The sequence below is a fragment of the Fibrobacter sp. UWR2 genome (assembly GCF_002210285.1).
GTDB lineage: Bacteria > Fibrobacterota > Fibrobacteria > Fibrobacterales > Fibrobacteraceae > Fibrobacter.
In genome coordinates this window covers 115,343-172,508 of the sequence record NZ_MWQE01000007.1, presented here as the reverse complement: position 1 = coordinate 172,508, position 57,166 = coordinate 115,343, and the positions used below count along the sequence as shown (strand labels likewise).

Genomic DNA, 57,166 nt, shown 5'->3' with positions numbered 1-57,166 from the left:
GCTGTCATCCTGGCGGACAGCACTTGGCAACTTGTTGCCTAGTGCGCATGGCCACCAAGGTGGGAGCCGCATTGCGGCGATAGGATCCATTTTCGTGTTTTTAACGGCGTGCGGCGACGATTCGTCTTCCGTCATTCCGGGCCCCGACACGGAATCTAGCGGTGCCGAAGAACAAAAGAGTTCGTCTTCGGCAAAAGAACCAAACAAGTCCAGTGCATCGCGAAGTTCTTCATCATCCAAATTGATTTCAAGTTCTTCTGAAAAGAAAACGGAATCTAGCAGCAGCGTAAAGTCATCCAGTTCCTTTGTGATGCCGGTTGCGTGCAAAGCGGAAGCGGAGGATAATTGCGAATACGGCGAGTTGAAAGATGAACGGGACGGTAAAACCTACAAGACCGTGAAGTTTGGAAACCAGTGGTGGATGGCCGAGAACCTGAATTACGCAGATAGCGCGAAGACTCCGAGTCTCAAGGGCAAAAGCTGGTGCTATGGCGATGAGCCCGATAACTGCGCCAAGTATGGACGCCTTTATACCTGGGCCGCGGCAATCGATTCTGTAGCGCTCGCGACGGATAGCGAGAATCCGCAGGATTGCGGCTATATGAGGAGTAGCAAGAATATCTTGCCCGATGTGGTGCATGGTATTTGCCCTGACGGGTGGCATTTGCCGGACTATCGCGATTTCTCGAACATGCTCGTCCACGTTGGCGGGTATTCTATCGCGGGCACGGTTCTTAAGTCGCAGAGCGGCTGGAATGAAGGCGGAAACGGAACAGATACTTTCGGCTTTAATGTCCTGCCAGCCGGCATTAGGATCGAAGATGGCTCTTTTGATGGCCTTGGTGATGGCACCGATTTCTGGAGCGCCACCGAGTCCGATCTGGAGCAGGCGTTCTCTCTGTACGCCAGTTATGAAAACGAGTATTCGGGCGTTATGGATTACGCTAAGAATTATGCATTCTCTGTCCGCTGCGTAAAGGACTAGCTACGAAGCGCCAAACATCGGCGATAAGAACTTATATATGGCGCCGCCTATAATGATAAGGCCCAATATAATTAGAATATGCCGCCAATTGAGCAGTGACGCCAAAAAATCGGTTAGCAAATCAAATAGAAAACCCATGTTTGTCCTTCCTTAAAAAATGCCCCAATAATAATTGGAGAGGGTTTCTTGAATATAATTTAATTGGTGTGAGTTTGCAAATGGGTTTGGAAAGATTATATTTCCATAGGATAAATTAAGCTGTTGGGCAAAGGTGCTTTTATGAAGAAGTTTTTTGAGCTGTCATCCTGGCGGACAGCACTTGGCAACTTGTTGCCTAGTGCGCATGGCCACCAAGGTGGGAGCCGCAAGGCGGCGATAGGATCCATGCTTATTGTGGCGTTTGCTGTTGTCGGGTGCGATGATGACGATTCGTGGTCGCCTTCTGCTAGGCCGAATGATGAACCGGGGGTAGAATCGTCTTCGTCTGGCGTCACACCGCAGTCGAGCGATAGCGAGACAAGTGTGTCTACCGGAACTATGACCGATTCCCGCGACGGTAAGACCTACAGGACCGTTAAAATCGGTGACCAGGTGTGGATGGCCGAAAACCTGAACTACGCCTACACCGGTGTTCCCTATAAATATGATGGATACACCTCCGATTCCACCAGTTGGTGCTACGGCAACGATCCTGCCAACTGCACCAAGTACGGCCGCCTTTACACATGGGCTGCGGCCATGGACAGTGTGGGCGAGTGGAGTACAAACGGCAAGGGTTGTGGTTATGATCAGACTTGTTCTCCGACTTATCCCGTTCGTGGAGTCTGCCCCGAGGGCTGGCACCTGCCTGATACAACGGAATGGAATGCCCTGTTCACGGCAGTCGGCGGTCGATCAACCGCAGGCATGGTGCTCAAGTCCACATCCGGATGGTATAATAGTGGCAATGGCTCGGATGCCTTCGGGTTTTCGGCGCTTCCAGCCGGCGACAGGGACGGCAATGGGGGTTACCACTACGATGGTAACTACGCGCTCTTCTGGAGTTCTACTGAGAGCTACAGCAACCTCGCGTACGGCATGCTTTTGAGCTACCTCAGCGACTCTGCGAGCCTGTATAGCGACTACAAGAAATTCGGGTTTTCTGTTCGTTGCCTTAAGGACTAGCAAGTCGAGGGTCGCGGAAATGAGCGTGCTCATTTCCATGATTGAGACGCAGCAGCCTGCGCTACGCAGTAGCGCCAGGACTAGCAGTGAGGCGAGCGCAGCGCAGAAATGCTGGCTTTTCTGCGTTGCCGAGCCGAACGGCGAGGGACTACATAGTAGTCCCCCTAAAAGGCGAATACGGATTGTAAAATTTTCTTCCGCCCCTTGCCATTTTTCTAAAACTTAGGTACATTAATGCCCGAACGCATCTCGTCTAAGGAAAGGCGAGATGCGTTCTTTTTTTATCCTGAAATTTGGATTGAAGGGAACGCCTCTAACAATAAACCGGCCGCAAATGCGACCACAAAACGGAGGCTGTATGAATAACAACATCGAAAAATGCAAAGAGGATTTCCCGTTTAGGGTTATATCCGAAACACCGACTGGTGACGGTTTTGTGGATTGTGTTTGGGAAATGCCTGTGTGGGTTGTCGAAAAACTTGAGGCTGAAGCGAAAAAACGGAAAATTACGGTTTCAGACCTTGTGCCGCTTATCATGAAAGCGGCTTTGAAGGAGAAAAAGAATGAGATAACGGAAAAAGATGTAAAAAGACTTTGGGTCGAGAATGACGCGATTTGTGTTGAACTCAAAGACGGTCGGATTGGGCGGGAACTCATCCGCGATTATGAACCGCTGAGAAAAGCTACACGAAAACAGCTGGAAAACTGCCGAGTTGACTGCAACGGTGTATGGTTTGATGATCTTGATGAAGGTTTGGAACTCTCGGGTTTCTTTTCTCCGAAAAAATTAGAGGCCATATTTTAATGTGACTTCTTGTGGTTTGCCATTCCTGACGATAACCATGTTCCAGACGTCGCCTATTCTTGAATTAGCTCTGACGGCACGTATGTCGTCTATGGAATAAATTCTTCTGTTGTTAATTTGGGTTATGATATCCCCATGAAGAATGTTGGCGTAATATGCGACAGTGTTTTTATATACGATTTCAACAAGACAACCAGTATTTTGCTGATACCGTTCTCGGTCTTGTTGTGTTAGGTTTGAAATGGAAAAACCTGGTGCATATTGGTTCCGATACTTATTTGGAATGGGGATGAACAAGTAAGCAGAAAAATCATATCTTTGAACAGAGTAGGAATATACGGAATTGGATATCGAATACACGCCACTTCGTGTGTCTGTATAATTTTTTTTCCAAATTGCAACTTTTGCCCTAGTTCTTTTGCAGAGTTTTTTTATGCCCTCATATATTTCATATGAATCCAAATCTGGCCCGTTAAATCCGGAGTATCCGATGCACCAATACCAATTTGATGCGATTTCTCTGTACTTAGTGTCTAAATCAGATGTGCTTATTATTGCCGGCTCTTCGTTTTCTTTTAAATAAGCTTCTGAAGGGAAAAAATTGTCGTCATACCAAGGGCGATAAAAATCAACAAAACCAGATGTTGCGCATCCTGCAAAGAAAATGGCGAAAAGGTAAACAATGATTTTATTCATTTTGTTTTGCTCTAGCAAGAAATGATAATCTCTTTTATGAATATACCTTATTTGAATGAATATGGAAAAGAGTTTCTTTGTGGGAATACATTTTTGTCTAATGGATGGAGCCGGGTGTTGCGGGCGGCGACTGAGCGCCACAGTGGGGGTGGTGTAGGACTCGGCGAAAGCCTGGCCGCTAAGCGAACAATTCGCAGCCGAAGGCGAGGACCTGTTCGCGTGCGGAGCAGGCTGAGACGAGGCCGAAAACAGGGGGAGGCTTCCCCCTTTTGTAGTGGATTCTATCGCCTTCGGCTCCAGAATGACGTTTTTGGGGCGTTTTTGCTTACATTTTCTGTTAAATCGGGGCTCTTTGCGGCCGCGTTTTTAACTACATTTTCCGCCGGAACAATTTTATTTAACAGAGGTTCAAAAAATGAATTATTTCAATTCTATCCCTATGCGTCGCCAACTCGAAGAAATTGGCCACTGCCGTTTCATGGAACATTCTGAATTCAGCCGTGGTGTTGAAGCCCTCAAGGGCAAGAAGATCGTGTTCGTCGGTTGCGGTGCCCAGGGTCTCCATCAGGGTCTTGACCTGCGCGATAGCGGCCTCGACGTCTCTTACACGCTCCGCAAGGAAGCCATCGAACAGAAGCGCCAGTCCTGGAAGAACGCTACTGAAAACGGCTTCAAGGTCGGTACCTACGAAGAAATGATTCCGGATGCAGACCTCGTTTGCAACCTCACACCGGACAAGCAGCACCACAACGTGATCCCGGCCATCATGAAGCTCATGAAGAAGGGCGCCGCCCTCTCTTACAGCCACGGCTTCAACATCGTCGAAGAAGGCCAGGAAATCCGCAAGGACATCACGGTGATCATGGTCGCTCCGAAGGGCCCGGGTTCCGAAGTCCGTAGCGAATACGTTCGCGGTTTCGGTATGCCCTGCCTTATCGCTGTGCACCCGGAAAACGACCCCGAAGGTAAGGGTTGGGACTACGCCAAGGCTTACGCCGCTGGCCTCCATGCCGACCGTCCGGGCGTTCTCGAAAGCTCTTTCGTTGCCGAAGTGAAGTCCGACCTCATGGGCGAACAGACCATCCTTTGCGGTATGCTCCAGACCGGCACCATCCTCTGCTACGACAAGATGGTGAAGGATTTCGGCGTTGAACCGGCTTATGCGGTCAAGCTGCTCCAGTACGGCTGGGAAACGATTTCCGAAGCCCTGAAGCACGGTGGCATCACCAACATGATGGACCGTCTCTCCAACCCGGCCAAGATCCGCGCAACGGAACTCGCCGAAAAGATGAAGAAGATCATGAAGCCGCTCTACCAGGAACACCAGGACAACATCATCTCTGGCAAGTTCTCCAGCACCATGATGGTCGACTGGGAAGCCGGCGACAAGGATTTGCTCAAGTGGCGTGGCGAAACGGGCGAGCTCGAATTCGAAAAGGTCGAAGCTACCGACAAGGTCATCACCGAACAGGAATACTTCGACCGCGGCGTTCTCATGACCGCCATGATCAAGGCCGGTGTGGAACTCGCATTCGAAACCATGTGCTCCGTGGGCATCAAGCCGATGAGCGCCTACTACGAATCCCTCCACGAGACTCCGCTTATCGCGAACCTCATCGCTCGTAAGAAGTTGTACGAAATGAACCGCGTGATCAGCGACACCGCCGAATACGGTTGCTACCTGTTCGCCAACAAGTGCGTGCCTCTGCTCGCCGACTTCATGAAGAACGAAGTGAAGAAGGACGACATCGGCGCTATCTACGGCGAAGGCAAGACCACCGCAGTTGATAACGAAGAACTCATCAAGGTGAACAAGAACATCCGTCAGCATCCGGTTGAAGAAGTCGGAGCGTGGCTGCGTGAACGCATGTCCGGCATGACGAAAGTTGTCTAATCGGCGCAATACGGCGTTGCTCGCCCCCTCACGTACGCTCTAGTACGCTACGGGGGCTCGCGCCTTGTCTTGCTTGATTATCCAACTTTCGCGGATTGTCTCGCTCGCTTATACTTAGCGGGAGACTGCGGCCTCGCTATACTCGCTTATCCAAGCTTTCGGAAAAAGAGTATATGTGATTGTCGCGGATGAACATTTTCAAGAGCCTGTCAAGTTAACGCTTGGCGGGCTTTTCTTATAGAAAAATTCGATAACTCCGCATAAAAACATTGTATTGGACGGGGTGAAAATCGCGTTCTATATTTGGCAGCACAAAAAGTTGTACGGAGATGCTGTGAAGATAGAACGGCTTAAAACGGATTTGTTGATTATAGGCGGCGGGACGGCCGGCTGTTATGCGGCTATTACTGCCGCGTCAAATGCCGCGGAAAATAAAGGCGCTGGGGTACAGGATGCCGCCGGCCTCAAAATTCTTGTCGTCGAAAAAGCGAATATCAAGCGGAGCGGTTGTCTTGCCGCTGGCGTGAACGCGCTGAACGCCTACATTACCGAGGGTCGCACGCCTAGGGATTACGTGGAGTATGCGAAGAAGGACGCCGACGGAATCGTGCGCGAGGACCTGCTCTATTCCATCTCCGAGAAGTTCAACGAGGTCACCGCGCACTTGGAAAAGCTCGGGCTTGTCATCTTGAAGGACAAGGACGGCAAGTATGTGACCCGCGGAAACCGCAACATCAAAATCAACGGCGAGAACATCAAGCCGATTCTGGCTGCGGCTGTTGCAAAGACGCCGAACGTTCAGGTGCTGAACCACGTGAACATTTTCGATTTTTCCGTTCACGACAACAGGATTGACGGTGCGTTCGGTTTCGGGATAGAGAACGATACTTTTTACGCCATCGAAGCGGGTGCCGTGATTGTCGCGACGGGCGGTGCTGCCGGGCTTTACCGCCCGAACAATCCGGGATTTTCTAGACATAAGATGTGGTACCCGCCGTTCAATACGGGTGCGGGCTATGCGATGGGCATCCGTCATGGTGCCGAGATGACCACGTTCGAAATGCGGTTCATAGCGCTCCGTTGCAAGGACACGATTGCCCCGACGGGAACGCTCGCGCAGGGCGTGGGTGCGAAGCAGGTGAATGCGCTCGGAGAAGTTTACGAGACGAAGTACGGGATTTCGACATCGGAACGCGTGTACGGCACGGTGGCGGAAAATCTAGAAGGCCGCGGGCCGTGCTACCTGCGCACCGTCGGGATTACGCCCGAGCAGGAGGAATCGCTTTTGAAGGCTTACCTGAACATGGCTCCGTCGCAGACGATTCGCTGGATTGAAAACGACACGCCGTCGAAGGCGAATGTGGAAATCGAAGGTACGGAGCCCTACATTGTGGGCGGCCACACCGCAAGCGGTTACTGGGTGGATACCAAGCGCGCGACGACTATTGAAGGTCTCTATGCCGCGGGCGATGTTGCCGGTGGTGCCCCGCAAAAGTATGTGACGGGAGCACTTGCCGAAGGCGAGATTGCAGCGAAAAGCGCGGTGGAATATATAGAGAGTTTGTTGGCCCTTCGGCAAGCTCAGGGAACTGACGCGCCGGGCGTGAACCCGCTGGGGAAAATTTTGGAAGAGGAGGTTGCAGAACATGTCGCAGAAATCGAGAAATTCCTCAATAACAAGAACGGCACGGACACCGCTGAAAGTCTTGAAGAAGCAATGCAAACGGCTATGGACACTTATGCAGGCGGCATCAAGACAGGCTATCGTTATAGCGAAAATCAGCTAGCGATTGCCCTCAGGGAAATAGAAAATATCGAGTCTCGTGTGAGTGGCCTGCATGCAGACGACTTGCAAGAAGTCATGTACATCTACGAGCTCAAGGAACGCCTCACAGTTTGCAAGAGCGTGATTGCGCACCTGGCCGCACGTCACGAAACCCGTTGGCACAGTTTTGCCGAAAACACCGACTATCCCGAAAAGGACAACGAACGTTTCCGCAAGTACGTGAATTCCCGTCTTGAAAATGGACAAATTAAAATCATCTTGCGCGAACTTACTGCAGAAGGGCAAAGGAACTATGAGCATCATCATTGATCAAGGCAAGTGCATCGGATGCAGGCGCTGCCACGACGTTTGCCCCGGCACGTTAATCAAGATAAACGAGAACAAGAAAGCGTATATCAAGTACCCCAAGGACTGCTGGGGTTGCACCTCGTGCATCAAGGAATGCCCGGTTCATGCCATCAGTTTCTTTCTCGGCGAAGACATCGGTGGCAAGGGCTGCAAGGTGCACACCGAAAAAGTCAAGGGCGAAAAGAACGATATCGTGCGCTGGATTTTTGAACTGAACGACGGAAGTGTCAAGACTATTGATATCGACCCCAAGGAATCAAATAAGTATTAAAAGAATTCACAACAATCGTCATTCCGGGCTTGGCCCGGAATCTTAATGGAGATTTAATTTGAGCGAATTTTCACACCTCGACGAGCTGGAAGCCGAAGCCATCTACATCATCCGCGAAGTCGCTGCAGAATGCGAGAAGCCGGTGATGCTCTACTCTATTGGCAAGGATAGTTCCGTCATGCTGCATTTGGCCATGAAGGCCTTCTATCCCGAAAAGCCGCCTTTCCCGTTCTTGCACGTGAACACCACGTGGAAGTTCCGCGAGATGATTGAGTTTCGCGACCGCACGGCGCAAAAACTCGGCATTGAGATGCTGGAATACATCAACCAGGATGGCGTCAAGCAAGGCATCAACCCGTTCGATCACGGTTCGGCCTACACCGACATCATGAAGACGCAGGCCTTGAAGCAGGCTTTGAACAAGTACGGCTTCACCGCGGCATTTGGCGGTGGTCGTCGCGACGAAGAAAAGTCCCGCGCGAAGGAACGCATCTTTTCGTTCCGCAATTCCGCGCACGCCTGGGACCCGAAAAACCAGCGCCCCGAAATGTGGAAACTTTACAACACCAAGATAAACAAGGGTGAAAGTATCCGCGTTTTCCCGATTTCGAACTGGACCGAAAAGGACATTTGGCAGTACATCAAACGCGAAAAGATTGACATTGTCCCGCTGTACTTTGCTGCCCCGCGCCCGGTCGTGGTGCGCGACGGCAACATCATCATGGTGGATGATGACCGTTTTCCGCTGCGAGAAGGCGAAACGCCCGAGATTAAGTCGGTGCGTTTCCGCACGCTGGGCTGCTACCCGCTTACGGGCGGCATTGAATCGACTGCCACGACACTTGACGAAATCATTGACGAAACCTTGAGCGCGGTATCTTCGGAACGCACTTCCCGCGTGATTGATAACGAAGCCGCGGGCAGCATGGAACGCCGCAAGAGGGAGGGATATTTCTAATGAAAGGCTTGTTGAAGTTTATTACATGCGGCAGTGTGGACGACGGAAAGTCGACGCTCATCGGGCACATCCTTTACGATTCCAAGTTGCTTTACGCTGACCAGGAAAAGGCTCTGGAACTCGATAGCAAGGTGGGTAGCCGCAGCGGAAAAATTGACTATTCCCTTTTGCTCGACGGCTTGATGGCCGAACGCGAACAGGGCATTACCATCGATGTGGCGTATCGCTATTTCACGACGGATCACCGCAGCTTTATCGTTGCTGACACTCCGGGGCATGAAGAATACACGCGCAACATGGCCGTGGGCGCATCTTTTGCCGACCTCGCAGTGATTCTCGTAGATGCATCGCAAGGCGTTCTCGTACAGACGCGTAGACACGCCCGCATTTGCAGGCTGATGGGTATTCGCCACTTTGTCTTTGCCGTGAACAAGATGGATCTTGTGGGCTACAGCCAGGAACGTTTCGAAGAAATTCTCACGCAAATCAACGAACTTGCGGCTGAACTTTCGCTCCACAGCGTCTACGTGATTCCTCTTTCGGCTACCGAAGGCGACAACGTGACTGTGAAATCCAAGAATATCGCCTGGTACTCGGGCAAGGCCCTCCTGGATTATCTCGAAACCATTGATATCGACGACACACAAACCGAAGCGGGATTTTACCTGCCCGTGCAGCGCGTATGCCGCCCGGATCGCACTTTCCGCGGGTTCCAGGGGCAAATCGAATCGGGCGCAATCCGCGTGGGCGATACGGTTACGAGTCTCCCGAGCAACGAGAAGGCGACCGTCAAGGGAATCCTGCGCGGCGACAGGAAAGTGGAAGAGGCTCACGCCGGTGAACCCGTCACCATCTCGCTTGACCGCGAGGTGGACGTGTCCAGAGGCTGCGTGCTTGCAAAAGACGTGGACATCGGCAGCTACAAAAAAATCAGGGCGTCGCTCCTGTGGATGGACGATGAACCGCTTTCGCTCGGCAAGGACTACCTTGTAAAACTCGGGACGAAGACGATTCCCGGAATACTCACTAAAATCGAGTATGCGATTGACGTGAACACGGGCGCGCACCAGACGACCGAAACGCTCAACAAGAACGGCATTGCCGTAGTCGAGATTGTGTTTGCTGAAGCCATTGTCGTTGACCTCTTTGAAAAGCACAAGACCTTGGGCGAGCTCATTCTGATTGACCGCGTGACCCTTGCGACATCGGCTTGTGGCGTTGTGGAAGGCCTTTACGAAAGGCAGATTGCCGCAGGCGAAAAGGCTGAATTCGTGCAGGGTGAACGCCACGGCCGTGGTGAAATCTTCGAAGAGTTTTTCTACGATACGGCGACACTCTCCGTGGTGAAGCAACAGCCTGTAAAGCAGCACTACACCGTAGGTGACGAAATTCCTACCATAGGCGAAAGCTACCACTATCCCGATGATTTCGACATCATCATCCTGCGCGACAGCACCGCCGTGAAGGTGCGCGGCAAGCGCATCGCCAAAATCACAGATGTAGGCGAGTATCTCTACGACGGTTTTCCAGTCATCAACGGACGAGGCTTTGAAATCAAGGTCCACTCCGACGAGGATGTGTCTCGCTTGCTTCGCGAATACGCCGAAGCGGGCGAAACTGGCCGCGAGGAATTCTTCAAGAAGTGGACAGTTTTTGACACGTACAGGAAGGTCGTGATAAAGTAAAATATAAGGTCCCCTAGCGGGGACCTTTTTTTATAACAAAAATCGATAACTCCGCATAAAATTAAAGTATTGGACAATGCGAAAAACCCCTTCTATATTTGTGCGCACAAAAAAAACAAAACAATAACCATAACCAAGGAGTTTAAGAATGAACCAGAATTTTGCAAAGCTTGCCGCCGCTGCGGTCATTACGACTTCCCTTTTCGCCTCCAACGTTTTCGCTCAGGATGCTGCCCCTGCAGCAGAAGCACCTGTGGCCGCAGCCCCCGCGGCTGAAGCCCCGGCAGCAGAAACTTCGGCTGCCGCACCTGCCGTTGAAACTCCCGTGGCCGAAGCTCCCGTTGCGGAGGCTCCGGCAGCAGAAACGTCTGCAGAAGCCGCCCCTGCAGTTGAAGCCCCTGTGGCTGAAGCCCCGAAGGCAGAAGCTGCCGCTCCCGAAAAAGCGAAAGAAGAACCCGCTTTCAAACTCACCGGTAACGTGCAGGCGCAGGCCATCAAGGCCGTTTACGATAACGATGCTGACAATACGCTCGACAATTCCTTCTTGCGTGCAAACATCGGCGGAAAGTTCACTTCCGGCGATTTCGAGGCGGTAATCAATATTCGTATCTTCTCTCCGGCTTTTGGCAACAAGGTCAAGGACGGTGACGGCAAGAACTTCAGCTTCGACAAGATCAGCGCCGATACCTACTACGCCAAGTACAAGTGGAATACTGATTTCGGCGATTTTAGTGCGCAATTCGGTCGCTTCCGTACAGACTGGACTGTTGCCGGTAATTTCGGTACCTACGTGGACGTGCACCTGAATAAGCGCGGCTTCCTTGCCCGCGATTACCAGCACGACGCTCTCGGCTTCGGCTTCGACAAGGGAATTTCTAGCTTCAGCCTGTTGCTCGGTACTTACGATAACAAGTTCGATACCGGTTACCTCCGCGCCGAAGAAACCGTGAAACTCGGCGATGCGAAAATCAGCGCCGCCTACCGCGGAAACCTTCTCGACCCGATCCAGCACACGGCAGAAGTCTCGCACCGCATTGCAGGCCGCGCAAGCTACTATTTCGCGAAGAACCTCGGCCTCTACGGCGAAGTCGCCTACATCACCACGGGTGACGGCGAAAACCTCTCGGCTCCGAACGGCATCAAGTCTGAATACGCCCAGGGTACCGACTACGTTCCGTTCTTCGTGGGTGTGGAAATCCCGACTGCGGGCATCTTGAATAGCCTCTATGCAGAACTTGAATACGTCGGCGATCGCGATGAAATTCAGGCCGGTGCCGATGAACTCGCCTGGACGGTGAGCCTCATCAAGAAATTCGGCAAGCATAGCAAGATTCAGTTGAGCGCCTACAGCGAAAAGGAACTCTCTGATGTTGCCATTGCTGCCCGCTTTACCGCAAGCATCCAGTAATTAAACAAAAAAAACAACAAACAAAAAACAATAAACAAGCGAGGTATAAGAATGAATCAGAATTTTGTCAAGTCCGCCATTGCGGCAAGTCTCCTGATTGCGGGAACTATCGGTTTTAGCGCATGCTCTTCTTCTGACGAGCAGAAGAGCGAAACTTCTGCCAAGAAGGTCGAAAAGCAGACGCTCACCAACGTGTCTTATGACCCGACCCGCGAACTCTACGCCAACTACAACGAAGTCTTCAAGAAGCACTGGAAAGAAAAGACCGGTGGCGAAGTGGAAATCACGCAGTCTCACGGCGGTTCCGGCAAGCAGGCCCTGGAAGTGGCCAACGGTCTCGAAGCCGACGTGGTGACGCTCGCCCTCGAATTCGACGTGAACGCCGTGCGCGACGCGGGCCTCATCGAAAACGGCTGGGTCAAGGAATTCCCGCTGAACAGCTCCCCGTACACATCCACCATCGTGTTCCTGGTTCGCAAGGGCAACCCGAAGAACCTGAAGGACTGGGGTGACCTCGTGAAGCCGGGCATTGGCATCATCACGCCGAACCCGAAAACCTCCGGTGGCGCACGCTGGAACTACCTCGCCGCCTGGGCATGGGCCGAAAAGCAGTATAATAACGACGAAGCCAAGGTCAAGGACTTCATCAAGAAACTGTTCCAGAACGTGCTCGTGCTCGCTTCCGGTGCACGCGGCTCTACCACCACCTTTATCGAAAATGGCCAGGGCGACGTGCTTCTCGCATGGGAAAACGAAGCCTTCCTCGCGCTCAAGGACTACCCGAACGACTACGAAATCGTAATCCCGAGCATCAGCATTCTGGCTGAACCTTCCGTTGCCATCGTGGACAAAGTGGTCGACAAGCGCGGCACCCGCGAACTTGCCACCGAGTACCTGAACTACCTCTACAGCGACGAGGGCCAGCACATTGCAGCGAAGAACCATTACCGCCCCTCCAACAAGGCCATTCTCGACCAGTACAAGGAATTCGACCAGAACGTGAACTTGATTTCTATCGAGCACTTCGGCGGTTGGGACAAGGCGCAGGGAACGCACTTCTCCAACGGCGGCGTCTTCGACCAGATTTACGAAAAGAAGTAAGCCAGGTTGTCATTCTGGAGCCTCGAAGAGGCGATAGAATCTAGAACCAAATTGTCATAGCGAAAATCCCTGCTCTTCGGAGCGGGGATTTTTTGATATTTTAAGTTTTATTCCTTTATTGAGCCCCGGCGTTCCCCGCCAGGCCGATTTCGGCGGCGTGTTCACGCATGCCCTCGATGCAGATGGCGGCGACGTCTTTCACGTCCATGCCGAGCAGGGCGCAGCCTTTCAGGATGTAGTCGCGGTTGCACTTGGCGGCGAATTTCTTGTCCTTGAACTTCTTCACGAAACTTTTCACTTCGAGGTCCAAAATGCCGTTGGGGCGCATTCTCGCGCAGGCCTGGATGATTCCGGTGAGTTCGTCGACGGTGAACAGGCTCTTTTCCATGTTGGTCTTGGGTTCCACCTGGTTCACGATTTCAAAACCGTGCGCCAAAATGGCACGCACGTCTTCTTCGGAGACGCCTTGTGCGAGCAGTTCCTTTTCGGTGTGCTGCAGGTGTTCTTCGGGGAATTCCTGGTAGTCGTAATCGTGCAGGTAGCCCACGGCTTGCCAGTGCTCAACGTCCTCGCCGAAGTGCTTGGCCATCGCGCCCATGGCATAGCATACGTTGAGGGAATGGATGACCAGCGATTCTTCGGTTACGTGGCCCTTGTTGATTTCTTTTGCGCGTTCAAGTGTCAAGTTCATCTAATGCCTCCAAATTTTTAGTGGTAATATAAATATTTCAAATTTCAATTGCATCCCTGTTTGTTATAGAAAAAATTGATAATTCAGCATAATTATTAAGTATTGGACACGCGTGAAATCCCGTTCTATATTTGGCGACGCTTATGAAAAGAAAGAGTGTTGTCATACCGGGCTTCGGCCTTACAACAGGGGTGACCCTGGCGATTTTGAGCGTGGTGGTGTTGATTCCGCTTGCCTCGCTGGTCGTGTTTTCGGCCCAGATGAGCGCGAGTGAGATTATCGATGTCATTACGCGGCCGCGCGTACTGTCTAGTTTTAAAGTGAGTTTCTTGACGGCTTTTATCGCATCGCTCATCAATGCTGTGATGGGTGTGGTTCTCGCCTGGGTGCTGGTGCGTTACACGTTCCCGCTCAAGCGCATCGTAGATGGAACGATTGAACTCCCGTTTGCATTGCCTACGGCGGTGGCGGGCATCGCGCTTACGGCGCTCACTGCGGATACGGGCCTTGTAGGCGGCTTTTTTGCGAATTTCGGAATCAAGATTGCGTTTACGCGCATCGGCATCACGGTGGCGCTCGTGTTTATCGGCATTCCGTTCGTGGTGCGCGCGGTGCAACCGGTGCTTGAAAAACTGGACCCCGCCTACGAAGAGGCTGCTGGGGTGCTGGGCGCAAGTCGTACAAGGATTTTCTGGAAGGTCATCTTGCCGGAACTGATTCCCGCCATCTTCACGGGTTTCGGACTCGCTTTCGGGCGCTGCCTCGGCGAATACGGTAGTGTCGTGTTTATCGCGGGCAACATGCCCTTCGAAACCGAAATCGCGCCGCTCATCATCATGTCGGAACTTCAGGAATACGACTATTCCAGCGCGACGACAATCGCCCTCGTGATGCTGGTGGCGTCGTTCATCACGCTGTTCCTGGTGAACGTGGTGCAGAACAGGAACGCCAAGATTCTCAAGGGAGGTAGCTAATGAGTGCAGTGACGCAGAACGGTCTCCATCGCGATACGAAGGGTTCTAAGCTGGTCAGGTATTCGCTGATTGGCATAAGCCTTCTTTTCGTATTCCTGATGCTTATTCTCCCGCTGATTACGGTGATTACCGAAGCGTTCAAGCAGGGCTTTGCGGTGTACAGCAAGGCGGTTGCCGACGATTACACCATCAAGGCGATACTCTTTACGCTAGAGGCTTCGTTCTTTGCGGTCGCCATCAATACGGTATTTGGGCTGTGTGCCGCCTGGAGCCTCACGAAGTTCAAGTTTAAGGGGAAAAAGATTCTCGCGACGCTCATTGACTTGCCGGTGACGGTTTCGCCGATTATTGCGGGTCTCATTTTCTTGCTCACGTTTGGCCGCCAAAGCCCGATTTTCCCGCTGTTGCAGGATGCCGATATCAAGATTGTCTTTGCTGTGCCGGGAATTGTGCTTGCGACGATATTTGTCACATTCCCGTTCATTTCGCGCGAGCTGATTCCGGTGCTGGAATCGCAGGGAACCGACGAGGAAGAGGCGGCGGCGCTCATGGGCGCAAAGGGCTTCACGATTTTTAGGCGCATTACCTTCCCGCATATCAAGTGGGCGTTCCTTTACGGCGTAGTGCTCTGCGCTGCGCGCGCCATGGGCGAATTCGGTGCGGTGTCGGTGATTTCGGGCCACCTGCGCGGAAAGACGAACACGCTCCCGCTCCATGTGGAAATCCTTTTTAACGAGTTCCAGTACGTGCCCGCGTTTGCGGTGGCGTCGATACTGGTGATGCTTGCCATTCTCATTCTGGTTGCAAGAAGCGTCATTGAACATAAGGGAAGAAAGAAATAGCCTTGAAGGGAGATTTTATGTACGTCGAACTCAAACATATCAACAAGCATTTCGGAAATTTCAAGGCCTCGGACGATGTGACTGTCGGCATCGAGAAAGGCAAGCTGATTGGCCTTCTGGGCCCGAGCGGTAGCGGCAAGACGACGATTCTCCGCATGATTGCGGGGCTCGAGAACCCAGACAGTGGCGAAATCATCATCGACGGGAAGGTCATCAACGATGTGCCCGCGAGCAAGCGCGGTATCGGTTTCGTGTTCCAGAGCTACGCCCTGTTCCGCTACATGACCGTCTTTGACAATGTGGCCTTCGGTTTGAAGATTGCGAAGAAGCCCGCAAATGAAATCAAGGAACGTGTCCACGAACTCTTGGAACTGGTGGGACTTTCTGGCCTTGAAAAACGCTACCCGAGCGAACTTTCGGGCGGGCAGCGCCAGCGCGTGGCCTTTGCCCGTGCGCTCGCTCCCAATCCACAGCTTCTTCTGCTCGATGAACCCTTTGCGGCAATCGATGCGAAGGTGCGCCAGGAATTGCGCAGTTGGCTCAAGGGTATGATCCAGAAACTCGGCGTCACGAGCATCTTTGTGACCCACGACCAGGACGAAGCCATTGAGGTGGCCGACGAAATCATCATCACTAACCGGGGCCGCATCGAGCAGGTGGGCACGCCGTACGAGGTTTACAGCAACCCGACAACCGCCTTTACGGCATCGTTCTTCGGCCAACCCAGCATTTTCAAGGACTATAGTAATTTTCGTCGCTTTGACATCCTCGAAAATGCGGAAAACGCGATTGTGCGCCCGGAATTTGTGAAGGTCACCAAGAAAACCGAAGTGCAGAAGTACAAGAATTCTGCAGAAGAAGGCGTCGTGGAAGAAGTGGATTTCCGCGGTTACGGTATCGAACTGCGCGTCCGCGTGAACGGGGTCTTGCTTACGGCGCGGCGCTCCTTCGACCAGCCGAGAATCGAGGTGGGCGAGATCGTGGATGTGTTCATCTACCGCATGTTCGTGACGCAGGGCGATACGGCGACCTTGCTCGAAAACAAGTCGCTGCGTGAGCCGGTTGTGGTGATTTAACGAATGAACATGGCTTTGTTATAGAAAAAACTGATAATTCCGCATAAAAATTAAGTATTGGACGGGGCTGAAATCCCGTTCTATATTTGGCTGCGGATAAAAAATGTACGGAGACATGCTGAATGGAATTCAATACTGCTTTACTGCACCAGAATTTTGGTAGCGACCGATGTAGCGGTTCTACGCTTGCGCCGATTTACCAGGTGAGCGCTTTTTCCCAGGATTCTGCCGAAAAACTCGAAGCCGTGTTCAACAACAAGGCTCCGGGTTTTGCGTATACGCGCATCGCGAACCCCACGAACGATTCTTTTGAACGCCGCATTGCATCGCTCGAGAAGGGAATCGGCGCGGTGGCGTGCTCTTCGGGCATGGCGGCGGTGACTATCTCGCTTTTGAATATTTTGCACGCGGGCGACGAGGTAATTGCGAGCGCCGGGCTCTTTGGCGGCACTATCGACCTGTTTCATGACCTGGAGGCGTTCGGCATCACGACTCGCTTTGTTACCGAAGTGACCGCCGAAAGTGTCCGCGAACAGCTGAACGAAAAGACAAAGGCGGTATTTACCGAACTTATCGGAAACCCGAAACTGAATGTCGTTGACCTGAAGGCCGTCGCGGATGCCGCGCACGAGGGTGGCGTCCCGTTTATCGTCGATAGCACGACGGCTACGCCGTACCTTGTGCATCCCTTCGATTTCGGCGCGGATATCGTGGTGCATTCGTCTTCGAAGTACATTAACGGCAGCGGTTCTGCGATTAGCGGCCTCATTGTCGATAGCGGAAAGTTTCCATGGGATTACGCACGCTACAAGGGCCTCGAGGAATACAGGCGTTTTGGCAAGTTCGCCTACATCGCGAAATTGCGCAACGGAATCTGGCGTAATGTGGGTTGCTGCGTTGCTCCCCAGACATCTTTCCTGAATTCGCTCGGGCTCGAGACTCTCGGGCTGCGCATGGATCGCCTTTGCAGCAACGCGCTGCAACTCTCGGAATTTTTGCAGGGTTTTGATGACATTTCTGTCAACTATCCGGCCCTGAAAAGCAGTCCCTATTACGACCTGGTGCAGAAGCAACTTGGTGGCAGGGGAGGCGCAATCCTCACGATTGATGCAGGCACGAAGGAACGGGCGTTCAAGCTGATTAATGGGCTCAAGTACGCCACCATCGCCACCAACATCGGGGATATCCGCACGCTGGTGATTCACCCGGAAAGCACCATCTTTACGCACAGTTCCAAGGAACAGAAGGAACATGCGGGAATTTTCGAAGGGACGATTCGCGTGAGCATCGGTATCGAGAATATCGAGGATCTGAAGGAAGATTTTGAACAAGCGATTAAGAATATTTAAACGGAGATGCCCGCCTTCGCGGGAATGACAATAACGGAGACACAAAAATATGGCAACGGATTATGCAACTCTTAAAAAGGGCGGTTGGATGCGCCAGAAGCAGAAGAACAACTTCTCGCTTCGCGTGCGCGTCGTGGGCGGAAACCTGACCGCCACCCAACTCGCTAAAATCGCGGAAGTCGCCGACAAGTACGGTGAAGGCTACGCTCATTTGACCTCCAGGCAGAGCGTCGAAATCCCGTTCATCAAGCTGGAAAACGTGGAGGACGTGAAGGCGGCCTTGGCCGAAGGCGGCGTGGAACCGGGCGTTTGCGGACCGCGCGTGCGTACCATTACGGCGTGCCAGGGTGAAGCCGTTTGCCCGAGCGGATGTATCGATACCTACGCGCTTGCCAAGGAACTCGATGACCGCTATTTTGCCCGTGAACTCCCGCACAAGTTCAAGTTCGGCGTGACCGGTTGCCAGAACAACTGCCTCAAGGCCGAAGAAAACGACGTGGGCATCAAGGGTGCCATCAAGGTCAAGTGGCTCGAGGACAAGTGCATCGGCTGCGGGCTCTGCGCAAAGACTTGCCGCAAGGGAGCCATCAAGGTCGAAAACAAGAAGGTCATCTTCGACGAATCGCAGTGCAATTTCTGCGGTCGCTGCTACAAGTCTTGCCCGACGGACGCTTGGGAAGATACCCACGGCTACATCGTGTCCTTCGGCGGTCTTTTCGGCAACAGCATCAACAAGGGCGAAACAATTATCCCCTTCATCGAAGACAAGCAAAAGTTGCTCGATATCTGCGATGCGGCCATTACGTTCTTCGCCGAGAACGCGAAGCCCGGTGAACGCTTCAAGTACACTATCGACCGCATCGGTCGTGACGTATTTGCGAAGAAAATCCTGGATGCGAGCGTGTAGCGTTTAGAAATGAGCTGGCGGCAACGTATTGCAGAAGAAGCCCGGCAAAGTTATCCGCACGAATGTTGCGGAATTTTGCTCGGGAAAAACGCCCCGGATGGCAAGTTCGAGGTGACGGAAATACGTGCTTTGCCTAACCGGATTCAGGGGGAGGGGAGAGGGACGCATTTCGAGGCGGACTCTCTCTTTCTTTACCAGGTGGAGCGGGAAATCGAGGGAAGCGGGCTTGAAATAGTCGGTTTCTACCATTCGCACCCCGATTATGAGGCAATCCCGTCTAGGGAAGATGCCGAAAACATGGTCCCAGGGCTTGTTTATGTGATAATTTCGGTGACAGGAGAGGGAGTTGTCGATATCAGAAGTTATAAAAATGATATCAAATGCTGACAGGCCCTTGCCGTTATAGGCGTTATAAAAAAAAGTGATAGGACTGCATAAAAATTATGTATTGGACGTAGGCAAAATCCGGTTCTATATTTCGCATTGAAAATAATACTGTTGGTTATTTTGTTCAAAATACCACTTTTCTTTGTACGGAGGAAAAAGTGAAAATATACATCTCGGCTACCCTTAGAAATTTTTTTGGTAGAAATGCACGGATAGAAATTCCCGCGAGTACGGTACGGAAAGCTCTTGCAATCCTTCTGGACATGTATCCGGATGCCAAGAACGTCCTTTACGATGAAGGCGGGAAATTGCGGAACTTTATCCAGATTTACATCAACGGCAAGAACCTGACGGTGGATACCCTCTGGGAAACGCCGCTTCCCGAAGAAACGGAAGTCTTGCTGTTGCCGGCAATCGCCGGCGGAGCGCCTGTTGAAGAAACGCAGAGCGCTGCGGTCGAAAGTCTCATTTCGGACGAGAGGCGCAAGGAAGTCGCCTTCGATGACAGCGAAGTGGAGCGCTTCGGCAAGCACCTAATGCTTAAGGAAATCGGCGTGAAGGGCCAGAAGCGCATCAAGGCCGCAAAGGTCGTTGTCGCGGGTGCAGGTGCGCTCGGGTCGCCTGTAATCCAGTACCTAGCCGCGGCGGGTGTCGGGACCATCAAGGTCATTGATTTCAACGAGGTCTCGCTCGAAAACCTGCAGAGCCAGGTGCTTCACGGTTCCCGCGATATCAAGCGCCCGAAGGTCGCCTCTGCCAAGGACAAGGTAAAAAACATCAACAGGAATATCGAACTCATCGCCGAAAAGGTGCAGCTAGATTCTTCGAATATTCTGGAACAGATTGACGGTTACGATTTGGTGGTCGACTGCTCCGACAACTACAAGGCGCGCTACCTCATTAACGATGCGTGTGCGCTGCACGGCATTCCCGTCGTGTTCGGCGCGATTTACCAGTTCGAGGGCCAGGTGGGCATTTTCAATCTGGACGGCGGACCGTGCTACCGTTGCCAATTCCCGTCGCCTCCTCCGTCGGGGCTCATTCCTTCCTGTTCCGAAGGTGGTGCGATCAGTCCGCTTCCGGGCATTGTGGGGAGCATCCAGGCCAATGAGGCGCTCAAACTGATCTTGGGTATCGGCGAGCACTTGAACGGGAAACTCCTGCATGTCGATAGCCTGTACCTGACCTCGCGAATTTTGAAGGTAGAGCGCAACAGGAACTGCCCCATTTGCGGGAGCAACCCGACCATCACCGATGTCGAGGAAATTGATTACGATGAACTTTGCGGGCTCAAGACCGAAAACGAAATTCCGGTGGAGGGCTTTACGCCCGAAGAACTCGCGAAGAAGATTGACAATGGCGACCCGATGACTATCGTGGACGTGCGCGAACCCCATGAACGGGCGATTTTGCGCTTCCCGAACGCCATCGTGATTCCCATCGGGCAGTTGGCCCGCAGGCAAAAAGAACTGGACCCGAATAAGGATACGGTTTTCATCTGCAAGCAGGGCAAACGCAGTATTCTCGCCATCAACACCTTGCGCGAGGCGGGCTACACGGGGCCGCTCTACAACCTTAAAGGCGGCGTCGATGCTATGAAGGACATCATGTTCTCGCACGAAGGCGCATGGCTGTAAAATTTTTTTCTTGCAAAAGCCTATAGAACTAATAGGAATTCAAAAATCTGCACTGGATCCTATCGGCCTTTGGCCTCCAGGATGACAGGGTGCAACACTTAACACAAACCCAAGAGGTAAACCACTATGGCAAATGAAGCTACAGAAAAGAAAACCGGCATCAATGCGCTTGGCGCAAAGGCTGCCTACAACCTGGCGAACGTCACCAAGACCAAGCCGCAATTTGGTGCGCTGACTCCCAAGTGGCTCACCAAGTTCCTTGAATTCAAGGGTCTCGAAACGGGCCTGTTCCGCGTGAACAAGGTCGTGGAAGGCGAAACCCCGCTCGATGTTCTTTGCAGCCAGACCAAGAAGACCGACATTATTCCGGAAGGCTACGTCGAATACGAAACCGAACCGCGCGAATACAAACTGAATTCTATCTCTACGATTATCAACGTGAACACGGCCATCGAAGACGTTTACAGTTCTCCGTATGACCAGGTTCAGGAACAGCTCGGCCTCGCTATCGAATCGCTCCGCGAACGTCAGGAAAGCCTGCTCATCAACAACGACGATTACGGCCTGCTGAAGAACGTGGCTGATTCCCAGCGCATCCAGCCGCTCCGCGCCGACGGCCGCCCGACTCCGGACGATCTCGACGAACTCATTTCGAAGGTCTGGAAGGAACCGTCCTTCTTCCTCGCTCACCCGCGTGCCATTGCCGCTTTCGAACGCGAATGCACCCGCCGTGGCGTGCCGCCTGTTGTTGTCGATATCGCCGGTGGCAAGTTCCTTACCTGGCGCGGCATTCCTCTGGTCCCCACCGACAAGCTTCTCGTGGACGGCGTGAAGAATCCGAAGTCCCAGGGCGGCAAGACCAATATCTTGCTCGTGCGCACTGGCGAAGCCAAGCGCGGCGTGATTGGCCTGTTCCAGGCCGGTCTCAAGAACGAACACTCTCGTGGCCTTTCCGTGCGTTTCCGCGGTATCGACAACAAGGGCGTTGCTTCCTACCTGCTTTCCCTGTACTGCTCTGCGGCTATCCTTGCCGACGACGCCATTGCAGTTCTCGAAGACGTAGAGGTTGGCGAATACTATGATTACGAATAATCCAGATACCAGATCGCTGGAAGAGCTCGCCGGAGTTCCCAATGCGGCTGAACTGGAGCAGTTGGCAAATGAGTACTTTCCCGACCTGACGGACAGTGCTTATGCTGCAACTCCCGCGGCACCTGAAGTGCAGAACGCTTCGGCGGCTCAGGGAGTGAGCGCCGCCCAGGGGGCTGTTGCCATCAGCCAGACTCCCGCATTCGACTGGGAACATCCGTTTGCGACCTATGGCGACCAGCCGACTTCTTCGGCTCCGTTTGCCTACGGCGGCAATTCCACCGATACCTGGCTCAATTCCGTGGAAGCCCCTGCGGTTCCCGAAGCGGAATTTGTGTCGCAGTTCGGCGATGTCCCGGCAGCGCCTGCGCCTGCAACGGGGTATTCTCCGAAGGTCCTTTCCAAGACCCAGGCAGCAGAAAATGCTCGCCCGATCGACGCTCCGACATCTCTCGGTGGCGATTCCGTGAACAAGGCCGGCAACGCTAACAGCGGCTCCAATTCCCGCAACGAATCCATCCGCATCGGTTCCAAGAACCTTGCGCAAATCCGTAGCGACTTCCCGATTCTTTCGAAGCAGATTAACGGGCATCCTCTCGTTTGGCTCGATAACGGTGCAACGACGCAACGCCCGCAAGTAGTGATTGACCGCCTCAAGTACTACTACGAAAACGAGAACTCCAACGTGCACCGTGGCGCACACACGCTCGCGGCTGCATCGACGGATGCCTATGAAAACGCACGCAACATCGTGCGTGACTTTATTGGGGCCCCGTCTTCGCAGGAAATCGTGTTCGTGCGCGGTACGACTGAAGCAATCAATCTGGTGGCTAACGCTTACGTGAAGCCGACGCTCCAGCCGGGCGACGAAATCATCGTCTCCATCCTGGAACACCACGCGAACATCGTGCCGTGGCAGCTCATTGCCGAAGAAACAGGCGCGATTATCAAGGTGATTCCCTGCGATTCTACCGGCCAGCTCAAGCTCCACGATTACGAGGCATTGTTCACCAAGCGCACCAAGTTCGTTTCCGTGACGCATGTCTCAAACGTGCTCGGTACGGTCACCCCGATCGAGGAACTCATCGCCATCGCCCACAGGCACGGCGTGAGAATCCTCATTGATGGTGCTCAGTCCATCGCGCACATTCCGGTGAATGTTTCCGCCCTCGACGCAGACTTCTTCGTGTTCTCCGGGCACAAGGTGTTTGCTCCGACCGGTATCGGCGTCGTTTACGGCAAAAAAGAATTGCTCGAAGCCGCACGCCCGTACCACGGTGGTGGCAACATGATTGCCGATGTGACTTTCGAACGCACGATTTACAACGGAATTCCGAACAAGTTTGAAGCGGGAACCGGAAGCATCGCTGACGCTGTTGGCCTCGGTGCTGCCCTCCAGTACCTCTCCGAAATCGGGATGCCCTGCGTATTCCGCTGGGAACATGAACTGTTACAGTATGGCCTCAAGGAACTGAAGACTGTCAAGGGTCTCCACCTTGTGGGAACCGCACTCAACAAGGCTTCTGCTCTGGCCTTCAAGCTCGACGGTTATTCCGACGAAGAAGTGGGCAAGAGGCTCGACGCCTACGGTGTTGCCGTGCGTACAGGTCACCACTGCGCACAGCCGGTGCTCAGGCATTTCGGTTACGAAAGTACCGTTCGCCCGACGCTTGCGCTGTACAACTCGCCGGACGACATTGACGCTCTCGTGAGGGCGCTGAAGACGTTCGCATAAAATGTGATGTGTGGAATGTGTAGTGTGGAGTGAAGATAATTTCATTTCACATCTCACATTTCACATTCCTCACTATTCCTTAAATTTTTACCCTGAATTTTGTCATGCACGAACTTATCCAGGAATCAGAAGTCGAAAAAGCTGTCCAGACGATTTTTGCCGATTACAATCGCGGCAAGCATATCGACAACATTGACATCTATAATCGACCCGACCAGGCCGAGATTCAGACGATTTTGCAGAACCTGATCCGTGTGGTTTATCCCGGACATTTCAGGGACCGCTCGCACAAGATTTACAACCCGAAGAATAGCTTCGCGGTCATTATTGAAGATACTTTTTACCACCTCCACAAGCAGGTGGCCATCGCGCTTGATTATTGCAAGCTCCGTGGTACCATGACTTCGGACGAGCGCAAGATTGAAAGCTACCGCATCTGCAAGGAGTTTTTCGCGAAGATTCCTTGGATTCGTGAATGTCTTGAAACCGATTTGCATGCAGCTTTTGATGGCGATCCTGCCGCTGGGTGCCTCGACGAAATTATCCTTGCGTATCCGGGCCTTATGGCGACAACGTTTTTCCGCATTGCCCATGAACTTTACCTTTTGCACGTTCCGGTTCTTCCGCGGCTCATGACTGAGTATGCGCATTCCAAGACGGGAATTGACATCCATCCGGGTGCATCCATCGGCAAGTACTTCTTTATCGATCACGGTACGGGCATTGTGATTGGTGAAACTGCGGTTATTGGCAATAACGTGAAAATTTATCAGGGCGTGACTCTCGGTGCGCTCTCGACGCGCGGGGGCCAGCGCCTCTCTGGCAAAAAGCGTCACCCGACAATTCAGGACAACGTAACCATCTATGCGAACGCATCCATTCTCGGCGGTGACACTGTTGTTGGCGAAAATGCCATTATCGGTGGCAGTGCCTTCATCACGAGTTCTGTCGCGCCCAATACCCGCGTGAGCATGAAGAGCCTCGAAATGGACTACGTTTCTACCGATAAGCAACACAAGACGGAAGAAATTACCCAGAGCGAGGAGTGGTACTACATTATATAATCATAAGATGGCAACTTGCTATAGAAAAAACTGATAATTCAGCATAAAAACAATGTATTGGACGCACGCAAAAACGCGTTCTATATTTGGGCCAGATTAAAACAACAATGTACGGAGAAACAACAATGGCAGAAATAAAAATCGACGATACCATCGACATTACTGATGTCGTGTGCCCGACTACTTTCGTGAAGGCGAAGGTCGCCCTCGAAGAACTGGAAGAAGGTCAAATCCTTTCTATCCGCCTGAACGACGGCGAACCGGTGCAGAATGTGCCGCGTAGCATCAAGGAAGAGGGTCACGAAATCTTGAAACTTGACGACAACCAGGACGGAACCTACACGCTCATCGTGAAGAAGGTCGGAGACTAACCAAGGAGTATAAAATGATTATTACTGTTGCAGGAAACAAGAAAGAATACAAGGATGGCCTCACCGTCGCTGAACTGATTGAAGCCGAGAAGATTGACAACCCGCTTTACGTGACCGTTTCGGTAAACGAAGAATTTGTCGAAGGCGGAACGTTTGACAAAGCCGTTCTCAAGGATGGTGACAGCGTCGAGTTCCTCTATTTCATGGGAGGCGGCTGCTAATGGCTTTTACTAACGAACAGCTGGAGCGCTACTCCCGCCACATCATCTTGAAAGAGGTGGGCGCGAAGGGCCAGAAGAAGCTCCTGAACGCAAAAGTTCTCGTGATTGGTGCTGGTGGCCTCGGTGCCCCCGTAGCCATGTACCTTGCCGCAGCCGGCGTGGGCACCATCGGCATTGCCGATGCCGACGTGGTCGACCTTTCCAATCTGCAGCGCCAGATTATCCATGCAACGCAGGATGTGGGCAAGCCCAAGGTGCAATCTGCGAAAGAGACAATGGAAGCGATGAATCCCGACGTGAAGGTGATTACGTACCACACCTTCGTGACGAGCGAAAACATCCTCGACCTCATCAAGGATTACGATTTCATCATCGACGGTACCGACAATTTCCCGGCGAAGTTCCTCATCAATGACGCCTGCGTGATGGCGAAGAAGCCCTTCTCCCATGCGGGAATCATCCGCTTCCAGGGCCAGCTCATGACGTATATTCCGGGTCAGGGCCCCTGCTACCGCTGCGTGTTCAAGGAGCCGCCTCCGAAAGATGCTGTGCCTACCTGCAAGCAGGCAGGCGTGATTGGCGCTATGGGCGGCGTTATCGGTAGCCTGCAGGCGATGGAAGCCGTCAAGTACATTCTCGGTGTGGGCAATTTGCTCACCGGTTACCTGCTTACCTACAATGCGCTTACGATGGAATTCCGCAAGGTGAAACTCCCGACGCATACCGAAGACTGCGCTGTTTGCGGCACGCACCCGACCATCACGCAGCTTATCGATTACGAACAGGCGGTTTGCGACTTGAAACATTAAACCTTTGTTGTCATGCCCGCGTAGGCGGGCATCTCCCCTAAAAAAGATCCCCTGTCAAGCCGGGGATGACATTGGAAAAAAAATGATTTCCATTTCAAAAGACAACTACGAAAAAATCCTCGCGCATGCCGAAAAGAACCTGCCCGAAGAGGCCTGCGGGCTGATTGCGGGGCGCATCGAAGGTAGCGACAAGCATATCGAGAAGGTCTACCTGCTCACGAATATTGACCATTCGAACGAGCATTTTTCGCTGGACCCCAAGGAACAGCTTGCCGCCATCAAGGACATGCGTGCAAATGGCCTCTCGCCGCTGGGCAATTGGCATTCCCATCCGGAATCCCCTTCGCGCCCGTCGGAAGAAGACAAACGCCTTGCCTACGATAGCAGGGCGAGCTATTTGATCCTTTCTTTACAGGACCGCGAACATCCGGTACTGAATTCTTTCCACATTGAAGGTGATATTGCCACGAACGAAGGTCTCGTAATCGGCTAAAGATCTCCGTACAATGGTGCCTCTGGGGTTATCGTGAAATTCCTGCCCTGGAGGCACTTTTTTTTGATTTTGGCGTAAAAACGCCGAATTCGCGTTGTTTTGGCTAACAACGGCTTTTTTTGCACGATAGGTGAAATCGTGCATTCCTTATTTATATTATAGCTGGGTTTGTTATGGATAGGTTAAATCAACTCTTGGGAGAACAAAATGAAAAACCTATCCGTATTATCGGTAGCCCTGCTGTGTGCCTCTATGGCCACCGCGGCGGAAAATTCAATCTACACCGGCACATTCTTCGACGATAGCGGAGCCTACTTTGGCCCCGATTGCGAAAAGGATGGTACGCAATCTACGGGTGCCTACTATACCGGCGATTACACGAGCCCGTTCAAGACTTTCCTCGGCAAGACCGACAAGGATATCCAGGACAAGCTTGACGAACTCTGGAACCATTACTTTGGCGGCCAGAATGACAAGACCGTGTATTACGAGGACCGCGATGGCGGCTACATCGTCGATATCAACAACAACGACATCCGTTCCGAAGGCATGAGCTACGGCATGATGATTGCCGTGCAGACCAATCACAGGGAACAATTCGACAAGCTCTGGAACTGGGCCAAGAAGCACATGTGGAAGGACCCTGCCACGGGCGGCTCCGGCTATTTCGCCTGGCAGGCTAACCGCGACGGTTCCGTGCGCGACTGGGGCAACGCTCCCGATGGCGAAATCTACTTCATGATGTCGCTCCTGTTTGCTGCCCACCGCTGGAACGACGAAGGCTACATGAGGGATGCGCAGAGCATCTTGAAGGCCTGCTGGAAAGGCAACGGCCAGTCCCTGTACAGTGAACAGTCTTTTATCGCAACCTTCCAGCCGTCTGACGGCAACAACACCTGGGGCGATGCCTCTTATAGTTTGCCTGCATTCGTAGACTTGTTCAGCCGCTGGTCGACTACCAACAACGACAAGTGGAAAAAGGCGACGAAGGCGACCCGCGACCATATCTACAATTCCGCAAACCCGCAGTCGGGCCTTTGCAGCGACTACAGCAACTTCGACGGAACTCCGCATTACGCTTTCAGCGACAACTCCACCAAGTACGCGTTCGATGCCATCCGCTGCCCCATGAACTACGGCATGGATAGCTACCTGTTCGGTGTGGATATGGAGCGCCAGACGAAGATTGCGAAGGTCATCACGGACTTCTTCGAGAGGGACGGCTACAGGCACGGCCACTTCAACTGGGACGGCACCAGCGGATACGGCGATTTCACCATCGGCCAGGCCGGTGCGAATGCAGTTGCTACCTACGCTCTGCTTGAAGAAGAGAGCTACAAGGATTTGGTGAAGAAGGTGCTGCAGAAGGCCTGGGATTCCAAGCCCATCGTGGGCAGCCAGCGCTACTACGACGGCCTGGTGCATTACCTTGCCATGCTCCACCTGACAGGCAATTTCAAGATATGGAAGGAGAAACCGCAAGTCGAGAAAAAGACGGCAGAGGGTGAATACAACGGCGTAAGTTATGAAAACGACACCACGTTCCACGCGTTTGAATCGTGCAAGCTCTACGAGGTGGCGGTGACTGCGAAGAAGGCTGCTCCGGGTCCGGACACTTCGCTTGTCGACCCGGATGCAATCGCAAATGCACTTAACTTTAATACTGACATAAAGATACGTGCACGTGCAAATTCCATCTTTATCGAGAATGCGCCTGCCGGTTCCAGGTTCACGGTTTCCGACCTCAGTGGTCGCGTGCTTGTGAAATCGAATACGCAGTCCGCAATGCACGAAGTGCGCGTCGAAAACAGGGGAGCGCTGCTTGTGATTGTCGGTAACAGGGCGTACAAAATTGTGAAATAAATTTTTGTGACCGCGTGTTTTTGCTTCGGGGCAGGCGTCATGTTTGCCCCGAAATTTTTTTATTTTTGAGGCGTTGAATTTTAATTTTGAATTGGTAGAAAAAGATGTTTAAAGTAGGTTTTGATAACGAAGCGTACCTCAAGACGCAGTCCGAAAAAATTGCCGAACGCATCGCGAAGTTCGGCGGAAAACTTTACCTGGAATTTGGCGGAAAACTGTTCGATGACCATCACGCATCCCGCGTGTTGCCTGGCTTCGCGCCCGACAGTAAAATCCGCATGCTCGAAAAAATCAAGGACAAGGCCGAAGTCATTATCGCCATCAATGCGGGAGACATCGAAAAGAACAAGGTCCGCGGCGACCTCGGTATTACCTACGACCAGGACGTGCTCCGCCTGATTGACGCGTTCCGCGGTTATGGCCTCTACGTGAGCTCTGTGGTGCTGACCCGCTGGCAGGAACAGCCGAGCGCTGTCGCCTACCAAAAGAAGCTGGAAGGACTGGGACTCAAGGTTTACCGCCACTACCCGATTGCGGGTTACCCGAGCAACATTCCTTTGGTTGTAAGCGACGACGGTTACGGCAAGAATGAATTTGTTGAAACTACCCGCGAACTCGTGGTGGTGACGGCTCCCGGCCCCGGTAGTGGCAAGATGGCCGTGTGTCTCTCGCAGATTTATCACGAGAACAAGCGCGGCGTGAAGGCCGGTTACGCGAAGTTTGAAACGTTCCCCATCTGGAACATCCCGCTCAAGCATCCGGTGAACCTCGCGTACGAGGCGGCCACCGCCGACCTGAACGACGTGAACATGATTGACCCGTTCCATCTGGAAGCTTACGGACAAACTACAATCAACTATAACCGTGATGTGGAAATTTTCCCAGTGTTGAACGCGCTGTTTACGCGCATCTTGGGTGAATCTCCGTACAAGAGCCCCACGGACATGGGCGTGAACATGGCAGGCAACTGCATTGTCGACGATGCCGCCGTTTGCGAGGCCGCCAAACAGGAAATCATCCGCCGCTACTACAACACGCTCTGCGACGTGCGCAAGGGCAATGCGGAAAAGGACCAGATTTACAAGCAGGAACTCATCATGGAGCAGGCGCAGATTAGCACTGCCGACCGTCCCGTGATTGCGGCTGCCGTGGAACGCGCCGAAATTACCAGTGGTCCGGCCGTTGCCATCCAGTTGAACGACGGCGCCATTATTACCGGCAAAACGTCTTCGCTGCTCGGCGCCTCTTCTGCCGCCCTGCTCGATGCTTTGAAGCATCTCGCGAAGATTCCCGACGAAGTGCGCCTGCTTTCGCCGATGGTTATCGAGCCGATTCAGAACTTGAAGACCAGGCAATTGGGCCACAAGAACCCGCGCCTGCACATGGACGAGGCGCTCGTGGCGCTCTCCGTCTGTGCTCTCACGGACTACAACGCAAAAATTGCCCTCGAGAAGTTGCCGGAACTCCGCCACTGCGAAGTGCATTCCAGTGTCATCCTCTCGCAGGTGGATGTGGGCGTGTTCCGCAGGCTGGGAGTGAACCTGACGACGGAACCGAATTATCAGTCCGGCAACCTTTACCACGGTTAAAAAAGTCGTCTAGACTTCGCCTAACTTCGTTCTCGACCCAACTCGCCGTACCAGTTGTACGGCTTCGGGGTCTGCGGCCTCGTTATACTCGTCTATACGACTTTTTAATGACTTTTCTCTAGTTGGTGCGAAGATTTGAAAAAAAGGCCGCGATTGAATCGCGGTCTTTTTCGTATGAGAATGTATGGATCCTCGCCTTCGCGAGGATGACGCTGTTGCGAGATTACTTCACGCTGGCAGTCAGCAGTTTAGTAATTGCGGCGACATACTCAGCGGGGTTCGGGAGCGGAGAACCTTCGGCAAGCAATGCCTGGCCGTAGAGGGCCTTCGGCCAATCGCCAAGATCTTCCTTGGCTTCGGCTTTCTTCTTGAGCATTTCGCAAATCGGGTGCGTCGGGTTGATTTCCAGAATGCGCTTGCTCTTCGGCAAGTTCTTCTGGCCCATCGCCTTCATCATGCGTTCCATCTGAGCGCTCATGGCGTCTTCGCTGGTCACGAGGCAGCAGGGGCTATCTTTGAGGCGGCTAGACACGCGGACTTCCTTGATGTCTTCGTCCAAGACCTTCTGCAGGTTTTCGCAGAGTCCCTTGAAGATTCCCTTGTTGGCTTCTTCGGCCTTCTTTTCGTCTTCGGTCTTTTCGAAATCCACGTCGCCGCGGGCGATGTCATGGAACTTCTTGTCACCGAATTCGGTGAGGCTCGACATCATGAACTCGTCGATGCCGTCGCTCATGAGCAGCACTTCGTAACCCTTCGCCTTGAAGGCTTCGAGCATCGGGTTAGACTTCACGGCGTTCTTGTCGCCGATGAGGTAGTAGATTTCCTTCTGGCCTTCGGGCATGCGCTTCACGTATTCGTCGAGGCCCACGAGAGCGTCGCCTTCCGTCTTGGTGCTTTCGAAACGGAGCAACTTCTTGAGTTCGTCAAGATGTTCCCAGTTCATGTAGAAGCCTTCCTTCAAGACCATGCCGAGTTCGCGCCACCAGGCGTTGTACTTCGCGGCATCCTTGTCGGCCATGTTCTGCAAGGTGTCGAGCACCTTCTTGATCACGTGCTTACGAATGTTGGTGATAATCTTGTTGTTCTGCAAGATTTCACGGGACACGTTCAGCGGCAAGTCTTCGCTATCGACCACGCCGCGCACAAAGCGGAGCCAAGGCGGCAGCAAGTCCTTGCAGTCGTCCATGATAAAGACTTTCTTCACGTAGAGCTTGAGTCCGTGCAGAGCATCGTTGTGCCAGATGTTGAACGGGGCCTTCGACGGAATGTACACGAGGCTCCAGAATTCCTGGGAACCTTCGGCGTGGCTGTGGCTCCAGGCGGCCGGTTCGTCGGCTTCGTGGCTGATGACGTTGTAGAAGTCCTTGTACTGTTCTTCGGTGACTTCCTTTTCGCTCTGACGCCACAGGGCCTGTTTTTCGTTCAAGCGTTCTTCGGGCTTTTCTTCGAGTTCGCCCTTGTCGTTCTTGGTCGGTTCCGGGTGGAAGTAGATGCCGTAGCTCACGAAGCCGCTGTACTTCTGCACGATGTCCTTAATCTTCCATTCGCTGGCGAAATCTTCGGCGTCCTCGTCGTCCTTCAGGTACAAGGTAATCTTGGTGCCCACCTTGTCGAGCGGGGCTTCAGAAATTTCAAATTCGCCCGTGCCTTCGGAGGCCCACAGGTAGCCCTGCTTTTCGCCGGCCTTGAGCGTCAACACTTCGACTTTCTTCGCGACCATGAACACGGAGTAGAAACCCACACCGAACTGGCCAATCAGATCGACGCTGCCCTTGTCACCTTCCTTCAAATTCTTGATGAAGTTCTTGGTGCCGCTACGGGCGATGGTACCGAGGCAGTTGATCAAGTCTTCCTTGTTCATGCCGATACCGTTATCTTCGACAACGATGCGCTTGCCTTCTTTGTTCACCGAGATGTCGATGCGCAACTGCGTGCCCACCGGGAGCAGGTCGGCGTTAGAAAGCGAAAGGAAACGGCGCTTGTCAAGTGCGTCCGCCGCGTTCGAGACGAGCTCGCGGAGGAAGATTTCCTTGTTGCTGTAAAGGGAGTTGATCATCAAGTTCAGCATGTCGCGAACTTCGGTCTGGAATTCCATCTTCTCTGTTGCCATTTTTCTGTCCTTTGTCATTCCCGCTGTCATTCTGGAGCCACGTAGTGGCGATAGAATCATTGGGAACGCCTTGATGTTTAATTTTCGAGCGGTTTAGCCTACCATAATGTTTCAAAATGAAACAAAATGACAGCCTAACCTTGTTTTCGCTATAGAAGATGCAATAACCGTGCCAAAAAGATATATATACACAATAGATGGATTATTTGGGCTGTCCCGTACAAAGGAGTAACTATGGGGATCGTGAAAAAAGTATCAATAGGTTGCCTTGGCGTGTTCCTTGCAATCCCTCTGCTGTTCCTGGTAATGGCCTGGATTGACGAATACAAAAGTGGCTATTACGAATACGCCCGCCAATGCCAAATGATGAATGCCTATCTAGAGACTCCGGACCAGAAGGTTCCTTATAAAGCGGAACTCGCTAGAATAATTAGCACAGAGGAACATCCTGGCACGTATCACCATAGTGATGTTCTGTTTGCTGATATATTCCCTCCCTTCCGCAAGGAACTTCGTAAAATGGGGTATGAGAAGGCTGTCGAAGAATTCGGGACTTCCGAGGAGATAAAAGAGAAAATCTACCTAGCTTCCAAGGCGGCATTGGACTCCGGAAACTATAATTTTGCATCCCGTTTCTTTATGGTCCTGAGTGAATATGACTATAAGGATAGCAAGGACCTTATGGTCCAGGCCCGTTCCAAGAACAAACAAGGGCTTTCTGTAGGGGACATCTTTAATTGGGGGCTTCGCAAGTGGGGCGTGGATGGGTCGTTTGCTCCGACGCCGTGGCAAGTGGCGGGGCAGATGGGTGGCTTTTTCCTATTAAAAGCCGATAGGCCTGTAGAATTGCGCGTGCTCGATAAGAATTTCTGCGACTGGCTAAAGAGAGAAATGTTTAGTGATCTGTTTTTTGATGGAAGTGCTGCTGCCATTGTCCCGCTAGATTCTGCGCGGCTGGAATATTTAGCCAAGGATGTTAAGGACACGACAACTTCCAGGCTATTCTGTCAAGAACTGGGGAATAAGATTTTCCTTCATGAACGGAGCGTGTTCTCGTACGTGACGGACCATGCGTACGATAACTTGTTTTCGCCGTACTTTTCGGACCGCTATAAAAAAGTGCGTGATTCTCTAGGGGTCAGGGAATGCTGCCGCGTAAACGGCTTCCCTTGGGTTGCAAACCAGGTGGATTCCGTTATTTCCGTTGTACCCTGGGTTTTCGTGGATACGCTTTTGTTGAGGTAGGGCTTACTACAGGAAAATCAGTCCGAGGATGCCGACGGCCCACACGTACCAGGCGAAGTGCTGGAACTTGCCCTTCTGCAAGAAGGTCATGAGCCACTTGAGGGCGATAATGCCGAAGATGAACGACACCAGCATGCCCACCAAAAGTTCGGGGGTAAAGCTGCCGGCGTCAGCACACTTCATGGCCTTTTCCGGGTCGAGGAGTGCTTTTTCCGGAGTCATGCTCTGGCACTTGAACCACTTGATGCAGTCGAGGAGTGCGGCACCGCCCACGGCAGGGATGCTCATGAGGAAGCTGAATTCACCGGCGTACTTGCGGTTCACGCCCATGAACATCATGGCACTGATGGTAGAGCCGCTGCGGCTAATGCCCGGAATGCAGGCGATGCCCTGCACGGTGCCGGTCACGAGTGCGCGCCACCAGTTCATCTTGACGCCTTCGTTTTCAGGGTGCTTGGCGCCTGTGGGGCCCCACTGCGATGTAAACAGCAATAGGCCGGTAAAGAGTTCTGCGACGCATACGGCGCGCGGATTCTCGAAAAGGCCTTCGAGCGCATCCTTGAAACCGATTCCGATGAGGGCGGTCGGGATGCTCGCCAGAATGATGTAGCCCGCTTCGCGGAGCTGTTCCTTGTCACGGTGGAGGCAGCCTACGATGATGTCGGTAATCTTCTTGTGGAAGACGACGAAGATAGAAAGCAACGTGCCGGCGTGGAGCATGATGTCGAAGAACATGCCCGCTTCGTTCATGCCTAGAAGTTCGTGCCCGAGCACAAGGTGGCCGGAGCTGGAAATGGGGAGGAATTCGGCGAGGCCCTGCAATAGGCCCAAGATGATAGATTCGAACATGGCAGGAAAGATAGAATTTAGTTGAAAAAAATAGTTCTTAGATTCCGGCTCGGAGGCCGGATTGACGTCATGGCGGGCTTGACCCGCCATCTAGGCTTTAATTTCTATTACTATATTAATCACATGGCTCGCAAGTTTCTCCTCTGTTTTCACGATTTTAGCGTCTGGAACTACCGGACGGTGTTGCCAGTGCTTGATTCGCTCAAGGATCTTTGCGGTCGAGGGTTCAGCGTCCTTGTGATTCCCAGTACAGAGGGCGCCGATGAAGAGTCTGTTGCGGGTTTCCGCGATGCTCTTGCCCGGTTGAAGTCCGATGGCTTCGAACTGGCCCTGCATGGCTACAAACACAAGGCGGAATTTAGCCAGGGCCGCAGTTACATGGGGCTTTTCGGCATGGTGGTGACGCACAGGGAAGCGGAATTTGCGGGGCTTAGCGAGTATGAGTCCAGCCGCTTGCTGCAGGCGGGCGTCAAGGCCTGGGAAGCCCTGTTTGCCGAAGGTGATAATGCCGGAATCAAGCCTGCTGCGTTCGTACCCCCGACATGGTACAGCAACAAGTACCTGCCCATGCAGGTACGTGGCATGAAGATGCTCTACGAAGACCGCTTCTCGCTTACGACCGCGCGGGGCCGGCGTTTTGCCTCTCCGGTCGCGAGTTTTGCGGGTATTCCTGAATGCTTGGTAAAGCCCGCCTTCAAGTTTGGGGAACTGATACTCAAGATTCCGGCGGGTATCCCGCGTATTGCGCTGCATCCGGTGGATTTTCCGGAGCGCGAAGAACAGTTGCGCGACCTGGTGCGCATTGCATTAAATAATCGGCGCAAGCTTACGCATTACGCCGACCTGTAATCTATTCTAAAATGGCAATGTGCCCGGGGCTACATTCCCGGGACTGTGATGGTGTAGCTGGCCTTGTGCTTGGCTTCGTCCTGGATCTGGATGGTAATCGTCCCGCCTTCTTCTGGCAGCTTTTCGCCTTCGATGATGATTTCGCGGGGTTCCGAATCGTATTCCGCGGCAATCCACTGCTTGCCCGCCTTGACTGTTATGGCGTTGCCATCTTCGACTCCGTTATACTTGAACTGAAGCGGAATCTTGAGTGCCGGCTGGTGTAGCCCGCCAATGATGGTGTTGTCCCAGTAGGGGAACCCAAGTGTCGGTGGGGCCTGATGGTCGATGGAGGCGATGTCGCGCAGCTCGTTTGTGCTTGCGCAGCGCTTTTTCCCGGAGGTCTGCTTGCTGAAGATGAACCAGTTGCGGCTGGTTTCGCCAAGCCAGTAAAGCGGGGCGCTTGCCGTGTGGGCGTCTATGCAGACTTCCCACTTGCCGCTGAACTGCAGGCCCTTCGGGTGGAATTCGTAGAAGTTCAAGCTGTCGGTGACATTCCTCGTGAAAGCAAGGACCGGTGTGCCTTCGTTTGTCTTGACTGCCATGCCGGTAATCTTCTGCGATATCTCGAAGTCTTCGTCCTTGACGGTCCAGCTTGCGGAGGAAACGCCTGGACGGAGCGTGGTCACGTAGATGGTATTCTCGGTGTTGCCCTTGCTGTAGATGATTTTTTCGACGGTGGGGAAAGTTGCTACAATCTTGCCGATGAACGTGAACTTGTTGCCGAACACCTTGCAGAGGTTCGCACTGAGTGTCTGTCCGCTCTTGTCCTGGGCGGAGAACGAGTAACCGTCGTTGCAGCGTGTGAGGTCGAGAGCGGGCCTAGAGAGGTAGGTGAACAGCGGGGTGGTCTGGAACTTCTGCTTTGGGAAACTCTGGTTGCCTTTGCAGTTGGAACGGAGCGAGAACTTCTTGGTGGTGATATTCCCCGCGTAGTCCTCGACTTCCAGGCGGTATTCGGATTGCGGCGGGAGCTTGGCGGTCAGGTAGTGCCAGTCGCCGGCGGTGTCGGCTTCTTCGGCCCAGAGCAGTTCGTCGCGGATTCTGAGCTGTTTGGACATCGGGATGGTGTCCTGTATCTTGCTGTAGGCTTTCTCGTCGTAGCGGAACAGTTCCAGCCTGCGGATGGACATCGGGTTTTCCTTGGGCATGCGACTGTAGTCGGCAATCTTGAATGCGACATGCACGGGGGCGTCGTTCTGGAAACTGTTCTTGATGGGGGAGGTAACGCATCCCTTGTCAAGTGCTTCTGCGGAGGTGAATGCGACATCGTCCTTGTAGAATGCCGCTGCTGCAAATACCTGTGGCGCGATAGTGTCTAGGCAGAGAACCCCTTCGCCGCAGGGCGAAAGTGCCTTGTTGTCGGCTGTGCGCACTTCTAGGTGTAGGTGCGGGTTGCCGATGCCGCTGCTCCCGGCGTAGGTAAGCGTGTCGCCTTTCTTGAACGCGATTTTGGGTGAAATGGAGATGTCGTTTTTCTTGGTATCGTACATCTTCTTGTAGACAATCTCATCGAGCTTGGGGCCGAAACTGCTCTGGTGGGCGAATACCCAGGTCTTGCCGCTTGCTCCCTTGAAGAACAGCACCTTGCCGTAGCCGAAGGGTGAAGTCTTGATTTCGCTGACGGTTCCGTCTTCGGGTGCATATACGACCCAGCCTTCTTCCATTTCTGTAGAGTAGTCGATGCCCAGGTGGTATCGTGTGCCGCGGTTCTCGCCGAAACTCGATGTGAGGTAGGCGTCGCGCCCGAAGGGATTGTACGAAAACGGCTTGGTGCCGAGTACAGTCAGGCGAGGACCGTTGGCAGAAGATGCCGCTGCGTCGGTTCCGGCCGTGATGCCGTTTGCTGCAAGGCAGTCTTCGTAGGCGAAGGCGTCCATAGTTTGTTCGTTACACTCTTCTGCAAAGGCTGCTGCGCACGCTAGCAGGGATAGCGCTAACGAACTCCCCACGGTGTAGATGAATTTATTGGAAATCTTCTTCATGCAAGGAAAGATATAAAAAACTTACGGAGTGGGCTTTGGCTAAACGAAAAAGACCCGCATTTGATGCGGGTCTTTCGAGTGGAGCTAAGGAGAGTCGAACTCCTGACCTCCTGCATGCCATGCAGGCGCTCTACCAACTGAGCTATAACCCCGAAAGGTGAGCCAAATAGAGAAAAATATTTGGCCCTTGTCAAGGGGGCGGAATACTTTTTTTGCAAAAAAGTACCGCCACCGTGAAAATTATGCCTTTTCGATGGTCACGGACTCGATAATCACGTCTTCGATGGGGCGGTCCATGGCGCCGGTCCTGACGTTTGCGATTTCGTCGAGCACGTCGAAGCCTTCGTAGAGCTGGCCGAATACGGAGTATCCGTCAGCCGGGCCCGGGCCGCACTGGTCGTGGTCCAAAAAGTGCACGTTGTCGCCGTGGACAATGAAGAACTGGCTGCCGATGGAGTTAGGGAGTTGAGTCTTTGCCCAGCTGAGGGCGCCGCGCATGTGGGTGAGGCACGGGTCGTACTTGTCGCCGATGGTGGTGCCGGGGCCCTTGGCGGAGTGCCCGCCTGTGCCGTTCCTGCGGGTGAAGTCGCCACCCTGAATCATGAACCCGCTGATGATGCGGTGGAAGGGGGCGCCGTCGTACTTGCCCTGCTTGGCAAGCTCGATGAAGTTCGTGGCACATTCGCCCACGCGTTCTTCAAAAAGGCGGAGCTTCATTACCCCGTGGTTGGTTTTCATGATGGCGATGGTTTCGCCTGCCTGGGGCTTGTCGAGCTGGTTAAACATATAGTCTCCTTGAAGCGTTTGTTGAATTAACGGCAATAATATAGGTAATTGTTTTTGACGGGGTTCTGTCGAGGGTGAGAAAGGGCTATATTTGTGAAAAAAGAGGAGATCCCGTGCTAGATCGTAAGCTTTTTCATTGCCTGTTTGCGCTGTTTGCCGTTTCCGCTATGAATTTTACCGCCTGTGGCGATGACGAAAGCTTTGTTGCAATGCCGGGAGACAAGGAACAATCCAGTTCGTCTGTTAAGGGCAAGTCGTCTTCGAGTAGTGCAAGGTCCAGTTCGTCGGTCGAGGAAACTCGGTCGTCGTCGAGCCTGAAGACTGTCATTCCTGCCTGCGAATCGGTAAAGTATGGCTCGATGGTAGACGAGCGCGATGATCAGGAGTATAGGACCGTAGATATTTGTGGCCTGGTCTGGATGGCGGAAAACCTGAACTATGAATACAAATATTACTCGTACTGCTACGAAAAAAAGCAGGATAACTGCGACATGTATGGGCGTCTTTACCAGTGGAGTATAATCATGGATAGTGCGGGAGTGTTTTCCGACGATGCTTTGGGTTGTGGTATGGATGCGGAGGAGTGTTCGCCGAACTATCCTGTGCGTGGGATTTGCCCCGAAGGCTGGCACGTGCCGACTATCCATGAACTCGAGAACCTGCTTAAGGCCGTGGGTGCCATTCGGGATGAGTCTCAGACGAGGACATGGCTGAATGCGGGCAAGATACTGAAATCGGCTACGGATGACTGGGAAGACGAAGGCATGGGCGAGGATTCCTATGGTTTTACCGCTTTGCCAGCGGGTTCCGGTGCCCGTGGATCATACTTTACGAGTCTTGGTTCCCTGGTGGATATCGCGACCTCTTCGATAGATATGGGGCTGGATAACCATGTCTACTGCCTGAATCTTTATGATGACCGTGACGATGCCGTCATTATGAGTGATTATATGAAAGATACGCGCTCCGTTCGTTGCGTCAAGAACTGAACTTCGCCCCGCCAAATAAGCGCGGGTTTACTAAATTCATGGATATGAAAGATAATTGCAAACGTATACAGGAACTGCTTTCGGCGCAGGCGATGGAATTCGCCCTCGACGAGATGGCTGCAAAGATTGCCAAGATGCATCCGTCTGCCGAAAACCTGATTGTGCTTGGCATGGCTAGCCGTGGGATTCCGCTGGCGAAAAAACTGAGCGAAAGACTCTCCCAGAAATTCGGCAAGCCCATAGAGATGGGCTGTCTCGACGCGACATTCTACCGCGACGACTTCCACTACCGCAAGCCCAGTGCCTCCACCGAGATGCGCTTTACCGAGATGCCCGCCTCAGTGGAAGGCAAGACGGTAATCCTTGTGGACGATGTGCTCTACACGGGTCGCTCGGTGCGTGCCGCCATGCAGGCCATCCTGGACCTCGGCCGCCCTGCCGCCATACGCCTCTGCGTGCTGGTGGACCGCGGGCACCGCGAACTCCCGATTGCGCCGGATTGCGTGGGCCTCACGGTAGAAACCGCGCAGAATCAGGAAGTCCGTGTGATGATTGAACCTATTGACAACGAAAATTCAGTTTACCTCGTAGAAGTGGAGGCTTAGCTTGAGCGCCCTTGAGATTAAACACCTGTTCGGGCTGCGCGGAGTATCCAAGCACGATATCCGCCTGATTCTCGACAACGCAAAACAATTTCGTGAAATTCTGGAACGCCCCGTGAAGAAGGTGCCGAGCCTTCGCGGCATGACGGTCGTGAACCTGTTCTTCGAGAACAGCACCCGTACCCGCACGAGTTTTGAACTCGCCGAGAAGCGCCTCTCCGCCGATACGGTGAACTTTACGAGCTCCAATTCCAGCGTGAAGAAGGGCGAAACCCTAGTCGATACGCTCCGTAATATCGAGGCGATGAAGATCGACATCGTGGTCGTCCGCCACAAGGGGACGGGAGTCCCGAAGTTCCTTGCCGACAACAGCGACGCGATTATCGTGAATGCGGGCGACGGCGCGCACGAACACCCCACGCAGGCCCTGCTTGACATGCTCACCATCGAAGAAAAACTTGGTACCCTCGAAGGCAAGAACGTGACGATTGTGGGCGATATCCGCCACAGCCGCGTGGCCCGCAGTAACCTGTGGGGCATGACGACGATGGGTGCACACGTGACGCTCTGCGGACCGAGCACCCTAGTCCCGCGCAATACCGAACTTATGGACAAGGTAACGTGGGAATCTGACGTGAAGAAGGCCGTGAAGGATGCTGATGCCATCATCGCGCTGCGCCTGCAAAAGGAACGCATGGATGATGCCCTCCTCCCAAGTATGCGTGAATACCGCAATACCTTCGGTATCACTCACGAATTGCTGGAATGCGCGAAGGACAAGGTGCTTATCATGCACCCGGGGCCGATTAACCGTGGCGTGGAACTGGATAGCGAAATCGCCGATGGAGAAAATTCAGTCATCCTGAACCAGGTGACAAATGGCGTGGCTGTGCGTATGGCCGTGCTTTACCTTTTGGCAGGAGGCCGTGCAAATGCCTAATATGGTTTTGAACAACGTTTGCCCGTTCGTAGACGGGAAGTTCGCTAAGCCGACGAAGATGTGCCTTGTCGATGGGAAATGGGCCGACAGCGCCCCTGAAGGCACTCCCGAATTCGATGCGAAGGGAGCGCTTGCGCTTCCTGCGCTCTTTGGCCTTGGGCTCGATTTCAAGGAGCCGCTCCGCGATGACATCTACACGTTCAAGGACGGCGTGTGCGCTATGCGCCGCGGCGGATTCTTCGGTGGCCTGTACGAAAGTTCAGCAAACCCGATTGACGATTCGCAGAAACTCACCGCGATGCAGCAGCTGAGCGCGAAGTCCGGACTGGAATTCGCATTCCTGGGCGCTTTCAGCATGGGCTACCAGTGCAAGGACCTTTCCGAGATGGTGGAACTTGCACAGGGTGGCGCAGTCGGCTTTGGTGATGGAAACTGTGATTGCTCCCGTACGCGCTTCCTGCGCCTGGCGATGGAATACGGTTCCATGACCGGCAAGCGGTTCTTCTTTATGCCGCTAGACGATTCGCTCCGTCATCACGGACTCGTTCACGAGGGTAGCTACGCCGATACGCTCGGCATGAAGAGCATCCCGCGTATCGCCGAAACTATTGCGGCCTTCAGGATTCTGGAAATGGCTCGATTCCTCAAGGTTCCGGTACATTTCAAACAAGTTAGTTGCGGTGAAACACTCAAACTCGTCGAGACCGCACGTGCTCAGGGCGTAGACGTGACCTGCGACGTGGATATCTACCACCTGCTCCTGGACGACAGTTGCCTGTTCGACCTCGACTCGCATTGCAATGTGCCGATGCCGTTCCGTTCTGCCGAAGATCGCGAGGCTCTCTGGAAGGGCCTTGAATCGGGAACCGTGAATGCGATTAGCGTGAACCACGACCCGGTGCTCAGGCAGGACAAGGAAGTGAATTTTGAAGATGCAGTGCCGGGAGCGGTTTCCTTGGAAATCGCACTCGGGGCCATCTGGAAACCGCTCAGCGGGCGGCTCGGCGCCGCGCGCGCGGTGGAACTGCTTTCCACCGCCCCGGCACAGCTTGCGGGCGTGGAACCTGCGGCTCTCCGCAAGGGCGGACAGGCAAACCTGGTCCTCCTCGACCAGGACTGCCCGACGAAGGTTGTCCCCTCCATGTTCGCGGGCAAGACCCGCAATACTCCGCTCCTGGGCAAGGAACTTTCCTCGAAGATTGTTGGTTCTTATATCGGCGGTATCTGGAACGAGGTCTAGCCTGTGATTTTGCCTTCTCAGTTAATCTGGCTTGGCGCCATCATCATCATGGGACTGGTTCTCCTTGTCCTGGTTGAAATCAATAGGTCAAACCTTCGTCGCGAGCACGAAGAAATGTTTGGAACGAAGGATTTCGACGAAAAGGTGGCGGCAAACAATTTGACTCCGAAGGAAATCCGTACGCTAGAAAAACTTGTTCGCGCATCCAAGTTCGAAAATAAGGATGCGGTCCTGAATTCTTCGCACCTATTCGAAACGGCGGTTTCGGACTTCTATGAAATCCGTGATGTCGACATGGTGCGTGACGAGACACTTGATGCCGTTTCGCGCCTGCGCCAGAAGCTCGGGTTCGATGCCTCGAATCCGCTTTCGGTAATCGCCAGTACTAGGCAGTTCAATGTCGGAAACCGCGTGGACTTGCTTCTGGATGGGGTGGGTAAACTCAAGCATTCTGAAATCTTGTCACAAAAAGAAAAGAAATGGAAGGTCGCCTACGACGGAAGTTTCGGCCCCGGTAGCTCGTACGAGGGCAAGGAAGTCCGCATCCGCTGGACCCGTCCTGAGGATGCGGTCTATTCTGCAAACGTGAAAGTTTGCGGTAGCGAGCCTGGGATGCTGGTCCTGAGGCATTCGATTTCGCTAGACAAGCAGCAGTTGCGCCGCTGGCTGCGTGAAATCGTCAATTTCCCGGTAGAAGCAGTGTTTGCCGACGGCAAGACCTGTAACGGCATGCTCTACGACCTTTCGGCTGGCGGTATCCTCATCGGACTTCCGATCGAGTGTGAAAGCGGCCTGCACATCCGTATCCGGTTCGAGCTCCCGAGTTTCGGGCCCGAAGACGTGGAAATCGAGATTTTGCGCAATTTGGGGCATAAAAACGCCGATTACCCCGAACTGTACTCCACGACGGCGTCGTTTACCGGTGCCTTCGGATGGACCCAGGAACGCGTTCTGCAGTATATATTTGAGGTCAATAAGCAAAAAAAGGCCAAAGAAAGTGCTAAAAACGCGCTAACTAGTTAATTTTCAATGACTTAGGTGCATTTTCCGCTTGACATTTCGTTATTATAAAGGTAGAATTAGGATAGTACTGTTTCCGATCGGAGTTTACTTTGGCACTTGATTTGTTAGCTCGAATTCGCGGAGAACGCGAGACTATCGGCATAGATGTTGGCCATTACAGCATCAAATACGTGAAGGTTTACCATAACAGTCGCGGTGGCAAGGTTGTCGTCGAGATTGATACGGAACCTGTGCCCGACGGCGCTATTATCAATGGCGAAATCCAGCGTCGCGATGGCGAGCCCGTTACAGGCCCCGACGGCAAGAAGGAAAAGGACGGCTACGAACTTTTGAGCGAGGCGCTTACCAAGATGATGATGCGCCATAATCGCGATACCAATACGGATATTGTTGCCTGCGTGAACTGCTGTGCCGGTGCGGGCGGTGTGCTGGTCGATAGGATTAGCGTGAAGGTGCCCAAGAACGGAAACGAGTCCGCAATTATCCTCCAGACCGCGCAGTCCCGTCCGCCTTTCGATGACCAGGATAACGTTATCGACTTCGAGATTGAATCCCGCGAAGGTGACGAAGTCAAGGCGAACGTGGTGGCGGCAAAGAATGCGCTGCTTGATTCCTGGGCTCAGTTCTTTACAATCAAGGGCCTGAAGCTCTCCGCCATGGATGTCGATATTTTCGGCCTCCTGAACGCCTATACCGCTACGGCCTCCGAAGAGGACCTCAAGCAGACGACCGCCGTTATCAATATCGGCGAGAAGAAGATGAGCATCGGGTTCATCCAGCAGGGCAAGTTCCATTCGATGCGTGCCATGACCGGTGGTTCGCTCGATATTGTCATTTCGAAATTGAGCGAGACCCTCGGGATCGATGCCGCCAAGTGCCATGAGATTTTCGAATCGGGTGATTTGGGCATCGTGGATGGCTTTGCCGAAGCAGAAGTGGAACAGGCTATGCAGATGGCCTACGAGGACATCATGGCACAGGTGGAATTCGGCCTGCGCTACTACTCCTCTTCCGAAGACTCCGAACCGCTCGACAAGATCTTGCTTGGCGGTGGCGGCGCTTCGCTGAAGGGATTGAAGGAATTTATCGCCGAACGTTCCGGTATCGAGACCGATACGGTGAACCCCTTCCGTTACGTTGAATGTGATGCGAGCGTTGTCGGCGAATCGGGCGTGTCCCTTGCTCTTTCTAACATCCTTGCGCCAGCGCTTGGGCTTGCAATGAGGAAGTTTGACTAATGGCTGAAAAGAAAACAAAGACAAAAGAAAAGGAGAAGGCGAAGGCTTCGCTGAAAAAGTCGAAACGCGCCCTCTGCATTTCGATTAACCTTTTGCCTCCGGAATACCGCAAGGTCAAGAAAGACCTTTCGTGGGTTACGGACCGTCGCATTATTTGGCCCACGGTGGCGCTGATTATCGCGATTATCGGGTTCTTGTATGCCAACATACAGATTGACGAAACGATCACGAACCTCCAGAACGAGGTGAGCCGCGTAAAGTCCGAGGTTGAACGCGAACGTCCGCTGCTTACAAAGATTGGCGAACTGGAACAGAAACAGGCAATTGTCAATACGAAGATCAATGCCCTCAAGAGCATCCAGGTAAGCAAGAAGCGCTGGGTCGTGCTCTTTGAAAACGTCTCGTCGGTCCTGCCGCCGAACATGTGGCTCACGAGCCTTAACCAGGTATCGGAAGACAACCTGGAAATGAAGGGCATGACGTTCGATTTTTCCGAGGTGGCTGAATACATGGTCAAGCTCGAAAAGCAGGCCAGCGTTGAGAAGGTCTCGTTGATGACTATTTCTACGACGAAGGTCGACGGCGAAGAGGCGTACAGCTTCACCATCAAGGTTGTCATGAAGAAAGACCTGGGGGATGGCTAGTATGGGAAATTTCGATTTTAAAGACAAAAAGAATATATACGCGATTGTCATAACCGTCCTGATTCTTGCGATGGGTTACTACGTGTGGGACTACATGTGGAACCCGTTTGTCGAACAACGAACGAGTCTTGAGAATGAGTTGCGTTCGGCACAGTCGGAACTCGACAAGATTAACGCGAAGAAGCATCGCATCGCGGAACTCGAACTGCAGCTCGTGCAGGCCGAAAAGGATTTCGAGAAACTTAAGGAAATGTTCCCCGAAGAGGAAAAGGTGCCGCTGCGCCTGCAGGACCTCTACGCCGTGCTCCGCGCTTCCGGCGTGCAGATCCAGAAGTTCAACCCGGAAGGTTCTTCCGAGAAGGAACACTATGTGGAGAACCGCTATTCTATTGCGGTCAACTCCGGCTACCACATGCTCGGTTACCTTTTCGCAGAAATCGCGAACTTCAATTACCCGACAGCCATTACGAACTTGAGACTCAACCGGTACTCGGGCATTGCCGCCGAACTTCAGAAGGCGGAAACCCATGGCTGGACGCCGATTACGGTGTCGGTGTCGTTTAACCTGACCACCTATACATCAAAGAAGGTTGCCAAATGATTAAGAACAAATTAGTAGTTTTGTTCCTGTTCGTTGCGGTGGCCGTCAATGCAGCCCAGATCAAGGATGTTGCCTTTGATTGTGCGAAGGGCTGTGCGCTCACGTTCAAGTTTGCTTCGGACAAGGATTTGCCCTCGTTCTTCCAGAAGTACGATGCCAAGTCGCACAAGCTTATGCTCGGATTTTCTACGACGAATTTCGCTCTCGGTGAGGGAAGTTTCGATGTCGATCCTTCGAGCCAGTTTGTGAAATCGATGAGAGTGTTTAAGGAACCCTACCGTGGTACCGAATTCCTGAAGATTGAACTTACCGTAGGTTCCTCGATTGCGACGGACAAGAACGAGATTGCCCTGAACAAGTCGGACTTTATGCTTAAACTTGCCGGCAAGGGTGGCAAGGCCTGGACACTTTCCAAACTGTTTGCCGACCGCAAGCAGGCTGCCGAAAAGCAGGCCGCTCTCGACAAGAAGGCCGCCGAGAAGGCCGCACTCGAAGAGAAGAAGCGCCTCGCCGAAGAAAAGAAGGCTGCTGAGAAGGCTGCCCTTGAAGAAAAGAAGCGCCTAGCCGAAGAGAAGAAGGCTGCCGAAAAGCAGGCCGCTCTCGACAAGAAGGCTGCAGAAAAGGCCGCTGCCGAAGAAAAGAAACGCCTAGCCGAAGAGAAGAAGGCTGCCGAAAAGCAGGCTGCGCTTGACAAGAAGGCTGCCGAGAAGGCCGCGCTCGAAGAGAAGAAGCGCCTCGCTGAAGAAAAGAAGGCTGCCGAAAAGGCTGCGCTAGAAGAACGCAAGCGTGAGGCTGCCGAAAGGAAGGAAGCGGAAAAGCGTGCTCTCGAAGAGAAGAAGGCTGCTGAAAAGGCCGCCAAGGAAGAAGAGAAGCGCATTGCCGAAGAGCAGAAAAATCTGGACAAGGCCATCAAGGAGGGTGGCAAGATCTCGGCTCTTCTCCCGAACTTGAAAGAAATGACGGTGCTTATCGGTTCCGGCATGGAACAGTTCCGCCTGGTGGCAACCACCCCGATTGAACTGCAGAACATTACCGGGCCGGACAAGGCCTCTGTCCTTACGATCGGGCTTGCTGGTCCCCAGAAATCCCCTGTGTTCAAGATTGGTGCAGGGACTCTGGTGAAGCATGTGACCTGGGGCGCCAACGGACTCAAGGTTCAACTCCAGCCGAACGCCAAGCCTGTAATTGTTGTGCAGGAAGGTGCGCTGATCCTGCAGGTTGCCGAGAAGACCATCAAGAAGGACGGCTTCATTTTCTGGTCGGCTCATCCTGATGGAATCTTTGTGCGTGACTGGATGAAGTCTGTTGAAGAAAAGCCTTCGTTCGAGTCGTTTGTGAACAAGTTTGACAAGGAAAGCAAGAAACTCGTTTCCGGGTCGCAGACGTTCCACCTGCGCCCCGTGGTGCGCGAACTTATCGTTGTCGCCGACGAAATCGAACTCTTCGCTGCCCCCAACGATAACTCCCAGGTGCTGAAGCGCCTCACTTTCGGTGACCGCCTCGTGAGCCTGGATGTCAAGGGACTCTACTGCAAGGTGCAGCATGGTAGCCATATCGGCTTCGTGAACAAACGCGCCGTGAGCTACATGGATGAACTTTCTTCTGTCCAGGTGGAACGCCTGAAGCAGATTGACAAGGAAAGGGGTGAGGTTGTTGCCGAAGGTGGTGATATTGCCGGAAGCCAGCTTGACGGCCTCTACGAAGACCGCGTAACTTACAGTTCCTTTGGCCGCCGTGACCCGTTCGTTGAAATCAAGGGCCTCGTGGAAGAAGGCATCAATATTGACCAGGTCGAACTTGTGGGCATCATCTGGGAATCCGATGTTCCCATGGCGCTCCTCGTCGAATCCAAGAATCCGTCCATTTCCTATACGCTCAAGGAAGGCGACAAGATTCTCAACGGAAAAGTTCTTAAAATCACACAAACAGACGTGCTCTTCCTTATCCAGGAATTTGGCGTGAGCCGTCGCTACTCCATGGGTCTTCCCGATAAATTTGGGGGTCAAAAGTGAAAAAGCTGATACACATTCTCACAGTCCTGTTACTCGTTGCAGGTCTCACCTCTGTCTGGGCTGCTCCCGCATCGGGATCGGTCGAGCCCAACAAGAAGCTGTATGACTTCTCCTTTGTGGATACCGACTTTAGCGCCGTATTCCGTTCCGTGTCCGTTGTCGCGGGTGTGGACATCTTGCTTGCTCCGGATGTGAAGGGCAAGATGAGCCTCAAGGTCACGAAGAAGACTTGGCAGGAAACTCTCGATATTATCTGTGAAATCAACGACCTTACCTGGGTTATCCAGGACAAGTACATCGTGGTTCAGCGCCAGAGCACTTACCAGGCGAAGCAGAAGAAGATTGCTGACGAAGAGAAACAGCAAGAAGAAACGGCTCCGCTGGTCCGTAAGAACTTCCAGATTCACCATGCCAAGGCCGACGAACTTGTGAAGGTCCTCGAAAGCATGAAGAGCGGCCGCGGCCGTATCACTGTCGTGGAACGCACGAACTCCATCATTGTCTACGATACCGATGCGAAGATCGAACAGATGGAAAACGCCCTTACCGAACTAGATGTGGAAACCCTCCAGATCATGATTACCGCGAAGCTTGTGGTGGTGAACAGCCAGCGCGCCCGTGAACTTGGCGTGGACTGGAGCGCTGCCCTTGGCAACAATGTGGCTATGACTCCGGGTGCCGCTTCTGGAACATTCGGAAGCGAGAAGGGTGCCAGCCGCAATGCCGCCATGGTAACCTCTTACCCGAACAACGGTGCTACTCCCGCTGTAGACAAGGCTGCGACGACGATTACGACAAGCCTCTTTGACAACAACCTCAAGCTTGCCGTTTCGAGCCTGATGGGTGACGCTTCTACTGAAGTGCTTGCATCTCCGCAGGTTTCTACGCTCGACAATACCGAAGCCCAGGTGTTCATGGGTGACAAGGTTTCTATCCGCGTGATTGACGATAGCGGCGAATCTTCTACGCAGCTCGTTGAAACCGGTATCAAGCTGACGGTGACCCCGCACGTTTCGGGCGATAACCGTATCTTGCTCGACCTGCACCCGGAAAACAACTCCTACGATTACGACTCCAAGGGCGAAATCGTGATCAGTACGCAGGAAGCCAAGACGAAGGTCGTGGTGGCTGACGGCGAGACCGTGATTATCGGCGGTCTGACCCGTAACGAGACTCAGGAATCCGAAAGCGGCATTCCTTTCCTCAAGGATATTCCGTTCTTCGGCCATCTCTTCAAGTACACCCGTCATTCCGTGGTTAAGAAGGACCTCGTGATCTTCGTGACTCCGCGCATTATCCGCAACTACATCGGCAATGTGGAACTTTCGGAACCGTCTGCTGAAACGCAGGGTGATGCTGCCCCGCAGATGCAGAAGGTGGAACAGCCTGCTGCTCAGAGCGCTCCGGCGGCACAGCCGGCTCCGCAGGCACAGGAACCGGCTCCGGCACCCGCTCCGGAGGCTGAACCCGCTCAGGAAGCCCCGGCTGCCGAGGCTCCCGCTGCACCGGAACCCGCTACTGAAGCCCAGGATGACTGGAATTAAGCGAGAAACAAGAAGTTTAAAAGAGCCCTGCGGGGCTCTTTTTTATATTAACTGGCGTTGAAAAAGAACTTTTTAGACAGGTAGATGAAACTATGTCAGAACAGGTTTTGACTCGCGAATCCTTGGTGGAGTTTTTCGGGGAAGATGAATTCCAGAAGTTGTGCAATCACGAGGCGGGGCACGCCCTGGTGGCGTTCCTGTTCAAGCGCCCGCTGGACTATGTGAAGATGGACCGTTCTAAGGAACGCCCGGGTATTACGCACATTGCGGGTAGCGAACTGGAAGGCGACGCGCATATCGCCATGGCGGGCCACCTGGCAGAATTCCTGATACGTCACGATTTCAAGTGTAGTCTTGATACCGTCATGAAGGATTTGCCGATGGAACTCTACAAGAGCGATGCGGACTACCAGCGCTTCCAGGCGGCGTGCTACTATTTTAAATTGGCAGAGACGAACGTGGTCGAACAGGACTACAATATCCTGATGGCGTGCCAGAAGCAACTTTGCGAAATCGCGAAGGCACTAAACGAACGGGCGTACTTGTCCCGCGATGAAATAGAAAGTATCGTGAAGGGAGCCTAGCGCACGACAAGTGCCGCGAGGGCGAGTTCCTGCGCAATCTTCGTGCTGCACTGCCCGCTCTTGATTTCGTAGTCAAGGTCGGCGAGACGGCGTATAACCCTGCACAGCAGCGGCTTCCCCCAGCGACGGGCGCATTCGGGAGCCTTGCCCTTCACGTTGTAAATGAAGTCGTTCTTGCCCATCTCGGCGGCAGCGTCTTTCGGTGACAAGCCTTTGCCGAGCAGTGAGGAAAATCTCAGCAGGTCGACGGCGTAATAGTAGAGCGAGGCAACGATGCTCACTGCATCTACGCCGTTGTTGAAAAGTTCGTTCAGCTTGCGGGCGTATTCCTGCGTGTCGCGCAATCCGAAGGAATCGTTTATTTCGAACGAGACCATCTTGCGCTGCGGTACGATCATGGAGCGGACGAGTTCTTCGGTAATCTTCTTGCAGTTGGGGTCGAACAGCAGAACTTTCTCGACTTCTTCGCAAACAAGCTTTGTGTCTGTCCCGAGGGCATCGGCCAGGTAGTCGCATGCATTGCGGTCAATCGCCTTGTTAAAGTGCGTAGGGATTGCTGCGGCAATCCATTCCGACATTTTGTACTGCTTGGGAACGTCGTACTTCTCGATGGTGCCTGCTGCCTTTAGCGCCTTGCTGAGTTCTCCGCGTGCATCGAGCTTGTTGAACTCGAGGAACAACTTGCAGTTCGGCTTGTGGCTTATCCATTTGGCGAGGCTCTTGGATTCGTCGGCCTTGAGGGCGTCGCATTTGCGCACCACGACAACTTGCTCGGGAGAGAACATCGACACCGATTCGCATGCCGTGAAGATGGCATCCGCTATGGACGGAATGTCCGGATCGGTCGCGAAGAGGATCTGCCGCGACATCGGATCGTCCTTGAGGTTGCCAAGCGTTTCTTCGAGGAATCGCTCGATGCGCTTTTCCTTTGAGAAATCGTCTTCGCCGATGGCTGCGATGATCATGGACAGGTTGGCCTAGTTGATGTCGAGAATTTCGAACTTGTTGACGCCTCTCGGAGTCGTGACCTCGATGGTCTCGCCCTTCTTCTTGCCCATGAGGGCGGCACCGATGGGGCTCTTGAAACTGATTTTGCCGTTGAGGGCGTCGGCTTCTTCGGGGCTCACCAGCTGGTACACCACGTTCTTCTTGGTCTTCGCGTTGAGGAGCGTCACCTTTGCGCCGAACTTGATGGTGTCGCAGTTCGGGTCGAACGCGACGACTTCGGCGCGGGCAATCTGGTCTTGCAACCTGGGCATCTCGATATTGTCGATGGACGAAAGGCGTTCCTTCGCGGCGTGGTATTCGGCGTTTTCGCTCAAATCGCCCTGTGCACGGGCATCAACCAATTCTTGCAATACGCGCGGACGTTCCACATTTTTTAAATTTTCAAGGTCTTTAACGAGTTTGTCGAAAGCTTCTTGTGTAAACTTGATCTTTTCCATGCTCCACAAAGTACAAAATTTAACATGCCTTCGTGGGCGCTCGCCTGCGAAAGAACATCTTTTTAGGAGATAGTATGTACAATCTGCTGGATAATGGCGGCGTATGTTCCCCCAAGGGGTTCACCGCTTCTGGAATTTGCGCTGGCATCAAGGCTAGCGGCAATGCCGACATGGCGCTCCTCAAGAGCGAAAAGGCCGCGCGTTGCTTCGCCGTTTTTACCACCAACAAGGTGAAGGCTGCTCCGGTATTGTACGATAAGGCGGCTCTTGAACACGCTCACTTTGCTACGGCAGTCGTGGTGAACAGCGGCAATGCGAACGCATGCACCGGCGAACAGGGATACAAGGATGCCGAACGCATGGCGACCCTCACCGAAGAAGCTCTGGGCCTTACCCCGAAGAGTGTGCTCGTATGCAGCACGGGCGTGATTGGCCACCTGATGCCGATGGACAAGATCGAAGCCGGTATCCCGAGGCTCGTGGAAAAACTGCATGCCGATGCGTCCGAAGAATTCGGCCGCGCCATCCTCACGACCGACCTTGCCCTCAAGAGCCACGCCGTGGAAATCCAGACGGAGAAGGGCGTGATTACGATTGGCGGCGCCTGCAAGGGTTCGGGCATGATCCACCCGAACATGGCGACCATGCTTGCCTTCATCACGACCGATATTTCTCTCCCGATTGACTTCTTTGCGGAATTCCGCGCCGACATCGCGGATTCCTTCAACGCCATTACCGTGGACGGCGATACCAGCACGAATGACACCTGCATCCTGCTTGCAAACGGCATGAGCGGACTTCGTTACGAAGACTTAAGCCTCAGCGAACAGGGAGAGTTCCGTGCGGCACTCATGCTTATCATGCAGAGCCTCGCGAAGGATATCGTGCGAGACGGTGAAGGTGCTACCAAGCTTATTGAGCTGCGCATCGAGAAGGCGGAAAGCCACGAGGAAGCGCTCCGCATGGCTCGCTTCATCGGAACGAGTAACCTTGCAAAGTGCGCGATGTTCGGCGAAGACCCGAACTGGGGACGTATCCTCAGCAGCGCGGGCTCCAGCGGCTGCAACATGGTGGCTGAACATACCGACCTGTACTTCGGTGATGTGAAGGTGCTTGAAGGCGGGCGCCCCATCCAGCTTGACGAAGCCCAGACGGCGGCACTCCACGCGGTGGTACGCCAGCGCGAATACAAGGTGACGCTCGTGCTCAACATCGGGCAGGCATCCGCAAGCGCGTTTACCTGCGACTTGAGCTATGGCTACGTGAAGATTAACGCGGAATATACAACGTAAGAGTAAGAGACCGCTTAAGTAAAAAAAAACGCTCCGGCTTTGCCGGGGCGATTTTTTGTTTGAAAGGTTTGTAGCCTAGTCTTTCAGGCAGCGGAGGCTGGCGCCGAATTCGGGATCGAACTTTTCGAACTTGGCGATTTCCTTGTCGTGGTAGAACACGAGTACTTCGCCTTCGGCGGTCCAGAGGTAGGCTTTCTTACCGGCATCTTCGAACTTGCGGTCCTTCAGCGGGACGTCGCTCTTCGCGAAGTGAGCGCCACCGGCCTTCACGCCGAACCCGAGTTCGTCCTTGCCGTTGCCGTAGTCGTTCCCGCCTTCCTTGATGGGGTCCCAGCCGAAGCCGGCCTTGAGCACGGTGCCGACCTTGCCACTTGTTTCGGCGAAGGTGAGCAGCGTCTTCCATTCTTCCTTGGTGGGCATGTGGAAACCTTCGAGGCATGCCTTCTTGGCGTTCTCGAAGTTGTAGAGGCGGCCCCAGTGGTTGCACTGGTTGCATACGGATCCTTCGTAGGTGCCGAAGTTCATGTTCTCGGCAGTCCAGAGCTGCGTGCCGATGCGAATCCACTGGTAGGCGTAACCGTCACGCGGGTCCTTGTAGCTGCCGTCGGTAGCGGGACTTCCATCGGGGTCAAAAACTTCACCGAATTCAATCTGCTTGTTCTTCTGGTACTTTGCCTTGGAGGCAATCTTGCCGTTCTTGTGGTACTTCGTAACTTCGCCTTCGATGTAGCCGTCGGCGAACGGAGTCTCGGCCTGGAGGGTGCCGTCGTCGTAGTATTCCTTCTGCACGCCTTCCTTGCGGTCTTCGTTGTAGTTCGTTTCGCGCTTGAGGGTCCCGTTGTTGTAGTATTCCTTTTCGATACCCTGCTTTTTGTCCTTGACGTAGGTCGTTTCCATACGTACAGAGCCGTCGGGGAATTCCTGCACGCGGATGTCTTCGCACGCGGTGAGGGCGAAGGCGGCCATCATGGCGAAAATGGAGATGGTGGTTCTCTTTTGCATAGGTCCTCCTATTTTAGATGATAATCTTGCCGGCTGTGGCGAGTATGCCGATGATGTAGAGCATACCGTCGTAGTAGCGCCAAAAACGGAACGGGACGGAGAGTGCCGCGAGGTCCCTAACGAAGGGCCTGATGAGCGGGTCTTCCGAATCGAGTACTTGTGTTGCCGCTGCATTCATGGCGATAATTCCGGGAGTGGCGTTGCGGCCTTGCCTCGGGTATGGCGTGCCGTCTGTAGCGTAGTCCGAGAGGTAGGGCCTGCGGCTTTCGAAGAAGTTTAGCAGGCGTGTGCAGATTTCCTTTTCGCTCTCGTCGCCGCGGTTGAGCGCGTAGTCGAGACTTAGGTTGAGGGCAACGCGCCAGGCGTCGCCGCTGAAGCAGTTGCTTTCGGGGAACCACGGCATGGCCTTGGGTGTGCCGTCGTATTCGGAGTAGTCGCCGCAGAGCCCGGTGACCGGGTGTGCGGCCTTTTTCAGGTATTCAATGCTGTTCTTTGCAATTTCGAACCATTCGCTGTCGCCGGTGGCCTTGGCGAAGGCGCGGTAGAAGGCTATGGTGTGGTAACTCGGGTCGGTAAAGTCGTTGCCGAGTACGGGGGAGAACTTGATGAGTTTCCTTTCGGGGTCGATCATCGGGCCCACGAGTTCGTTGAACGGCTTGTTCTTGATACAGTCGATGAGTTCGATGGCTTCTTGCCTGTAGTCATCGCGGTTAAACTTGTTGGCGGCAATCAGGAGGGCTGCGGCGATGTATTCTTCGCCGTCGGGTGCGGCACCCGGGTCCATCATCGAGAAGTCGGTCGTGGAAACTTGCCAGGAGTAGTAACCCTTGTGCGGGCCGTCGTTGTTGCGCAGGTATTTCTTCGCGAAGTTCCATAGTTTCTGGAACAGTTTGTCGTGGCCGGTGAGGGCCGCAATGAACATGCCGTAGCTCATGCCCTCGGAGCGGATATCGTCGTGTCCGATGTCGATGATGTAGGCCATGTCGTCGGAGGCTTCAAAGCAGACGCGTTCATCGATGGGGTCGCCTTCAAAGAGCTTGCTGAATGCATTCTGGATTAACTGGTCGGCGAAGTTCGGGCCGTAGCCTGCTTCGACGAACATGTCGCGTGGCTTTTTGCAATCCATGGTTATAGTCCTTTTATATATACACTAAAATAAATTTTTTTCGTATTTTTGTGTTAGAGGTTTTTATGTCAGATGTAATTATTATCGGTTATGGACCGGCTGGAGTGTCGGCTAGCTTGTATGCACTTAGGTCCGGATTGGACGTCGTGCTGGTCGGCAAGGATTCCGGGGCGCTCGAGAAAGCCCATATGATAGAGAATTACTATGGCCTGGAGAAGCCGCTGGCCGGTTCGGACCTTTTTGCTGTAGGGAAGGCTCAGGCGGCACGTCTTGGGGCGCAAATCGTTGACGACGAGGTGACGGACCTGTACTTTGACGGCAAGATGTTCGTGGCGACAGGCCTAAAGGGTGAATACCGCGGCCGCGCATGCATCATGGCGACGGGTTCTGCCCGCAAAAAACAGCCTCTGCCGAAGATGGCCGAACTGGAAGGCCATGGAGTGAGTTACTGTGCGATTTGCGATGCCTTTTTCTATCGCGGTAAGGATGTCGCCGTGCTCGGGGCTGGGGAATACGCCCTCCACGAGTGCAAGGAACTCTTGAATGTTGCCGGTAGCGTGACGCTCCTGACCAATGGGGCCGAGGTTACGGCTGAATTTCCGGAGACGGTGAAGATTGACAAGCGTCCGCTCAAGGCGTTGCTTGGCGAAGGTCAGCTTGCCGGAGCCGTGTTCATGGACGAATCCGAGATAAAGCTCGACGGACTGTTCGTTGCCCTCGGGAGCGCAAGCGCGATGGACCTAGCCCGCAAGGCGGGTGCGGCTTTCGAAAACGGGAACGTTGTACTCGACAGGAACTTCATGACGACTGTTCCCGGACTGTTTGCCGCGGGCGACTGCACCGGTGGTACATTGCAGGTCGCCGTCGCCGTAGGCGAGGGCGCGATTGCGGGCCTTGCTGCCATCAAGTATTTGCGGGAGACGCGGGAAGGTTAGGACTACACCTGCGGTATCTGTGCGATGCGCCGGCTCACACTCCTCACGAATCCGGACAAGTGCAACCTGCGTTGCCCGTTGTGCTTCTTGAACCAGCGGGGACGGCCTTTCGGGATGGGCGAGATGCCTATCGAGGTCGCGAAGGCCGCGATTGAAAAAAATGCGGGGAGCGGACTTCGCGAGGTTATCCCGAGTACGATGGGGGAGCCTTTACTTTATTCGAAATTTGCGGAACTGCTCGAATATTGTTCTGCGAAAAAAATCCCGCTCAACCTGACGACAAACGGAACGTTCCCTGGAATATGGGGAACGGCTGCAGGGATGGAGCGTCTGCTCCTTGCCTGCAGCGACATCAAGGTGAGCTGCATGGGATTCGAGGATCCCGCGTTCGACGAGATGATGCCGGGAATTTCGTTTGAGCCTTGGCGCCGGAATGTCGAACGCCTGCTTGGTGTGGCGCGCAGTTTATGTGCAGGCTCCGCGACAGGACGGAATGTCGCGAGTGTCTCGCTCCAGGTGACACTGCACAGGAAACTTTTAAGCTTTGCTCCGGAAATCTTGCACTGGGCGGATTCTGTCGGAATAGTCCGCATCAAGTGGAACCTGCCGGTGTTTATCTCGGCGGGGGAGCGCTTGCGGAATGAATACGGAATCTCGGGCCTGGCTGCTCGCGAAATTCGTCGGGAGCTGGAAGCGTTGCAGGCGCAGTTCCCGCGCGTGCGCTGCGAAGGGAGTCTTTTTTTCGACGTGCATCTTGGCGGCGGTCCCTGCGATTTGTTCAAGGACGAAATCTGGATCTTGCCCGATGGTTCGGAAGAACATTGCCCCAATCCCGAGCGCCGTTTCGGCGACAGCGCCTCTGCGGGTGCAACATGCGAAAAATGCATGTTGTTCAATCATGACTTGTAAGCTTTTTATTTTACGCAGCGGACAGAGCGGGCGGTTCCCTTGTCGAAGGCGTTCAGCGAGGCTCCCTTGCTGCTGAAATCAAGGAACAGGTAGTAGGCGAGTCCGTCTTCGCTATCGGTGCTGCTCCAGAAATAGGCGTAGCCGCCTATGCCGTCGAATTTTCCCTGGCTCCAGTAGCCTGCGGGCAGTGCGGCGAACCCGAGCGCGTCGGATCCGTTGCCCTTCTTGAACCAGCCTGAACTCGATTTTAGTGCGTCGCCCGCCTTGGACATTCCGCCTGCGGCCTTGACTAGTTCTTCGACTTCCTGATTGTTCGGCAGCCTCCATCCGCTGGGGCATGCGCGGAGGGCATCGTCGCGGGTGTAAAGCCTGCCGTACTTGCTGCAGTTGCGGTTGTCGCCTTCGGGGCAACTGCTATTGCCGGTTTCGAAATTCAGGTTCTCGGCAAACCATAGTTTATCCGCAATCTTTATGACGGAGTATTTTTGCCCGTCGCGTTCGTCCGTAATCTTTTCTGCGCAGCCCACAAGTGCGGGCAGGATGCCCGTGACGATAGCTGCAATTCCGGCAAGAGCGGTTTTCATTTTTTTACGCGATTTTTAGCGGACGTTTATCTTGCGGTAATTGGTTCCGATCTTTACGATGTACGAACCGGCTGCAAACGACGACATGTCGATGTCTGCGGAATGCGTGACACCCTTGCGGATGATTCGACCTTGCAGGTCCATGACCGTATAGGCGGCGGGCAATGACAGCGCGTTGGAAAGCTCCGCTTGCGGTAAAGCCGACGGCTTGTTCAAGAAATGCATGTTGCCGTAGGTTGCCTGTATGTTGGAATTGCGCATCACGCAGACGGATATAGACGCTGTCTCGGTTTCGAAATCTTTTTCGGAACGGAGAAGTATTGTCGTTATTCCGTCGACGAGTTTCGCGTCTTCGGCGGTTACGCCTGCACTCGTGCTGAAGTCGAGTACGATGT

Annotated in this window: 54 protein-coding genes and 1 tRNA gene (1 of these 55 only partly in view); 42 read left to right on the top strand and 13 right to left on the bottom strand. The window is 53.5% G+C overall.

Annotated elements, in window-relative coordinates; all coding sequences use genetic code 11:
- The 3 genes from B7994_RS10615 to B7994_RS14270 all read left to right on the top strand — a co-directional run.
- Positions 1 to 985 (top strand): fibrobacter succinogenes major paralogous domain-containing protein (locus B7994_RS10615; protein WP_198957847.1); only part of this gene is annotated, 985 nt, incomplete at its 5' end.
- A gap of 279 nt (positions 986 to 1,264) precedes the next feature.
- Positions 1,265 to 2,149 carry a fibrobacter succinogenes major paralogous domain-containing protein gene (locus B7994_RS10610; protein WP_088638430.1) on the top strand — a complete coding sequence of 295 codons (885 nt, stop codon included), beginning with the start codon at positions 1,265 to 1,267 and terminating at the stop codon, positions 2,147 to 2,149.
- A gap of 358 nt (positions 2,150 to 2,507) precedes the next feature.
- The gene (locus B7994_RS14270) at positions 2,508 to 2,954 is read left to right on the top strand and encodes a DUF2442 domain-containing protein (protein ID WP_233143171.1); all 447 of its coding nucleotides are present in this window, start codon (positions 2,508 to 2,510) and stop codon (positions 2,952 to 2,954) included.
- On the opposite strand, the gene B7994_RS10600 is transcribed toward B7994_RS14270, so the two are convergent.
- Entirely contained in the window at positions 2,937 to 3,650 is a 714-nt protein-coding gene (locus B7994_RS10600) for a PDZ domain-containing protein (RefSeq protein ID WP_088638429.1), read from the bottom strand. The two genes, B7994_RS14270 and B7994_RS10600, sit on opposite strands and share 18 nt — an antisense overlap.
- Before the next feature lie 415 nt (positions 3,651 to 4,065).
- Here B7994_RS10600 and ilvC point away from each other — a divergent pair, with 415 nt between their 5' ends.
- The 7 genes from ilvC to B7994_RS10560 all read left to right on the top strand — a co-directional run bounded on the left by ilvC (position 4,066) and on the right by B7994_RS10560 (position 13,101).
- Positions 4,066 to 5,544, top strand: a complete 1,479-nt coding sequence (gene ilvC, locus B7994_RS10595; protein ID WP_088638428.1) for a ketol-acid reductoisomerase — start codon at positions 4,066 to 4,068, stop codon at positions 5,542 to 5,544.
- A 334-nt stretch (positions 5,545 to 5,878) separates the two neighbouring features.
- Positions 5,879 to 7,639, top strand: coding sequence for an adenylyl-sulfate reductase subunit alpha (locus B7994_RS10590; RefSeq protein ID WP_088638442.1), 1,761 nt, complete (start codon positions 5,879 to 5,881; stop codon positions 7,637 to 7,639).
- Positions 7,623 to 7,949 (top strand): ferredoxin family protein, encoded by a 327-nt coding sequence (locus B7994_RS10585; RefSeq protein WP_088638427.1) that lies wholly within the window; start codon positions 7,623 to 7,625, stop codon positions 7,947 to 7,949. Before B7994_RS10590 ends, B7994_RS10585 begins: the two co-directional genes overlap by 17 nt.
- 58 nt (positions 7,950 to 8,007) lie before the next feature.
- Positions 8,008 to 8,907: a sulfate adenylyltransferase subunit CysD gene (cysD, locus tag B7994_RS10580; RefSeq protein ID WP_088638426.1), complete on the top strand. Its 900-nt coding sequence runs from the start codon at positions 8,008 to 8,010 to the stop codon at positions 8,905 to 8,907.
- Entirely contained in the window at positions 8,907 to 10,592 is a 1,686-nt protein-coding gene (locus tag B7994_RS10575; protein WP_088638425.1) for a sulfate adenylyltransferase subunit 1, read from the top strand. The genes cysD and B7994_RS10575 overlap by 1 nt, the downstream gene beginning before the upstream one ends.
- A gap of 148 nt (positions 10,593 to 10,740) precedes the next feature.
- A complete protein-coding gene (locus B7994_RS10565; protein ID WP_233143170.1) occupies positions 10,741 to 12,000 on the top strand; it encodes a hypothetical protein in 1,260 nt (419 codons plus the stop codon).
- Positions 12,001 to 12,051: 51 nt separating this feature from the next.
- Entirely contained in the window at positions 12,052 to 13,101 is a 1,050-nt protein-coding gene (locus B7994_RS10560; RefSeq protein WP_088638424.1) for a sulfate ABC transporter substrate-binding protein, read from the top strand.
- 115 nt (positions 13,102 to 13,216) lie between these two features.
- Here the strand turns inward: B7994_RS10560 and B7994_RS10555 are convergent, their stop codons facing one another.
- Positions 13,217 to 13,792 carry an HD domain-containing protein gene (locus B7994_RS10555; RefSeq protein WP_088638423.1) on the bottom strand — a complete coding sequence of 192 codons (576 nt, stop codon included), beginning with the start codon at positions 13,790 to 13,792 and terminating at the stop codon, positions 13,217 to 13,219.
- 143 nt (positions 13,793 to 13,935) lie between these two features.
- Between B7994_RS10555 and cysT the strand changes: the two genes are divergently transcribed.
- The 16 genes from cysT to B7994_RS10475 all read left to right on the top strand — a co-directional run bounded on the left by cysT (position 13,936) and on the right by B7994_RS10475 (position 30,198).
- The gene (gene cysT, locus B7994_RS10550; RefSeq protein ID WP_088638422.1) at positions 13,936 to 14,766 is read left to right on the top strand and encodes a sulfate ABC transporter permease subunit CysT; all 831 of its coding nucleotides are present in this window, start codon (positions 13,936 to 13,938) and stop codon (positions 14,764 to 14,766) included.
- Complete coding sequence (cysW, locus tag B7994_RS10545) at positions 14,766 to 15,608, top strand: sulfate ABC transporter permease subunit CysW (protein WP_088638421.1); 843 nt, start codon at positions 14,766 to 14,768, stop codon at positions 15,606 to 15,608. Before cysT ends, cysW begins: the two co-directional genes overlap by 1 nt.
- 17 nt (positions 15,609 to 15,625) lie before the next feature.
- Entirely contained in the window at positions 15,626 to 16,684 is a 1,059-nt protein-coding gene (locus B7994_RS10540; RefSeq protein ID WP_088638441.1) for an ABC transporter ATP-binding protein, read from the top strand.
- Positions 16,685 to 16,806: 122 nt separating this feature from the next.
- The gene (locus tag B7994_RS10535; RefSeq protein WP_088638420.1) at positions 16,807 to 18,033 is read left to right on the top strand and encodes an O-acetylhomoserine aminocarboxypropyltransferase/cysteine synthase family protein; all 1,227 of its coding nucleotides are present in this window, start codon (positions 16,807 to 16,809) and stop codon (positions 18,031 to 18,033) included.
- 49 nt (positions 18,034 to 18,082) lie between these two features.
- Positions 18,083 to 18,940 carry a 4Fe-4S binding protein gene (locus tag B7994_RS10530; RefSeq protein WP_088638419.1) on the top strand — a complete coding sequence of 286 codons (858 nt, stop codon included), beginning with the start codon at positions 18,083 to 18,085 and terminating at the stop codon, positions 18,938 to 18,940.
- 9 nt (positions 18,941 to 18,949) lie between these two features.
- Positions 18,950 to 19,327: a Mov34/MPN/PAD-1 family protein gene (locus B7994_RS10525; protein WP_088638418.1), complete on the top strand. Its 378-nt coding sequence runs from the start codon at positions 18,950 to 18,952 to the stop codon at positions 19,325 to 19,327.
- 263 nt (positions 19,328 to 19,590) lie between these two features.
- Positions 19,591 to 20,964 (top strand): molybdopterin-synthase adenylyltransferase MoeB, encoded by a 1,374-nt coding sequence (moeB, locus tag B7994_RS10520; RefSeq protein ID WP_369832769.1) that lies wholly within the window; start codon positions 19,591 to 19,593, stop codon positions 20,962 to 20,964.
- Positions 20,965 to 21,090: 126 nt separating this feature from the next.
- Positions 21,091 to 22,056: a family 2A encapsulin nanocompartment shell protein gene (locus tag B7994_RS10515; RefSeq protein WP_073115771.1), complete on the top strand. Its 966-nt coding sequence runs from the start codon at positions 21,091 to 21,093 to the stop codon at positions 22,054 to 22,056.
- Positions 22,043 to 23,788, top strand: a complete 1,746-nt coding sequence (locus B7994_RS10510) for a cysteine desulfurase (RefSeq protein WP_088638416.1) — start codon at positions 22,043 to 22,045, stop codon at positions 23,786 to 23,788. Before B7994_RS10515 ends, B7994_RS10510 begins: the two co-directional genes overlap by 14 nt.
- A 104-nt stretch (positions 23,789 to 23,892) precedes the next feature.
- Complete coding sequence (locus B7994_RS10505; protein ID WP_088638415.1) at positions 23,893 to 24,852, top strand: serine O-acetyltransferase; 960 nt, start codon at positions 23,893 to 23,895, stop codon at positions 24,850 to 24,852.
- 125 nt (positions 24,853 to 24,977) lie between these two features.
- A complete protein-coding gene (locus B7994_RS10500) occupies positions 24,978 to 25,223 on the top strand; it encodes a sulfurtransferase TusA family protein (RefSeq protein WP_072810168.1) in 246 nt (81 codons plus the stop codon).
- Positions 25,224 to 25,237: 14 nt separating this feature from the next.
- Positions 25,238 to 25,444, top strand: a complete 207-nt coding sequence (gene thiS, locus B7994_RS10495) for a sulfur carrier protein ThiS (RefSeq protein WP_072810170.1) — start codon at positions 25,238 to 25,240, stop codon at positions 25,442 to 25,444.
- Positions 25,444 to 26,253, top strand: a complete 810-nt coding sequence (locus B7994_RS10490) for a molybdopterin-synthase adenylyltransferase MoeB (protein ID WP_088638414.1) — start codon at positions 25,444 to 25,446, stop codon at positions 26,251 to 26,253. Before thiS ends, B7994_RS10490 begins: the two co-directional genes overlap by 1 nt.
- 82 nt (positions 26,254 to 26,335) lie before the next feature.
- Positions 26,336 to 26,746 (top strand): M67 family metallopeptidase, encoded by a 411-nt coding sequence (locus tag B7994_RS10485; protein ID WP_088638413.1) that lies wholly within the window; start codon positions 26,336 to 26,338, stop codon positions 26,744 to 26,746.
- Between the two features lie 207 nt (positions 26,747 to 26,953).
- Entirely contained in the window at positions 26,954 to 28,609 is a 1,656-nt protein-coding gene (locus tag B7994_RS10480; RefSeq protein WP_088638412.1) for a glycosyl hydrolase family 8, read from the top strand.
- A 104-nt stretch (positions 28,610 to 28,713) separates the two neighbouring features.
- A complete protein-coding gene (locus tag B7994_RS10475; protein WP_088638411.1) occupies positions 28,714 to 30,198 on the top strand; it encodes a DUF1846 domain-containing protein in 1,485 nt (494 codons plus the stop codon).
- Positions 30,199 to 30,421: 223 nt separating this feature from the next.
- Here B7994_RS10475 and htpG read toward each other — a convergent pair whose 3' ends face one another.
- Positions 30,422 to 32,308: a molecular chaperone HtpG gene (gene htpG / locus B7994_RS10470; RefSeq protein ID WP_088638410.1), complete on the bottom strand. Its 1,887-nt coding sequence runs from the start codon at positions 32,306 to 32,308 to the stop codon at positions 30,422 to 30,424.
- Between the two features lie 243 nt (positions 32,309 to 32,551).
- Between htpG and B7994_RS10465 the strand changes: the two genes are divergently transcribed.
- Positions 32,552 to 33,553: a hypothetical protein gene (locus B7994_RS10465; RefSeq protein WP_144063853.1), complete on the top strand. Its 1,002-nt coding sequence runs from the start codon at positions 32,552 to 32,554 to the stop codon at positions 33,551 to 33,553.
- Between the two features lie 6 nt (positions 33,554 to 33,559).
- On the opposite strand, the gene B7994_RS10460 is transcribed toward B7994_RS10465, so the two are convergent.
- On the bottom strand, positions 33,560 to 34,402 hold the full coding sequence (locus B7994_RS10460; RefSeq protein ID WP_088638408.1) for an undecaprenyl-diphosphate phosphatase: 843 nt from the start codon (positions 34,400 to 34,402) through the stop codon (positions 33,560 to 33,562).
- A gap of 123 nt (positions 34,403 to 34,525) precedes the next feature.
- On the opposite strand from B7994_RS10460, the gene B7994_RS10455 reads away from it, so the two are divergent.
- Entirely contained in the window at positions 34,526 to 35,251 is a 726-nt protein-coding gene (locus B7994_RS10455) for a polysaccharide deacetylase family protein (RefSeq protein WP_088638440.1), read from the top strand.
- A 29-nt stretch (positions 35,252 to 35,280) separates the two neighbouring features.
- Here B7994_RS10455 and B7994_RS10450 read toward each other — a convergent pair whose 3' ends face one another.
- The 3 genes from B7994_RS10450 to B7994_RS10440 form a co-directional block, all read right to left on the bottom strand.
- Entirely contained in the window at positions 35,281 to 37,275 is a 1,995-nt protein-coding gene (locus B7994_RS10450) for a M23 family metallopeptidase (RefSeq protein WP_088638407.1), read from the bottom strand.
- A gap of 79 nt (positions 37,276 to 37,354) precedes the next feature.
- Positions 37,355 to 37,427, bottom strand: a tRNA-Ala gene (locus tag B7994_RS10445).
- A gap of 88 nt (positions 37,428 to 37,515) precedes the next feature.
- Positions 37,516 to 38,061, bottom strand: coding sequence for a peptidylprolyl isomerase (locus tag B7994_RS10440; RefSeq protein ID WP_088638406.1), 546 nt, complete (start codon positions 38,059 to 38,061; stop codon positions 37,516 to 37,518).
- A gap of 113 nt (positions 38,062 to 38,174) precedes the next feature.
- On the opposite strand from B7994_RS10440, the gene B7994_RS10435 reads away from it, so the two are divergent.
- The 11 genes from B7994_RS10435 (at position 38,175) to B7994_RS10385 (ending at position 49,478) form a co-directional block, all read left to right on the top strand.
- Positions 38,175 to 39,050 (top strand): FISUMP domain-containing protein, encoded by an 876-nt coding sequence (locus tag B7994_RS10435; RefSeq protein ID WP_088638405.1) that lies wholly within the window; start codon positions 38,175 to 38,177, stop codon positions 39,048 to 39,050.
- Positions 39,051 to 39,094: 44 nt separating this feature from the next.
- Positions 39,095 to 39,655, top strand: a complete 561-nt coding sequence (pyrR, locus tag B7994_RS10430) for a bifunctional pyr operon transcriptional regulator/uracil phosphoribosyltransferase PyrR (protein ID WP_088638439.1) — start codon at positions 39,095 to 39,097, stop codon at positions 39,653 to 39,655.
- A 1-nt stretch (position 39,656) separates the two neighbouring features.
- Complete coding sequence (locus B7994_RS10425; protein ID WP_088638404.1) at positions 39,657 to 40,592, top strand: aspartate carbamoyltransferase catalytic subunit; 936 nt, start codon at positions 39,657 to 39,659, stop codon at positions 40,590 to 40,592.
- The gene (locus tag B7994_RS10420) at positions 40,585 to 41,832 is read left to right on the top strand and encodes a dihydroorotase (RefSeq protein WP_144063852.1); all 1,248 of its coding nucleotides are present in this window, start codon (positions 40,585 to 40,587) and stop codon (positions 41,830 to 41,832) included. Before B7994_RS10425 ends, B7994_RS10420 begins: the two co-directional genes overlap by 8 nt.
- A gap of 3 nt (positions 41,833 to 41,835) precedes the next feature.
- Positions 41,836 to 42,855, top strand: coding sequence for a PilZ domain-containing protein (locus tag B7994_RS10415; RefSeq protein WP_144063851.1), 1,020 nt, complete (start codon positions 41,836 to 41,838; stop codon positions 42,853 to 42,855).
- A gap of 89 nt (positions 42,856 to 42,944) precedes the next feature.
- A complete protein-coding gene (gene pilM, locus B7994_RS10410) occupies positions 42,945 to 44,093 on the top strand; it encodes a pilus assembly protein PilM (RefSeq protein WP_088638401.1) in 1,149 nt (382 codons plus the stop codon).
- Positions 44,093 to 44,737: a PilN domain-containing protein gene (locus B7994_RS10405; RefSeq protein ID WP_088638400.1), complete on the top strand. Its 645-nt coding sequence runs from the start codon at positions 44,093 to 44,095 to the stop codon at positions 44,735 to 44,737. The genes pilM and B7994_RS10405 overlap by 1 nt, the downstream gene beginning before the upstream one ends.
- A 1-nt stretch (position 44,738) precedes the next feature.
- Positions 44,739 to 45,338, top strand: a complete 600-nt coding sequence (locus B7994_RS10400) for a type 4a pilus biogenesis protein PilO (protein ID WP_088638399.1) — start codon at positions 44,739 to 44,741, stop codon at positions 45,336 to 45,338.
- Positions 45,335 to 47,350 (top strand): hypothetical protein, encoded by a 2,016-nt coding sequence (locus tag B7994_RS10395; RefSeq protein WP_233143169.1) that lies wholly within the window; start codon positions 45,335 to 45,337, stop codon positions 47,348 to 47,350. Before B7994_RS10400 ends, B7994_RS10395 begins: the two co-directional genes overlap by 4 nt.
- Positions 47,347 to 48,894, top strand: a complete 1,548-nt coding sequence (locus B7994_RS10390; RefSeq protein ID WP_088638398.1) for a secretin N-terminal domain-containing protein — start codon at positions 47,347 to 47,349, stop codon at positions 48,892 to 48,894. The genes B7994_RS10395 and B7994_RS10390 overlap by 4 nt, the downstream gene beginning before the upstream one ends.
- A 92-nt stretch (positions 48,895 to 48,986) precedes the next feature.
- Entirely contained in the window at positions 48,987 to 49,478 is a 492-nt protein-coding gene (locus B7994_RS10385; RefSeq protein ID WP_088638397.1) for a hypothetical protein, read from the top strand.
- Here B7994_RS10385 and holA read toward each other — a convergent pair.
- Both holA and greA read right to left on the bottom strand, forming a co-directional pair.
- Entirely contained in the window at positions 49,475 to 50,443 is a 969-nt protein-coding gene (gene holA, locus B7994_RS10380) for a DNA polymerase III subunit delta (protein WP_088638396.1), read from the bottom strand. The genes B7994_RS10385 and holA overlap by 4 nt on opposite strands.
- Positions 50,444 to 50,455: 12 nt before the next feature.
- Positions 50,456 to 50,923 carry a transcription elongation factor GreA gene (greA, locus tag B7994_RS10375; protein ID WP_088638395.1) on the bottom strand — a complete coding sequence of 156 codons (468 nt, stop codon included), beginning with the start codon at positions 50,921 to 50,923 and terminating at the stop codon, positions 50,456 to 50,458.
- A 74-nt stretch (positions 50,924 to 50,997) separates the two neighbouring features.
- Here greA and argJ point away from each other — a divergent pair, with 74 nt between their 5' ends.
- Positions 50,998 to 52,215 carry a bifunctional glutamate N-acetyltransferase/amino-acid acetyltransferase ArgJ gene (gene argJ / locus B7994_RS10370; protein WP_088638394.1) on the top strand — a complete coding sequence of 406 codons (1,218 nt, stop codon included), beginning with the start codon at positions 50,998 to 51,000 and terminating at the stop codon, positions 52,213 to 52,215.
- A gap of 75 nt (positions 52,216 to 52,290) precedes the next feature.
- On the opposite strand, the gene B7994_RS10365 is transcribed toward argJ, so the two are convergent.
- Complete coding sequence (locus B7994_RS10365; RefSeq protein WP_233143168.1) at positions 52,291 to 53,217, bottom strand: FISUMP domain-containing protein; 927 nt, start codon at positions 53,215 to 53,217, stop codon at positions 52,291 to 52,293.
- A gap of 13 nt (positions 53,218 to 53,230) precedes the next feature.
- Positions 53,231 to 54,343, bottom strand: coding sequence for a glycosyl hydrolase family 8 (locus B7994_RS10360; RefSeq protein WP_088638393.1), 1,113 nt, complete (start codon positions 54,341 to 54,343; stop codon positions 53,231 to 53,233).
- A gap of 65 nt (positions 54,344 to 54,408) precedes the next feature.
- Between B7994_RS10360 and B7994_RS10355 the strand changes: the two genes are divergently transcribed.
- Together B7994_RS10355 and B7994_RS10350 are read left to right on the top strand one after the other, a co-directional pair.
- The gene (locus tag B7994_RS10355; RefSeq protein ID WP_088638392.1) at positions 54,409 to 55,278 is read left to right on the top strand and encodes an NAD(P)/FAD-dependent oxidoreductase; all 870 of its coding nucleotides are present in this window, start codon (positions 54,409 to 54,411) and stop codon (positions 55,276 to 55,278) included.
- Between the two features lie 24 nt (positions 55,279 to 55,302).
- Entirely contained in the window at positions 55,303 to 56,187 is an 885-nt protein-coding gene (locus B7994_RS10350; RefSeq protein WP_088638391.1) for a radical SAM protein, read from the top strand.
- Between the two features lie 5 nt (positions 56,188 to 56,192).
- Here the strand turns inward: B7994_RS10350 and B7994_RS10345 are convergent, their stop codons facing one another.
- Positions 56,193 to 56,771, bottom strand: a complete 579-nt coding sequence (locus B7994_RS10345; protein ID WP_088638390.1) for a fibrobacter succinogenes major paralogous domain-containing protein — start codon at positions 56,769 to 56,771, stop codon at positions 56,193 to 56,195.
- A gap of 15 nt (positions 56,772 to 56,786) precedes the next feature.
- Positions 56,787 to 57,166, bottom strand: partial view of a T9SS type A sorting domain-containing protein gene (locus B7994_RS10340; RefSeq protein WP_088638389.1) — the 3' end only. 589 nt of this gene lie beyond the right edge of the window; 380 of the gene's 969 nt are visible here — the last part of the coding sequence; the start codon falls outside the window, past its right edge; its stop codon occupies positions 56,787 to 56,789.

Bases quoted from the DNA above. Each gene is read 5' to 3' on its own strand.
- B7994_RS10450 (WP_088638407.1), bottom strand. From the start codon at position 37,275: ATGAAGAAGATTTCCAATAAATTCATCTACACCGTGGGGAGTTCGTTA.
- B7994_RS10345 (WP_088638390.1), bottom strand. From the start codon at position 56,771: ATGAAAACCGCTCTTGCCGGAATTGCAGCTATCGTCACGGGCATCCTG.
- B7994_RS10530 (WP_088638419.1), top strand. From the start codon at position 18,083: ATGGCAACGGATTATGCAACTCTTAAAAAGGGCGGTTGGATGCGCCAG.
- B7994_RS10440 (WP_088638406.1), bottom strand. From the start codon at position 38,061: ATGTTTAACCAGCTCGACAAGCCCCAGGCAGGCGAAACCATCGCCATC.
- B7994_RS10485 (WP_088638413.1), top strand. From the start codon at position 26,336: ATGATTTCCATTTCAAAAGACAACTACGAAAAAATCCTCGCGCATGCC.
- htpG (WP_088638410.1), bottom strand. From the start codon at position 32,308: ATGGCAACAGAGAAGATGGAATTCCAGACCGAAGTTCGCGACATGCTG.
- B7994_RS10385 (WP_088638397.1), top strand. From the start codon at position 48,987: ATGTCAGAACAGGTTTTGACTCGCGAATCCTTGGTGGAGTTTTTCGGG.
- B7994_RS10600 (WP_088638429.1), bottom strand. From the start codon at position 3,650: ATGAATAAAATCATTGTTTACCTTTTCGCCATTTTCTTTGCAGGATGC.
- B7994_RS10455 (WP_088638440.1), top strand. From the start codon at position 34,526: ATGGCTCGCAAGTTTCTCCTCTGTTTTCACGATTTTAGCGTCTGGAAC.
- B7994_RS10490 (WP_088638414.1), top strand. From the start codon at position 25,444: ATGGCTTTTACTAACGAACAGCTGGAGCGCTACTCCCGCCACATCATC.
- greA (WP_088638395.1), bottom strand. From the start codon at position 50,923: ATGGAAAAGATCAAGTTTACACAAGAAGCTTTCGACAAACTCGTTAAA.
- holA (WP_088638396.1), bottom strand. From the start codon at position 50,443: ATGATCATCGCAGCCATCGGCGAAGACGATTTCTCAAAGGAAAAGCGC.
- thiS (WP_072810170.1), top strand. From the start codon at position 25,238: ATGATTATTACTGTTGCAGGAAACAAGAAAGAATACAAGGATGGCCTC.
- B7994_RS10575 (WP_088638425.1), top strand. From the start codon at position 8,907: ATGAAAGGCTTGTTGAAGTTTATTACATGCGGCAGTGTGGACGACGGA.
- B7994_RS10350 (WP_088638391.1), top strand. From the start codon at position 55,303: ATGCGCCGGCTCACACTCCTCACGAATCCGGACAAGTGCAACCTGCGT.
- B7994_RS10535 (WP_088638420.1), top strand. From the start codon at position 16,807: ATGGAATTCAATACTGCTTTACTGCACCAGAATTTTGGTAGCGACCGA.
- ilvC (WP_088638428.1), top strand. From the start codon at position 4,066: ATGAATTATTTCAATTCTATCCCTATGCGTCGCCAACTCGAAGAAATT.
- cysT (WP_088638422.1), top strand. From the start codon at position 13,936: ATGAAAAGAAAGAGTGTTGTCATACCGGGCTTCGGCCTTACAACAGGG.
- B7994_RS10515 (WP_073115771.1), top strand. From the start codon at position 21,091: ATGGCAAATGAAGCTACAGAAAAGAAAACCGGCATCAATGCGCTTGGC.
- B7994_RS10365 (WP_233143168.1), bottom strand. From the start codon at position 53,217: ATGCAAAAGAGAACCACCATCTCCATTTTCGCCATGATGGCCGCCTTC.
- B7994_RS10560 (WP_088638424.1), top strand. From the start codon at position 12,052: ATGAATCAGAATTTTGTCAAGTCCGCCATTGCGGCAAGTCTCCTGATT.
- B7994_RS10400 (WP_088638399.1), top strand. From the start codon at position 44,739: ATGGGAAATTTCGATTTTAAAGACAAAAAGAATATATACGCGATTGTC.
- B7994_RS10355 (WP_088638392.1), top strand. From the start codon at position 54,409: ATGTCAGATGTAATTATTATCGGTTATGGACCGGCTGGAGTGTCGGCT.
- B7994_RS10480 (WP_088638412.1), top strand. From the start codon at position 26,954: ATGAAAAACCTATCCGTATTATCGGTAGCCCTGCTGTGTGCCTCTATG.
- B7994_RS10405 (WP_088638400.1), top strand. From the start codon at position 44,093: ATGGCTGAAAAGAAAACAAAGACAAAAGAAAAGGAGAAGGCGAAGGCT.
- argJ (WP_088638394.1), top strand. From the start codon at position 50,998: ATGTACAATCTGCTGGATAATGGCGGCGTATGTTCCCCCAAGGGGTTC.
- B7994_RS10555 (WP_088638423.1), bottom strand. From the start codon at position 13,792: ATGAACTTGACACTTGAACGCGCAAAAGAAATCAACAAGGGCCACGTA.
- B7994_RS10420 (WP_144063852.1), top strand. From the start codon at position 40,585: ATGCCTAATATGGTTTTGAACAACGTTTGCCCGTTCGTAGACGGGAAG.
- B7994_RS10525 (WP_088638418.1), top strand. From the start codon at position 18,950: ATGAGCTGGCGGCAACGTATTGCAGAAGAAGCCCGGCAAAGTTATCCG.
- B7994_RS10460 (WP_088638408.1), bottom strand. From the start codon at position 34,402: ATGTTCGAATCTATCATCTTGGGCCTATTGCAGGGCCTCGCCGAATTC.
- B7994_RS10360 (WP_088638393.1), bottom strand. From the start codon at position 54,343: ATGGATTGCAAAAAGCCACGCGACATGTTCGTCGAAGCAGGCTACGGC.
- B7994_RS10565 (WP_233143170.1), top strand. From the start codon at position 10,741: ATGAACCAGAATTTTGCAAAGCTTGCCGCCGCTGCGGTCATTACGACT.
- moeB (WP_369832769.1), top strand. From the start codon at position 19,591: ATGTATCCGGATGCCAAGAACGTCCTTTACGATGAAGGCGGGAAATTG.
- pyrR (WP_088638439.1), top strand. From the start codon at position 39,095: ATGAAAGATAATTGCAAACGTATACAGGAACTGCTTTCGGCGCAGGCG.
- B7994_RS10395 (WP_233143169.1), top strand. From the start codon at position 45,335: ATGATTAAGAACAAATTAGTAGTTTTGTTCCTGTTCGTTGCGGTGGCC.
- cysW (WP_088638421.1), top strand. From the start codon at position 14,766: ATGAGTGCAGTGACGCAGAACGGTCTCCATCGCGATACGAAGGGTTCT.
- B7994_RS10505 (WP_088638415.1), top strand. From the start codon at position 23,893: ATGCACGAACTTATCCAGGAATCAGAAGTCGAAAAAGCTGTCCAGACG.
- B7994_RS10585 (WP_088638427.1), top strand. From the start codon at position 7,623: ATGAGCATCATCATTGATCAAGGCAAGTGCATCGGATGCAGGCGCTGC.
- B7994_RS10510 (WP_088638416.1), top strand. From the start codon at position 22,043: ATGATTACGAATAATCCAGATACCAGATCGCTGGAAGAGCTCGCCGGA.
- B7994_RS14270 (WP_233143171.1), top strand. From the start codon at position 2,508: ATGAATAACAACATCGAAAAATGCAAAGAGGATTTCCCGTTTAGGGTT.
- B7994_RS10500 (WP_072810168.1), top strand. From the start codon at position 24,978: ATGGCAGAAATAAAAATCGACGATACCATCGACATTACTGATGTCGTG.
- B7994_RS10610 (WP_088638430.1), top strand. From the start codon at position 1,265: ATGAAGAAGTTTTTTGAGCTGTCATCCTGGCGGACAGCACTTGGCAAC.
- B7994_RS10475 (WP_088638411.1), top strand. From the start codon at position 28,714: ATGTTTAAAGTAGGTTTTGATAACGAAGCGTACCTCAAGACGCAGTCC.
- B7994_RS10540 (WP_088638441.1), top strand. From the start codon at position 15,626: ATGTACGTCGAACTCAAACATATCAACAAGCATTTCGGAAATTTCAAG.